The organism is Parvimonas sp. KA00067, from assembly GCF_001553085.1.
Lineage (GTDB): Bacteria > Bacillota > Clostridia > Tissierellales > Peptoniphilaceae > Parvimonas > Parvimonas parva.
In genome coordinates, this window is sequence record NZ_KQ960141.1 from 138,355 (window position 1) to 196,025 (window position 57,671).

The 57,671-nt window shown below is 27.3% G+C and carries 51 protein-coding genes (1 of these 51 running past the window's edge); 48 read left to right on the forward strand and 3 right to left on the reverse strand.

Annotated features, from left to right (window positions below):
• Window positions 1-119: 119 nt before the first annotated feature.
• Window positions 120-3,305, forward strand: a complete 3,186-nt coding sequence (locus HMPREF3181_RS01245; RefSeq protein WP_068472221.1) for a Cna B-type domain-containing protein — start codon at window positions 120-122, stop codon at window positions 3,303-3,305.
• Window positions 3,306-3,464: 159 nt separating this feature from the next.
• Window positions 3,465-3,797 (forward strand): YbaN family protein, encoded by a 333-nt coding sequence (locus HMPREF3181_RS01250; RefSeq protein WP_068472223.1) that lies wholly within the window; start codon window positions 3,465-3,467, stop codon window positions 3,795-3,797.
• A gap of 1,202 nt (window positions 3,798-4,999) precedes the next feature.
• On the opposite strand, the gene HMPREF3181_RS01265 is transcribed toward HMPREF3181_RS01250, so the two are convergent.
• On the reverse strand, window positions 5,000-5,836 hold the full coding sequence (locus tag HMPREF3181_RS01265; protein ID WP_068472227.1) for a hypothetical protein: 837 nt from the start codon (window positions 5,834-5,836) through the stop codon (window positions 5,000-5,002).
• Window positions 5,837-6,049: 213 nt separating this feature from the next.
• Between HMPREF3181_RS01265 and HMPREF3181_RS01270 the strand changes: the two genes are divergently transcribed.
• The 17 genes from HMPREF3181_RS01270 to HMPREF3181_RS07655 all read left to right on the forward strand — a co-directional run bounded on the left by HMPREF3181_RS01270 (window position 6,050) and on the right by HMPREF3181_RS07655 (window position 21,168).
• Window positions 6,050-6,889 (forward strand): CvfB family protein, encoded by an 840-nt coding sequence (locus HMPREF3181_RS01270; RefSeq protein ID WP_068472229.1) that lies wholly within the window; start codon window positions 6,050-6,052, stop codon window positions 6,887-6,889.
• A 12-nt stretch (window positions 6,890-6,901) separates the two neighbouring features.
• Window positions 6,902-7,645 (forward strand): peptidylprolyl isomerase, encoded by a 744-nt coding sequence (locus HMPREF3181_RS07920; RefSeq protein ID WP_068472231.1) that lies wholly within the window; start codon window positions 6,902-6,904, stop codon window positions 7,643-7,645.
• Between the two features lies 1 nt (window position 7,646).
• On the forward strand, window positions 7,647-8,282 hold the full coding sequence (locus HMPREF3181_RS01280; RefSeq protein ID WP_068472234.1) for a hypothetical protein: 636 nt from the start codon (window positions 7,647-7,649) through the stop codon (window positions 8,280-8,282).
• Between the two features lie 93 nt (window positions 8,283-8,375).
• On the forward strand, window positions 8,376-8,600 hold the full coding sequence (gene secG, locus HMPREF3181_RS01285) for a preprotein translocase subunit SecG (protein WP_068472237.1): 225 nt from the start codon (window positions 8,376-8,378) through the stop codon (window positions 8,598-8,600).
• A 20-nt stretch (window positions 8,601-8,620) separates the two neighbouring features.
• On the forward strand, window positions 8,621-10,630 hold the full coding sequence (locus tag HMPREF3181_RS01290) for a sodium-translocating pyrophosphatase (RefSeq protein ID WP_068472240.1): 2,010 nt from the start codon (window positions 8,621-8,623) through the stop codon (window positions 10,628-10,630).
• A 187-nt stretch (window positions 10,631-10,817) separates the two neighbouring features.
• The gene (locus HMPREF3181_RS01295) at window positions 10,818-12,161 is read left to right on the forward strand and encodes a hemolysin family protein (RefSeq protein WP_068472242.1); all 1,344 of its coding nucleotides are present in this window, start codon (window positions 10,818-10,820) and stop codon (window positions 12,159-12,161) included.
• 117 nt (window positions 12,162-12,278) lie between these two features.
• A complete protein-coding gene (locus tag HMPREF3181_RS01300) occupies window positions 12,279-13,514 on the forward strand; it encodes an aminopeptidase (protein ID WP_068472244.1) in 1,236 nt (411 codons plus the stop codon).
• A gap of 67 nt (window positions 13,515-13,581) precedes the next feature.
• Window positions 13,582-13,926 carry a prepilin-type N-terminal cleavage/methylation domain-containing protein gene (locus HMPREF3181_RS01305; protein WP_068472246.1) on the forward strand — a complete coding sequence of 115 codons (345 nt, stop codon included), beginning with the start codon at window positions 13,582-13,584 and terminating at the stop codon, window positions 13,924-13,926.
• Complete coding sequence (locus HMPREF3181_RS01310; RefSeq protein WP_068472248.1) at window positions 13,919-14,341, forward strand: type II secretion system protein; 423 nt, start codon at window positions 13,919-13,921, stop codon at window positions 14,339-14,341. Before HMPREF3181_RS01305 ends, HMPREF3181_RS01310 begins: the two co-directional genes overlap by 8 nt.
• A complete protein-coding gene (locus HMPREF3181_RS01315) occupies window positions 14,331-14,672 on the forward strand; it encodes a PulJ/GspJ family protein (RefSeq protein WP_068472250.1) in 342 nt (113 codons plus the stop codon). The genes HMPREF3181_RS01310 and HMPREF3181_RS01315 overlap by 11 nt, the downstream gene beginning before the upstream one ends.
• On the forward strand, window positions 14,644-15,189 hold the full coding sequence (locus tag HMPREF3181_RS01320) for a prepilin-type N-terminal cleavage/methylation domain-containing protein (RefSeq protein WP_068472253.1): 546 nt from the start codon (window positions 14,644-14,646) through the stop codon (window positions 15,187-15,189). Before HMPREF3181_RS01315 ends, HMPREF3181_RS01320 begins: the two co-directional genes overlap by 29 nt.
• 1 nt (window position 15,190) lies before the next feature.
• Window positions 15,191-16,348, forward strand: coding sequence for a hypothetical protein (locus HMPREF3181_RS01325; protein ID WP_068472254.1), 1,158 nt, complete (start codon window positions 15,191-15,193; stop codon window positions 16,346-16,348).
• Between the two features lie 81 nt (window positions 16,349-16,429).
• On the forward strand, window positions 16,430-16,861 hold the full coding sequence (gene dut, locus HMPREF3181_RS01330) for a dUTP diphosphatase (protein WP_068472256.1): 432 nt from the start codon (window positions 16,430-16,432) through the stop codon (window positions 16,859-16,861).
• A gap of 14 nt (window positions 16,862-16,875) precedes the next feature.
• On the forward strand, window positions 16,876-19,230 hold the full coding sequence (locus HMPREF3181_RS01335) for a DNA translocase FtsK (protein WP_068472257.1): 2,355 nt from the start codon (window positions 16,876-16,878) through the stop codon (window positions 19,228-19,230).
• A complete protein-coding gene (gene pgsA, locus HMPREF3181_RS01340; protein WP_068472260.1) occupies window positions 19,214-19,756 on the forward strand; it encodes a CDP-diacylglycerol--glycerol-3-phosphate 3-phosphatidyltransferase in 543 nt (180 codons plus the stop codon). Before HMPREF3181_RS01335 ends, pgsA begins: the two co-directional genes overlap by 17 nt.
• Before the next feature lie 15 nt (window positions 19,757-19,771).
• Window positions 19,772-20,917, forward strand: coding sequence for a recombinase RecA (gene recA, locus HMPREF3181_RS01345; protein WP_068472262.1), 1,146 nt, complete (start codon window positions 19,772-19,774; stop codon window positions 20,915-20,917).
• 98 nt (window positions 20,918-21,015) lie between these two features.
• Window positions 21,016-21,168 carry a hypothetical protein gene (locus tag HMPREF3181_RS07655; protein WP_156435975.1) on the forward strand — a complete coding sequence of 51 codons (153 nt, stop codon included), beginning with the start codon at window positions 21,016-21,018 and terminating at the stop codon, window positions 21,166-21,168.
• 151 nt (window positions 21,169-21,319) lie between these two features.
• Here the strand turns inward: HMPREF3181_RS07655 and HMPREF3181_RS01350 are convergent, their stop codons facing one another.
• Complete coding sequence (locus tag HMPREF3181_RS01350) at window positions 21,320-21,709, reverse strand: GrdX family protein (protein WP_068472264.1); 390 nt, start codon at window positions 21,707-21,709, stop codon at window positions 21,320-21,322.
• A 119-nt stretch (window positions 21,710-21,828) separates the two neighbouring features.
• Between HMPREF3181_RS01350 and dnaE the strand changes: the two genes are divergently transcribed.
• From dnaE to HMPREF3181_RS01405, 11 genes are all read left to right on the forward strand, one after another.
• Window positions 21,829-25,197 (forward strand): DNA polymerase III subunit alpha, encoded by a 3,369-nt coding sequence (dnaE, locus tag HMPREF3181_RS07435; RefSeq protein ID WP_197415903.1) that lies wholly within the window; start codon window positions 21,829-21,831, stop codon window positions 25,195-25,197.
• A gap of 10 nt (window positions 25,198-25,207) precedes the next feature.
• Window positions 25,208-26,167: a 6-phosphofructokinase gene (pfkA, locus tag HMPREF3181_RS01360; RefSeq protein WP_068472266.1), complete on the forward strand. Its 960-nt coding sequence runs from the start codon at window positions 25,208-25,210 to the stop codon at window positions 26,165-26,167.
• A gap of 13 nt (window positions 26,168-26,180) precedes the next feature.
• Window positions 26,181-27,932, forward strand: a complete 1,752-nt coding sequence (pyk, locus tag HMPREF3181_RS01365) for a pyruvate kinase (protein ID WP_197415904.1) — start codon at window positions 26,181-26,183, stop codon at window positions 27,930-27,932.
• 61 nt (window positions 27,933-27,993) lie between these two features.
• Window positions 27,994-28,698: a sugar transferase gene (locus HMPREF3181_RS01370; protein WP_156435976.1), complete on the forward strand. Its 705-nt coding sequence runs from the start codon at window positions 27,994-27,996 to the stop codon at window positions 28,696-28,698.
• Window positions 28,698-29,699, forward strand: coding sequence for a glycosyltransferase family 2 protein (locus HMPREF3181_RS01375; protein WP_068472271.1), 1,002 nt, complete (start codon window positions 28,698-28,700; stop codon window positions 29,697-29,699). Before HMPREF3181_RS01370 ends, HMPREF3181_RS01375 begins: the two co-directional genes overlap by 1 nt.
• Before the next feature lie 3 nt (window positions 29,700-29,702).
• Entirely contained in the window at window positions 29,703-30,410 is a 708-nt protein-coding gene (locus tag HMPREF3181_RS01380) for an IspD/TarI family cytidylyltransferase (RefSeq protein ID WP_068472273.1), read from the forward strand.
• Between the two features lies 1 nt (window position 30,411).
• Window positions 30,412-31,431, forward strand: a complete 1,020-nt coding sequence (locus HMPREF3181_RS01385; RefSeq protein ID WP_068472275.1) for a zinc-binding dehydrogenase — start codon at window positions 30,412-30,414, stop codon at window positions 31,429-31,431.
• Window positions 31,419-32,294, forward strand: a complete 876-nt coding sequence (locus tag HMPREF3181_RS01390) for a LicD family protein (protein WP_231723241.1) — start codon at window positions 31,419-31,421, stop codon at window positions 32,292-32,294. The genes HMPREF3181_RS01385 and HMPREF3181_RS01390 overlap by 13 nt, the downstream gene beginning before the upstream one ends.
• A 9-nt stretch (window positions 32,295-32,303) precedes the next feature.
• Window positions 32,304-33,404 (forward strand): glycosyltransferase, encoded by a 1,101-nt coding sequence (locus HMPREF3181_RS01395; protein WP_068472277.1) that lies wholly within the window; start codon window positions 32,304-32,306, stop codon window positions 33,402-33,404.
• 13 nt (window positions 33,405-33,417) lie between these two features.
• Window positions 33,418-34,896, forward strand: a complete 1,479-nt coding sequence (locus HMPREF3181_RS01400) for an O-antigen polysaccharide polymerase Wzy family protein (RefSeq protein WP_068472279.1) — start codon at window positions 33,418-33,420, stop codon at window positions 34,894-34,896.
• A 1-nt stretch (window position 34,897) separates the two neighbouring features.
• The gene (locus tag HMPREF3181_RS01405) at window positions 34,898-35,932 is read left to right on the forward strand and encodes a teichoic acid biosynthesis protein TarQ (RefSeq protein WP_068472280.1); all 1,035 of its coding nucleotides are present in this window, start codon (window positions 34,898-34,900) and stop codon (window positions 35,930-35,932) included.
• 42 nt (window positions 35,933-35,974) lie between these two features.
• Here the strand turns inward: HMPREF3181_RS01405 and yedF are convergent, their stop codons facing one another.
• Complete coding sequence (gene yedF, locus HMPREF3181_RS01410; RefSeq protein ID WP_068472283.1) at window positions 35,975-36,574, reverse strand: sulfurtransferase-like selenium metabolism protein YedF; 600 nt, start codon at window positions 36,572-36,574, stop codon at window positions 35,975-35,977.
• Window positions 36,575-36,757: 183 nt separating this feature from the next.
• Here yedF and HMPREF3181_RS01415 point away from each other — a divergent pair, with 183 nt between their 5' ends.
• The 18 genes from HMPREF3181_RS01415 to HMPREF3181_RS01500 all read left to right on the forward strand — a co-directional run.
• Window positions 36,758-37,666 carry a DnaJ domain-containing protein gene (locus tag HMPREF3181_RS01415; protein WP_068472285.1) on the forward strand — a complete coding sequence of 303 codons (909 nt, stop codon included), beginning with the start codon at window positions 36,758-36,760 and terminating at the stop codon, window positions 37,664-37,666.
• A 76-nt stretch (window positions 37,667-37,742) separates the two neighbouring features.
• Window positions 37,743-40,310 (forward strand): ATP-dependent chaperone ClpB, encoded by a 2,568-nt coding sequence (gene clpB, locus HMPREF3181_RS01420; protein ID WP_068472287.1) that lies wholly within the window; start codon window positions 37,743-37,745, stop codon window positions 40,308-40,310.
• Between the two features lie 307 nt (window positions 40,311-40,617).
• Window positions 40,618-40,944, forward strand: a complete 327-nt coding sequence (gene yajC / locus HMPREF3181_RS01425; RefSeq protein ID WP_068472289.1) for a preprotein translocase subunit YajC — start codon at window positions 40,618-40,620, stop codon at window positions 40,942-40,944.
• Between the two features lie 84 nt (window positions 40,945-41,028).
• Window positions 41,029-42,774 carry a single-stranded-DNA-specific exonuclease RecJ gene (gene recJ / locus HMPREF3181_RS07440; protein ID WP_082713861.1) on the forward strand — a complete coding sequence of 582 codons (1,746 nt, stop codon included), beginning with the start codon at window positions 41,029-41,031 and terminating at the stop codon, window positions 42,772-42,774.
• A 12-nt stretch (window positions 42,775-42,786) separates the two neighbouring features.
• The gene (locus HMPREF3181_RS01435) at window positions 42,787-44,940 is read left to right on the forward strand and encodes a RelA/SpoT family protein (RefSeq protein WP_068472291.1); all 2,154 of its coding nucleotides are present in this window, start codon (window positions 42,787-42,789) and stop codon (window positions 44,938-44,940) included.
• Entirely contained in the window at window positions 44,940-45,389 is a 450-nt protein-coding gene (gene dtd / locus HMPREF3181_RS01440; RefSeq protein WP_068472293.1) for a D-aminoacyl-tRNA deacylase, read from the forward strand. Before HMPREF3181_RS01435 ends, dtd begins: the two co-directional genes overlap by 1 nt.
• A gap of 9 nt (window positions 45,390-45,398) precedes the next feature.
• A complete protein-coding gene (locus HMPREF3181_RS01445) occupies window positions 45,399-46,031 on the forward strand; it encodes an MBL fold metallo-hydrolase (protein WP_068472295.1) in 633 nt (210 codons plus the stop codon).
• 11 nt (window positions 46,032-46,042) lie between these two features.
• Window positions 46,043-47,491: an NAD(P)/FAD-dependent oxidoreductase gene (locus HMPREF3181_RS01450; protein WP_068472297.1), complete on the forward strand. Its 1,449-nt coding sequence runs from the start codon at window positions 46,043-46,045 to the stop codon at window positions 47,489-47,491.
• A complete protein-coding gene (locus HMPREF3181_RS01455; protein ID WP_068472299.1) occupies window positions 47,484-48,761 on the forward strand; it encodes an NAD(P)/FAD-dependent oxidoreductase in 1,278 nt (425 codons plus the stop codon). The genes HMPREF3181_RS01450 and HMPREF3181_RS01455 overlap by 8 nt, the downstream gene beginning before the upstream one ends.
• Before the next feature lie 2 nt (window positions 48,762-48,763).
• Entirely contained in the window at window positions 48,764-49,108 is a 345-nt protein-coding gene (locus HMPREF3181_RS01460; RefSeq protein WP_068472302.1) for a DUF1667 domain-containing protein, read from the forward strand.
• Window positions 49,109-49,235: 127 nt separating this feature from the next.
• A complete protein-coding gene (gene rimP / locus HMPREF3181_RS01465; RefSeq protein WP_068472303.1) occupies window positions 49,236-49,700 on the forward strand; it encodes a ribosome maturation factor RimP in 465 nt (154 codons plus the stop codon).
• Window positions 49,701-49,710: 10 nt separating this feature from the next.
• Window positions 49,711-50,826, forward strand: a complete 1,116-nt coding sequence (nusA, locus tag HMPREF3181_RS01470) for a transcription termination factor NusA (protein ID WP_068472304.1) — start codon at window positions 49,711-49,713, stop codon at window positions 50,824-50,826.
• Between the two features lie 8 nt (window positions 50,827-50,834).
• The gene (gene rnpM, locus HMPREF3181_RS01475; RefSeq protein WP_068472306.1) at window positions 50,835-51,104 is read left to right on the forward strand and encodes an RNase P modulator RnpM; all 270 of its coding nucleotides are present in this window, start codon (window positions 50,835-50,837) and stop codon (window positions 51,102-51,104) included.
• Window positions 51,105-51,119: 15 nt separating this feature from the next.
• Complete coding sequence (gene infB / locus HMPREF3181_RS01480; RefSeq protein WP_156435977.1) at window positions 51,120-53,840, forward strand: translation initiation factor IF-2; 2,721 nt, start codon at window positions 51,120-51,122, stop codon at window positions 53,838-53,840.
• Window positions 53,841-53,849: 9 nt separating this feature from the next.
• On the forward strand, window positions 53,850-54,248 hold the full coding sequence (rbfA, locus tag HMPREF3181_RS01485; RefSeq protein WP_068472308.1) for a 30S ribosome-binding factor RbfA: 399 nt from the start codon (window positions 53,850-53,852) through the stop codon (window positions 54,246-54,248).
• Window positions 54,220-55,215: a DHH family phosphoesterase gene (locus tag HMPREF3181_RS01490; RefSeq protein WP_068472310.1), complete on the forward strand. Its 996-nt coding sequence runs from the start codon at window positions 54,220-54,222 to the stop codon at window positions 55,213-55,215. Before rbfA ends, HMPREF3181_RS01490 begins: the two co-directional genes overlap by 29 nt.
• The gene (truB, locus tag HMPREF3181_RS01495; RefSeq protein ID WP_068472312.1) at window positions 55,205-56,095 is read left to right on the forward strand and encodes a tRNA pseudouridine(55) synthase TruB; all 891 of its coding nucleotides are present in this window, start codon (window positions 55,205-55,207) and stop codon (window positions 56,093-56,095) included. Before HMPREF3181_RS01490 ends, truB begins: the two co-directional genes overlap by 11 nt.
• An 89-nt stretch (window positions 56,096-56,184) precedes the next feature.
• Window positions 56,185-57,671, forward strand: the 5' portion of a protein-coding gene (locus tag HMPREF3181_RS01500) for an ATP-binding cassette domain-containing protein (RefSeq protein ID WP_068472315.1). Its footprint extends 118 nt past the window's final position; only the first 1,487 of its 1,605 coding nucleotides appear in the window; the start codon lies at window positions 56,185-56,187; its stop codon lies off the right edge, out of view.

The following is a 57,671-nucleotide window of genomic DNA, read 5'->3' on the forward strand; positions in this document are numbered from 1 at the left end:
TACCTTTTTAAATTTATTAAAATGGAAATATGTTATAATAACTATGTGAAAAAATAAAAACTTGATTTTAGATTTTAATAAAGCTGAATTTTTATGAACATAACAAGGGAGATGGACAAATGAATAAAAAATTGATGACTATTTTTGTTTCTTTAGTGCTAATATTTACTTTTTTTATGCCTAAAAGTATTTTAGCTAATTCAAACGAAACAATGATAAATCCAGAAACGGATAAAATTCAATTAGAAGAATTATCAGAAAACCATGAAGAAAGTAATGAAGCAAATAATGAAAAAAACGATGAAGTAAGCACCTACAATGATGCTAGCAAAAAAACTGCTTGGTTAGAGTTAGTAGAAAAAATTGCTTCTTCACAAGCTGATGCTTCTATAAATATTGATAAAAATATAGAAGCGGATCCAGCTAAGGATAAACAAACAATTTTAATAAAAAACGGACAAAACATAGTCCTAAAGGGAAATGGAAGTCTAAAGGGTTTTGGATTTAATAGTATTAAAATTGAAAAAGGTGGAAGCTTGACTATAGATGGAACTTCTATTTCAAATGCTCAAATTATAGTTGAAGGTAAATTAAATATTAAAAGTGGGAAAATTTCAGATACAAAACTTGAAGGCCCAAACATACTTGTAAAAGGTGGAGACTTCACAATGTCAGGTGGAGAGTTTAGTGGAAATGAAGCGGTTGATAGTCAAAATCCACAACCCGATAATTTGAGAAAGACTGGAAAGTGGTATAGTTATGCTCCTATAACTTTATATGGTGGAGGTTTGAATATTTCAGGAGGAAAAATTTCAAATAATAAAGGTTTCTATAATGGTGGAGCTATAGGTGCTTGGGGAACAGACACATCTAAAATAAATGTAAAAATCTCAGGTGGAGAAATTACAGAAAATGTTGCAAGTCACAATAGTACAAATGCTTGGGGTGGCGCCATTTTTATGGAAAACGCTGAATTTGAAATGACTGCAGGAACGATTTCTAAAAATACTGCCGAATATGGTGGAGGGCTCTTATTGAGTAGATCAAATGCTAAAATTTCAGGTGGGTCTATAAGCGAAAACTCAAACGGTGAATATTCCGGTTTGGGTGGAGGAGTTTTTGGATTAAATTCTGATATCATAATAGAAGCTGGAGATTTCACAAAGAATAAAGCAAATGGTCATGGTGGTGGCCTATTTTTAGATACTTGTAACTTTACAATAAATGGTGGACATTTTGTAGAAAACTCTTCTCTAAAAAGTGGCGGAGCCATAGCAACAGTTGGTACAAGTAAAGGACAAATTAATGCTGGACTATTTGAAAGTAATAATTCAAATGGATTCTGGGGTGGTGGAGCCATTTATAATGATACAAAATGTGAATTGACTATTAACAGAGCCCTAATAAAAAATAATGAAAGTAAGGGACGCTTATTAATTGGAGCTGGCAATAAACCAATATCTCGCCAAGGTGGTGGAGTATGGAACTGTCCGACAGGACATACAATAATTAATATAACCAATGGTGTGGCACTCTTTGATAACATAGCTTCAAACTTGGAATATAGTACTGCGGCTAAAGGTTCAGGAGATGACTTTGAAAATATAACAAAATATGAATTTGGAGAAGCTGTAGGAAGTTCTTCTGTAAAGCTCGCTTCAAGAATGTTAGGTGGTGGTTATAGATTATGGTATCAAGATGGTTCATTCCAAGGTATTCATAATAACTGGCCTGAAGATCAACAAACACCAAGGTACAATCCTGAAAATCCTGGCAAACCACTTCCTTACAATATTGTAATAGAGGAGAAAAAAGGAGCTCAACTTGCTTACAAGTCAGTTCCTACGCAAGAATCAAAAAACCTAGCAGAACAAGTGGCAACTACAATATTTAAAAATAATTTTGCCCAAGGAACCGGTATAAGTGGTGGGGCTATTACAAACAACGGTAAGCTTATATTTGGTGAAGATAAACCATACAAGATACAAATTACAAAGTCTTGGTCTGGGGATGATGAAAAAACAAGACCAGAAGAAATAGTTCTACAAATGTATGTAGGTGAACATTACATACAAGATATTAAACTAACAAAAGAGGGTAACTGGACTGCTACAATTGAAGATTTTCCAGATCCAGATACCTTAATCGACAACAAAACCGGTAAGCTTTTACCTATAAACTTTAAAGAAAAAGATAGTGGTAAATATATTCTATCTGAAGTGAAAAGAGAAAAAGATAGTAAAGAAAGTATTTATACTATTCATTTAGAAAACTCATTAAAAACATCTATCAAGGTTAATAAAATTTGGAATGACAATAATAACCAAGCGGGCTTACGATCAGACAGTATTACTGTAGCCCTACTTGCAAATGGTAAAGAAACTGGAAAAACTATTGAGTTAAATAAAGGTAATGATTGGAAAGGTAAATTTAACGATTTACCATCTCATAATAATGGTGAATTAATTAAATATACTATCAAAGAAGCAAATATCGCTAATGGTTACACTTCAACTATAGAAGGGGATATTACAAAAGGATATACTATCAAAAATAGCTATATTCCACCACAAACCCCACCAGAAAAGACCGAAGTAGGAGTAGAAAAAATCTGGAAAGACGAAAATAATGCAGACGGCAAGAGACCAGAGGAAATCACAGTACATTTATATAAAAATGGCCAACTATTCCAAATAAGAAAAATAAGTGGCAAAGATGGTTGGAAAGTGGTATTTAAGGATCTTGACAAATATGAAGATGGCAAGGAAATTCTTTATACCATAAAAGAAGAAAAGGTCGAAGGCTATACAGGGGAAGTAAGTGGAAATGCTAAAGATGGTTTTGTGTTAACCAACAAAATAAAACCAGAGATTCCACCAGAAAAGACCGAAGTAGGAGTAGAAAAAATCTGGAAAGACGAAAATAATGCAGACGGCAAGAGACCAGAGGAAATCACAGTACATTTATATAAAAATGGCCAACTATTCCAAATAAGAAAAATAAGTGGCAAAGATGGTTGGAAAGTGGTATTTAAGGATCTTGACAAATATGAAGATGGCAAGGAAATTCTTTATACCATAAAAGAAGAAAAGGTCGAAGGCTATACAGGGGAAGTAAGTGGAAATGCTAAAGAAGGTTTTGTGTTAACCAACACAAGAAAGCCAGAAACTCCGCCGGAAGAACCAAAGAAACCAAAAATCCCAAGTACAGGTGATAACATTTCACTTATTCATTATGAAATGTTGGTTTTATCTATAATTAGTCTTGCGTATATTTTTAGAAAAAGAAAAATAAATAGGGACTAAGAAGAGAAAATATATATAAATTAAAAATTTAGCATTAAAGCTGGAGATGATTAAAATAATTATCTCTGGCTTTTTGTTTCCATTAAGCAATTTACTAATTTCTTCGATTTTGCTATTATATTCTCATAAAACAAAGCAATTATAGAATAGGAGAAAGACTTGATAATTATATTTTTAGACCTAGGAATTATAGGTATTTACTTGCCTTTTATGCCCACAATACCTTTTTTATTAGTGGCGGCATATTGCTTTTCTAAAAGTTCGAAAAAATTTAATGATTATTTTATGTCAACAAAATTATATAAAGAAAATATTCTTCTAATAAAAAATAGAAAGGGAATTACTAAGAAAAAGAAGATTAAGATATTAACTATAATCACAATTTTCATATCAGTTTCATTTTACTTAGTGAATAATCTTCAGGGAAGGATTGCTTTAGTAGTTTTGTTGGTCCACTATTTATATTTTATTTTTAAAGTAAAGACTTTATAGGGTTAAAGATATTCAACAAAAAATTATTTAATGAATTAAAAAACGAAAAAATTTTGCTGGTAATATATATGCAAATGAACTGATATCAATTAAAAATGCTGACAATATAATATTGTGGGAAGATTAAGCTATTAAACAATTAGAAGAAAGTGAACACATGTTCAATATAAGGAGAAACATATAGAATTAATAATGATGAAATTCAAAGTAGATAGAAGTGAAAATAATGAAACCGTTAAATTTTTAATACCAGATTTGGAAAATAGCTCAGTTAATATAACTGACAGTAATATGTAAGATATTGAAAATTTATTTAATTTAATCTTTCAGGAAGTAATTAAAAGAAAAAAACTTATAGAATTTGAGCAGGATGATTCAAACAACGATTTATTTAATGAAACGGCAAATTATATAGTGCTACAAATAAATAGTAAAATCAAAAATGTAGAATCTGATTTCAAAAAAATAATAGAATTAGATAATGCTTAGAAAAGTTTCATGCTTGCAATATGCTTGCAAAAAATCAGATAAACAGAAATAAAACGGATAATAAGGCTAAATCTGATAATAAAAACCTTGATTTTATGCCATTTATACAAAACGGTATCAATGGACATATCGAGTTTGAATAGAGCAAAAAAACATGGAAATGGCTAAGGCTTTTGAGTCTGTTGAAATGAGCAACTGGGACAAATTTGGGTAAAGATTTCAAAAAGAATAATCTTAATAATTGTTCAAAGTGGTTTACATTTGGACAAAAAATTAGACCGTAGCTTAAGTGTTACGGTCTTTTTGTGCTTCATTAGGAGTATATATAGGGATTAAATTTCTGATAGAACTATATTCATCCAAAAATTCTTTTAATTCTTCTAGTTGGTTTAGACCTATATTATCTTCATAATGCTTTTGTTTAATAATATACTCATTAGAATATAAACGTTTAGTTGTATCCCAAACGAATATTCTTGATCCATCTTCTTTTCTTCTAAACTTTCTACTTTTTTCATTCCTTGAATCTTTATCAAAAGCATATAACTCTAGAACATAAATTCCTAGAAATGAATACAATACATCTGTATATTGCCAACCAAGTTTGTCAGTTCTATTTCTAAATAAATCTTCTATATTCTTTTTCTTGTCTATAAAATCAATAACTTCCTAAACCATCTTAATATTCAAATTTGCTAAATAATAATATTGTACTAATCTGCTTTTTCTAATGTTATATAATCTACGTTTGAAATTATTAATTTCATTCCTTTTTCTAGTTTTATGTTATGAGTTTCTTTTAAATTTATAACTTCAATTTTGTTTTCTTTTGATATTGTTTTTATGATTGTGTTTACTGTTGTGTTGGTTATTTTGTAATTACCTTGTGCTATGTCTTCATTTATACTAAATATACCACTTGGCAGATTTTGGAATTTGTTATAATTTATATTGTCTTTAAAGATAATTCCAATTATATTTCCGTTGAATTCTATGTTTGAATTTTTTGTGATGTTAATTCTAACATATCTTGGTTTTTCGTTTTCAGCTAAAACTTCTTCTACTATTTTTGTGTTGTCTATATAATATGAAAAGATTCCTTTTCCGGTTATTTTTACCAGATAGTTATTGTAATTAAAGTCTTTTTTTGATAATTCTATTTTTGAGTTTTGTTGTAATAATTTTTCTTCAACTTTTACCTCTTTTGAGGATTCATTTTTGAAGTTTATATATTTTTTATCATAGAATGATTCTATTTCTTCCAATTTTTTTAATATTTTTCTTTCAAATGCTATATCTTCTGATGAATTATTTTTAAATTCATTATATTTAACTAAGATTTTATCAAATAATTTTTTGTCATCATCTGTAAAGTCTGAGTAGGATTTTTCAAGTAAGCCGATTTCTTCTGAATTTAAAGAAAATTGGTTTGTAGAATTTTTAAGTTCATTATTTATTTTATCTACATTTTTTTCTCCGCTTTTACCACAAGATGATAGTAAAAGTATATATACTAAAATTAAAAAAAGTTTTTTTGATTTTTTAAACATATATTACTCCTTAAATTTATAATTACATTATGTATTATACTATATTTTTGGCTAATATTTCAAATTTTTATTTTGTTTATATTACATTAATCTAGTAATCAAAAAGGAACTATGGTATAATAAATATAATTTCGCTATTCCTGTGCGAAATAATATTTAATATGTATTAATTATAAATAAAAATAATTATAAAGAAAAAATAAAGGAGAAAAGATGTATAATTTAGGAGAATTTCAAAAGCTAGTTATAAAGCGTTTTAAAAATAATGGTGCTTATATTGGTATTAAAGAAATTAAAAATGAAAAACTTGATATTTTATTGCCTAAAAAAGAAGTTTTAGAAACTGACAGCGTTGGAGATGAAATTGAAGTTTTTATTTATAAAGACAATCAAGCTAGGTTTGTAGCTACAAGAAAAGTTCCAAAAATTTCTATGGGAAGACTTGAAACTTTAGAGGTAATGGACATTTCAAAGATTGGCGCTTTTTTAGATTGGGGACTTGAAAAGGAATTATTTTTACCTTTTAAAGAACAATCTATGAAACTTGAAAAGGGAAGAAAGTATCTTGTTGCTCTTTATATAGATAAGTCTGAAAGACTTTGTGCTACGATGAAGATAAGAGATTATTTAACTTCTGATTCACCATATAAAGAGGGTGAATGGGTTTATGGTATAATCTATTCAATTCATAAAGATTATGGTGCTTTTGTTGCTGTTGATAAGAAATATGATGCAATGATTGAAAATAAGGATATTGTTGGAGTTTTAGAAATTGGGGAGCCAATTAATTTTAGAATTTCAAAGGTTAAAAAAGACGGTCGTTTGAATTTGGTTTTAAAGAATCTTTCGCATTTAGAAATAAATGACAATGCTGATGTTCTTTTCAATATCATAAAAGATAAAGGTGGATTTTTAGATTTAAACGATAGAAGTAATCCTGATAAAATTAAAGAGATTTGTGGAATGAGTAAATCATCTTTTAAAAAGGCAGTTGGAAGACTTTTAAAAACTAAAAAAATTCAATTTGAAGGAAATGGAATAAAATTAATATAGGGGGAAATTATTATGGAAAAAAATGTAATGGCAGTTGTAAATGGAGTTGAGATTTTAGAAAGTGATGTAGATAGATTTATCGAATTGATGGGAAATAGAGCGTTACCTTATAAATCTCCTGAAGGCAAGAAACAATTATGTGAAGAACTTGTAAAACAAGAGCTGATAATTCAAGATTGCTACAATAGAAAATTAGATGAAAGTGAAGCTTTTGTTAAGGAAATAATTGAAATTAAACGTTCAATTTTAGCAAAACATTTCTTAAGTGAATTGTTTGACGATATTAAGGTTTCTGATGAAGAAATTAAAGAATATTATGAAGAAAACAAAAATTTATTTATGAGTAAATATAACTTTAAAGCTAAACATATTTTAGTTGAAAGTGAAGAAAAAGCTAATGAATTAAAAAATCTTTGTGAAAATGGTGAATCTTTTGAAGAATTAGCTATGAAACATTCTATGTGTCCATCTAAGGAAGTTGGAGGAGATTTAGGAGAATTTTCACAAGGTCAAATGGTATTAGAGTTTGAAAATGCTTGTATAGATGCAGAGGTTGGAAAAGTTACTGAACCTGTAAAAACACAATTTGGTTATCATTTAATTAAATTAGAATCAAAGACAGCTCCTAAAGAATTATCTTTAAAAGAAGTTAGAGATGAAATAGAAAAAACTATTATAAAAGCTAAGGAACAAATAGCTTATGTTCAAAAAATGGACGCTTTAATGAAAGATAGCAAAATAGAAAGAGCATATTAATATGTATTTATTAGGTGGAATATTTAGTATTTTTCTTTTTGTATTTGTTTCATTAATGGATTTGGAAACTTTAAGGAAAGAAGAAAAAATTAAAATTTCATTAAAAAGTTTAAAAAATTATTATAATTTATTACATTTTATATTAATAACTTTTATAAATATGTACTTAATGGCTGTATTTTTCGATAATGGCACATTATATACAATAAGTTTGTTATGTTTTATGTGTACTTATATTTGTTCTATTACAGATATTTGTTGTAAAAATATATTTTTAAATATAGTTTTTATTTTTACAATTCTAATTTTCTTTCTTAATATTTATGGAAATTATATTAAAATTTCTGCATTAGGGTTAATTGCCGGTATGCTTTTATATGGTATTATTTATATCTTATCCAGATATTTTTACGGAGCTGAAGTTTTTGGAGTGGGAGATATTTATATTCTTGCTTTGATTGGCTTTTCAACTGATTTGGGTACGGTTTTATATATAGGATTATTCACTTTTGTGGTTGCTGGAATTTTTTATTTTATAAAATTTGTATTTGTTAGAGATTTGGAAAGTTTTAGAAAAGAGGAGATACCATTAGTTCCGTTTATATTAGTTAGTTATTTAGCTTTAATTTATTTTTAAAATCAACTTAAAAATCAACATTTTAAGTTGATTTTTGATTGTAAATGTGTTATTATTAATCGTAGGTTAATTATAAATGTTCGGAGGTGTGTTATGCAAACTTTTATGGAAATAATTTTATTTATTGCTAGTATAGTGATAATAGTGGCAGTTCTTATGCAAGAATCTAAGTCTGACGGTGTGGCATCTTTAACTGGAGAAACTAATATCGCTGGGAAAGGTGGTAAAAAAACTAAAGACGCTTATTTAAGTCAAATTACTATTATAGCATCAGTTGTGTTTTTTATAGTAGCTATTGCTATGGCTGCGATTAAATAAAAAAATTTTAGGAGGAAAAAATGGATACTAATTTAGTTTTTTATTGTGCAATTGCTGTTGGTTTAGTTGCACTAGTATTTGCTTATATTAAATATTTAAGCATTACAAAAATTCAACCTGGTAATGAAAGAATGAAAGAAATATCAGGTTATATTGAAGAAGGAGCGATGGCGTTCTTAGTTCGTGAATATAAGTATTTAGCTATATTCATTGTTGTTGTTGCAATTATTTTAGGTGTAGCCATTAATCCACTTACAGCAGTTTGTTTCTTAGCTGGTTCAATTTGTTCAATTTTAGCTGGATTCTTCGGAATGAAAGCTGCTACAAAAGCAAATGTAAGAACAGCTAATGCTGCTAAAGAATATGGAATGGGAAAAGCCCTTCAAACAGCATTTTCAGGTGGAGCTGTAATGGGACTTTCAGTAGTAGGTTTAGGTATCTTAGGGATGACAGTTTGCTACTTCTTAGTTGGAGATGTTAATATCGTAACTGGATTTAGTTTTGGTGCATCATCTATAGCTTTATTCGGAAGAGTTGGTGGTGGTATCTATACTAAAGCAGCAGACGTAGGTGCTGACCTTGTAGGTAAAGTTGAAGCTGGTATTCCTGAAGACGACCCAAGAAACCCAGCAGTTATTGCTGATAACGTAGGAGATAACGTAGGGGACGTTGCTGGTATGGGAGCTGACCTTTTTGAATCTTATGTAGGTTCAATCCTTTCAGGTATCACTTTAGGTTCACTTGCTTTTGGTAAAGAAGGTATTATTTTTGCTTTAGCTCTTGCTGCAACAGGTATTATAGCATCATTAGTAGGTTTATTCTGTGTTAAAGGAGACAAAGACCCACAAAAATCATTAAATATGGGAACTATTGTAAGTTCAGTTTTAACTATAATAGCAACATATTTCTTAAGTACAAAGATTTTAGGAAATAATTCAGCTTTTATTTCATCAGTTGCTGGTATTTTAGTTGGATTGATTATTTCACAATTTACTGAATATTATACTTCAGGAGATAAAAAACCGGTTCAACATATTGCTGAAGAATCTGAAACAGGTTCATCAACAAATATTATTTCAGGTTTAGCAGTTGGGATGAAATCTACAACTGGTCCAATTGTTATTATAGCTATTGGTATTTTAGTATCATATATGGCATCAAACGGTTTTGCAAATGCAGGACAAGGATTATATGGTATTTCAGTTGCGGCTATTGGTATGCTTTCAACTTGTGGTATGACTATCGCAGTTGATGCTTATGGTCCAATCGCTGATAATGCAGGTGGTATTGCAGAAATGTGTGAATTACCTCATGAAGTTAGAAATATTACTGATAAATTAGATGCAGTTGGTAATACAACAGCAGCTATAGGTAAAGGATTTGCAATTGGTTCAGCAGCTTTAACTGCTCTAGCATTATTTGCATCATATACTCAAGCTGTTGGATTAAAAGCAATTGACGTTACTAAGCCACAAGTAGTAGCTGGTATGTTCATTGGTGGTATGTTACCTTTCTTATTCTCAGCTTTAACTATGGAAGCAGTAGGAAATGCAGCAAACGAAATGATTCAAGAAGTTAGAAGACAATTCAAAACAATTCCTGGAATTATGGAAGGAACTGGAACTCCTGACTATAGAAAATGCGTTGATATTTCAACTATGGCAGCATTAAAACAAATGATAGTTCCTGGTTTATTAGCAGTAGCTGTTCCTGTATTAGTTGGTCTTTTAATCGGAGCTGAGGCTCTTGGTGGATTATTAGCAGGTTCATTAGTAACTGGTGTATTAATGGCAATCTTTATGTCTAATGCCGGTGGTGCTTGGGATAATGCTAAGAAGTACATTGAAGAAGGACATCATGGTGGAAAAGGTTCAGATCCACATAAAGCAGCAGTTGTTGGAGATACAGTAGGTGACCCATTCAAAGATACATCAGGACCATCACTTAATATCTTAATTAAATTAATGACAGTTGTAGCTTTAGTATTTGCACAAGTAATATTGAACTATGGTGGAATGTTAATTAAATAGTTAATAAATTTAAATTTAAAAGAAGTCTTAGGACTTCTTTTTTTATGTAATTTATTTGGGAAATATTTATATTTTTGAAAAATTTGCAAAAAATTTTTGTATTTGGTATAATACATTATGATAATTTAAAGAAAATTTTATTTTAATATATTATTGGAATATTTTTTATATTTTAGGAGGCGTATTTATGGATAGTGGACCCGAGGTCTATTTTCAGATTATCATTTTAATTTTATTGACTTTGATTAATGCTTTTTTTGCAGCATCAGAGATGGCAATTGTTTCTATGGATAAGAAAAAATTGTTAACATTATCAGAGCAAGGAGATAAGAGGGCGATTAAGGTTGAAAAACTTTTAAAAGAACCATCTAGATTTTTATCCACAATTCAAGTTGGTATCACTTTTGCAGGTTTTTTTACATCAGCATCTGCTGCTGTTGGACTTTCAGCTAAATTTGGGAACTTTTTAGAAGATTTATCTATTCCTTTTGCACATAGGGTATCTTTTGTATTAATAACTATAATTTTAGCATTTTTTAGTTTGGTTTTTGGGGAGCTTGTTCCTAAAAGAATCGCTTTACAAAATGCAGAAAGATTTGCTTTGTTTTCAGTTGGAACTATAAATTTTGTATATAAAATCATGAGTCCATTTGTTTATTTGCTATCTTTATCTACAAATATTGTTTTAAAAATTTTTTCAATACCTACAACAGGAGTTGAGGCTAAAGTTACTCTTGAAGAGATTAAATCAATTGTAGAAGTTGGGCAAGAGCAAGGGATAATAAATCCAACTGAACGTGAAATGATTGACGGAGTTATTTCTTTTGATGATATTTTAGCAGAAGAAGTTATGACGGCAAGAACAGAAGTATTTATGATTGATATTGACGACCCAGATGAAGATTTTAAAACTTTAATGGAAATGAGATATTCAAGAATTCCTGTTTATGAAGATGATATTGACAATATAATTGGTATTTTATATATTAAAGATTTCTTTTTAGAGGCATATAGGGTTGGTTTTAAAAATGTTAATATAAGAAATATTTTAAGACCTGCATATTTTATTCCTGAAAGAAAAAATATAAATGATTTGTTTATCGAACTTAAAAATTCTAGAAATCAAATGGCTGTATTAATTGATGAATATGGTGGTTTTACCGGTATAGTTACTATGGAAGACTTGATTGAAGAAGTTATGGGTGAGATAGATGATGAATATGATAAAAAAACAAATCCGGCTATTAAGAAAATAGATGATAGACATTTTATTGCAACCGGAGCTTGTGATATTGAAGAGGTTAATGATGTTTGTAATCTAAAGCTTGATGAAAATACTGAAGATTATGATACTTTGGGTGGAATGCTTATGTATCTTTTGGGATACATTCCTAATGATGGAGAAAAACTTACTGTTGAAGATAATGGTGTAGTTTATAATATTTTATCAATTCACGAGCATAGAGTTAAAAAAGTTAGAATAACTCTTCCTAAAGAAGAAGTTGTTGAAACTGATGAAGATGAAGAATAAATTTTTAAAGTAACTTTTAGAAATAGAAGTTGCTTTTTTTATGAAATTAAGTTTTCAATTTGCATTTTTAATCAAATAGTGTATAATAATTATATTAGTATATATAAGGAGAGGGTTATGGATTTTAAAGAAAAATTACAAAAGTATTCAAAAACTGTTATTAGAGTTGGTGCTAATGTTCAAGAAGGACAATTAGTAGTTATAAGAGCAAATATAGATGCAAAGGATTTAGTTCGCAATTTAACTGAAGAGGCATATAAGGCTGGTGCCGGTGATGTTAATGTTGTTTGGAGAGATGATATTATAACAAGACATAAGTTAAAATATGCAAGTGTTGAAACTTTATCTGAAGTGAAACGATGGACTATTGACCAATATGCTGATTATATTGACAGTGATGCTGTTTTTATTTCTGTTGTAGGAAATGACCCAAATAATTTAGAAGGATTAGATATTGAAAAAATTAAAGCAAGTAGTGTTGCAAATTCAAAAGCGATGAAATATTTTTCTACTTCTCTTATGTCAGATAGAAATTCTTGGTGTGTTATTGGTGCATCAACTCCTGCATGGGCAAAAGTTGTATTTCCTGAGCTTGATGAAGAAGATGCTGTTAATAAACTTTGGGAATTAATTTTCTATACTTCAAGAATTGGAGAAGGAGATTCTATTCAAGGTTGGAGAGAACATATTGATGAATTGAGTAGAAGGTCTAATTATTTGAATGAGAAACAATTTAAATATTTAAAATATTCAAGTCAAAAAGGTACTGATTTAACTATTGAGTTGCCAGAAGGACATATTTGGAATGCAGCCGGTAGCGGATTTAATGCTAAAGGAATAAGTTTTACTGCAAATATGCCAACGGAAGAAGTTTTTACACTTCCACATAAAGATGGTGTAAATGGTGTAATTTATAGTACAAAGGCTTTAAATTATAACGGAAATATAATAGATGAATTTAAGTTAGAATTTGAAAATGGAAAAGTTGTTAATTATGATGCAAAAAAAGGTTATGAAGTTTTAAAATCTTTATTAGAAACTGATGAAGGAGCTTTATCTTTAGGAGAAGTTGCTTTAGTACCTTTTGATTCTCCAATTTCAAATACAAATACAATGTTTTTTGAAACTCTTTATGATGAAAATGCGTCATGCCATTTAGCTTTTGGTAAAGCTTATCCAACTTGTTTGGAAGGTGGAGAAAAAATGACTAATGAAGAGCTTAAAGAAAAAGGAGCTAATGATAGTTTAGTTCATGTTGACTTTATGGTTGGAGATGAAACATTAAACATAGTTGGAATAACTAAAGACGGAGAAGAAATTCCTGTATTTACTAACGGAAATTGGTCAAATTAGAAATTAATTGCAGGGATTTTCTCTGCAATTTTTTTATACATATTTATTTTATTTAGGAGGATTTGAAATGAAAAACTTTAAGAAAAAAGCATTTACACTTATTGAGCTTTTAGTTGTTATAGCTATACTTGCTATTTTAATTTTAATTGCAGTTCCTAGATACAACAATTCAAGAGTTAAGGCTGATAAAACAGCACATTCTGCAAATGTTAGAGTATTAGAGGTAGCAGGGCTTAGATATTTAACTGAAGAAAAAGTTGAAGGAGATGTTGATATAACTGAAGAATTGGTAAGTAAAAAATATATAAAAGAAATTCCTAAGTTACCTAAATCTATAAAAGGAACAGCTTATAGCGTTCAAGTTAAAAATGGCGATATAGTAGTAACACCAACAGTTGAAAAAGATGATTAAGAAGAAAGCATTTACTCTTATAGAATTAATAGTATGTTTGGCTATCATCTCAGTTATGGTTTTGGTTATTAAGGTTAATTTTGTTAATAATAAAAAAACAATAGCTATTGAGGAGTTGAATTTAATAGCAGAAAGTATTGAAAATGCAAAAGTCTTTTCTATAGAAACAGGCAAAGTTGTTACTTTAAAGTCTGATGCTAAAAATGAAGTTTTTAATATTTATTCAAAAGATTATGTTTTTAAAGAAATACATTGTAAAAATTTAAATATATTAAATAGTGTTGAATTAAATTTTAATATAAACGGAGTTCCTAGTGAGGGAAAGACTTTTAAATTTTCTTATGAAAAAGAAAATTATGAAATAAGGATAAGGCCTGCAACGGGTTTTGTAAATGTAGTTAAAGATGAAGATTAAATTTTTAAAAAACAGAGCTTTTACTTTAATTGAATGCGTCTTTTCAATTTTAATTTTAGCTATAATTAGCATGTATATAATAGCCGGAATTAATAATTTTTTAAATATTCAAAATAAAAATAATAAAGATTTTTTACAATTAACAGATGTTGAAAATACAGTAATACAATTAAAAAGTAATATTAGTGGAAATAAAGATATTTTAACTAACATAGATATAAAAAAGTATGATATTAAAGTTTCAGATTTAGGAGAGTTGTACCATATAAAAATTGTTTTAAAGGATAATATGGAGAAATTTTATGAATTTTATATATCTAAAAAAAGTTAAATCTTTCACTTTGCTAGAACTTTTAATAACTATTGTAATTTCTAGTATAATTATAGTTTGTTGTATGCAAATTTTCTTCGGAACTTATTTTATAAATTTGAATCAAAGAAAAAATTATTCGAAATTAGAACAAATAAATTATGCTATGAGTTATATGGAAAATGAAATTTCTGATTCTATTGATATTAAGGTTAGCTCTGATGAAATAAAGATAAAAAAATATAGTTATAATTCTTTTTTAAGTGAAAATCCTAATCATAGTATCTCAAAAGTAAATGAGATAACATATAAAAAGAAAAAATATAAAGATAAATATTCAATAGATAGAATATCTAAAGACATTTTAAATTCAATTCATTCTGGTAGTAATAAATTGATTGATGATTTAGATTTTTTTGACGTTGAATTTTTTAATGATTGTTTAATTTTAAAAATGTCTTTTAAGAAAAAAGAGTATGTTAAATATATATTTTTGAAAAATTTAGATAAATTTGATTATTTGAGTGAGGAAAATTGATATGAAAAGAAAGTCTTATGTTATGCCAATTGTTTTGTTGATATTTGCTTTGCTAATAATTGCATTTTTTTCTATTTATCATAGAACTATTTCTACTCATAATCATAAAAATTCAAAAGAATTGGAATTTTCTAAAAAAATCGAAAAAATAAATTTTGAGGAAATTTTAAGTACAAAAGCTACTATTAATTTTATTAATAGTAAATTGATTAAGAGAGAAAATTTTAGTTTAAATATAGATATTTATGAGCTGTTAAAATTAAATAATATAACTGATTTTTCTAAAAATTTTGATAAATATAAATTGACTTTGAATAGTCAAAAATCAAAACGAGACATAAATTTTTTTACTAAAAAAAGTAAAAAGCCTAAATTTGTTCGTAAATATGAAATTTTTTTTAAATTAAGTAAAAATGGAGAAACTTTAGAATATAGAATCGTAGATAAAAAAAGAATTGAAAATTATTTACTTGACTTACAACTTAAAAATTTCATTGATAGAAAAGCTAAATTTTTGGGAGATGATTTCTATTTTAGTTTGGATAAAGATTTTTCAAAATTATATGATAGAATTTTTAGTGATGAGATACAAGATACTTACTCGGGTGATTTTAGAATTTATGACTTTAAAGGAAATATTTATTTTATAGATAATTCTCAATATTTAAAATTACAAAAATTTTATTTTTCTAATAAAAAAATAGAGCTTGAAGATTTTGATTTAGATTTATGTGATATTGATGGATTTGTTAAAGAAAATGATTTAAAAGATTTGTCAAGAGATGATTTTATAGAAAAATTATTGTTACAAAGTTCAAAATGTATAAGAGATTATAAAAATTATCTTGTAAATATTGAAGTCAAAGATAAATTGTATTTTGATTTAAATATTTATACAGAAATTTATACAAATTTAAAAATCGGTGGAGATTTAGTTGAAATTATTACTACAAATAAGGTTCCAAAACTTCAAGGGGTATTTGTAAATAATTCTTTAAAAGATAATTTCGATTTTGTTTTTGAAGGTGTTTTATTTTCTAAAAATAAATTAAAAAGTAAATATAAATTTTTACCTGATGTTCTTGATATAACTTCACGTTTTATTAAAATTAGTGAGGATTTTTACTTGGAAAAGATTGAAAAAGGAGATATTAAATAATTTTATTCATTTTTAAAGATTGCTTAAATTATACAAATTTGATATACTATAACTATTGAAATTATTATATCGGAGGATATTATGGATATTAAAATTATAAATAAAAGTAAGAATGAAAATCCTAGTTATGCAACAAAAGGAGCTTCTGGATTTGATTTAAGAGCTAATTTAGATGAAGATTTAATTATTAAACCATTTGAAAGAATAGCTGTTCCAACTGGTCTATTTATTGAAATTCCTATGGGGTATGAAGGACAAATTAGAGCTAGAAGCGGAATGAGTTTAAAACATGGAATCACTATGGCAAACGGTGTTGGAACAATAGATAGTGATTATAGAGGAGAAATAAAGGTTTTAATTGTAAATATTTCTGATAAAGAATATGTTATAAAAAATAATGATAGAATTGCTCAGATGATAATTGCAAAATATGAAAAAGTTGATTTTAAACTTGTAGAAGAACTTTCTGATACTGACAGAGATGAAGGTGGATTTGGACATACAGGTTATTAAATTTAGGGGAAAATATGGAGAAAAAGAGAAAAACTAGAACAGGAACTAATAAGAGAAAGCAGGTTAAAGAAGATAAATTTTTAAAGAATACTATTTTAGGATTGTTTTTTTTGAATTCTTTTTTTATTGTATTTTCTTTTTTTGGTAATACAGGTTTTTTAGGAAATTTTATTAAAAATACTTTTCAAAGATTTTTTGGAAATACATATTTTTTATTTTTACTTGTAATGGAAATAATTTATCTAGTTGTATTGTTTAATAAAATGAATAAAAAAAATAAAAATCGCTGTATTATGTCCTTGCTATTATTTTTTAATTATATGGCGATAGTAGATTTATCAAACAATTCTTCCAATAATTTATCAATAAAATTGGCAATATCAAAAACATTGTCAGCTGAAGGAAGTGGAAGTGGATATATAGGAGCTATTTTAGGATATTTTTATAATATTATGATTGGAACTATAGGTCTTTATATTTTTACTTTTATGATTGGTCTATTTTTAATTTTATCTTTTTTAGATGTTACATTTATGGACTTTTTAAAAATTATAAAAGGTTATATATTAAAACTTTTTGTTATTATTAATGAAAAATATTCAAAATATAAGGAAAAAAAGGCATTAAAAAAAGAACAAAAGAACGATGAAGAAGTTGAAGTTTTAAATCTTGTTGAAAATGAGGAATTTGTTGAAAAAGTTGATGATTTTGAAGAAAGAGAGATAATTGTTTCAAATCATAATGACAATTTTATAGAAGAAAAGGAAATTGAAAATGAAAAATTAGAAAAAGAAGAACTTTTAGATAGCTTTAACTTATTTCCTGATGATGATATTAAAGAAAATACTAAATTGTCTAACAAAATTTCTAATGAAAAAGAAGAAATTCTGGATATAAAGACAACTACCGAAAAAAAGAAGATAGAATATAAAATTCCATCTTTAAATTTACTTAAAGGTAGTGAAACAAAAGAAACTGAATCAGAATCAACTTTAAAACAAAGAGCAAAAAAAATAGAAACTACTTTAAAAAGTTTTGGAGTAGGAGCTAAGGTTGTTAGGATAAATAAAGGTCCAACAGTTACTTGCTTTGAATTGCAACCGGATATGGGCGTTAAGGTAAATAAAATTGTAAATCTTACAGATGATTTATCTCTTGCTTTAGCCTCACCGGATATAAGAATTGAGGCGCCGATTCCAGGAAAATCTGTAATAGGAATTGAAGTTGCTAATACATTAAAAGAAAATGTATCATTAAAAGAAATATTGTCTTCAAAAGAATATCAAAATTCTGAATCTAAAATGCCAATGGCTTTAGGAAAGACAATTTCAGGAGAAATAATTGTTTCTTCAATAGATAAAATGCCACATATATTAATTGCAGGAGCAACGGGCTCTGGAAAATCTGTTTGTATTAACACGCTTATAATGAGTATTTTATATAAATCTTCTCCTGAAGATGTAAAAATGATTTTAATCGACCCAAAAGTTGTAGAGTTGAAGATATATAATAAAATTCCTCATCTTGCAATACCTGTTGTTACAGATTCTAAAAAGGCAAGTGCTGCTTTAAATTGGGCAGTTAGGGAAATGGAAAGACGTTATACTTTATTCTCCGACAATCAAGTTAGAGATATTAAAGGATATAATGAAAAGCAAAAAACAAATGAATTGGAAAAATTACCATACCTAGTTATAATAATAGACGAGTTATCAGACTTAATGATGGTAAGTGCAAATGAAGTTGAATCATATATTTGCAGACTTGCACAAATGGCAAGAGCTTGTGGTATTCATCTTGTAGTTGCAACACAAAGACCTTCTGTTGATGTTATTACAGGAACTATAAAGGCAAATATTCCGTCAAGAATATCTTTCCAAGTTTCTTCACAAATCGACTCAAGGACTATTTTAGATGCATCAGGTGCAGAAACATTACTTGGAAAAGGCGATATGTTATTTAATCCTTCCGGAGTTTCTAAACCTATTAGAATACAAGGTTGCTTTGTTTCTGATAGTGAAGTTGAAGATGTTGTTGACAGCATTAAAGAGCAAATGCAAGAAGTATTTTATGATGAAGAAATCATAAAAAATATTGAGTCAGAAGTGGCAAATACTGTTGATGAAGAAGACGATGTTGATGATTTATTTTACGATGCAGTTAGAATTGTTTTAGAAGAAAATTCAGCATCAATTTCATTATTGCAACGTAAAATGAAAATTGGCTATGCTAGAGCAGGTAGAATAATCGATGAAATGGAAAGCAGAATGATTGTTGGAAAACAAGAGGGAAGTAAACCTAGAAAGATTTTAATAGGTTTTGATTATTTTGACAAGCTGAAAGGAGATAATAATGAACATAGCGAATAAATTAACTTTATTTAGAATATTTTTAGTACCAATTTTTATTGCTAGTTTATTAATTTTAGGAATAAATAATATTTTAGGATTTTTAATTTTTGTAGTTGCATCTTTAACGGATATGTTAGATGGACATTTAGCTAGAAGTAGAAATTTAGTTACCACTTTTGGTAAATTTATGGATCCACTTGCCGATAAAATTTTGGCTTGTTCTGCACTTGTTATGTTAGTTCAATTTGGAAAAGTTGAGGCGTGGATGGTTTGCATTGTTTTAGCAAGAGAGTTTATAATTTCCGGATTTAGGTTAGTTGCCGCATCAAATGGAATAGTTATATCAGCAAGTATTTATGGAAAAGTTAAAACTATAACTCAACTTTTTGCTATAAGTTTTATACTTTTAAATTCAACACAAATAATTAAAATTCCGTTTAATATTGATATGATTTTGTGGTATATATCTGTTGTGTTTACAATTATTTCAGCAGTAGATTATATTTGGAAAAATATAAAAGTTTTAGATTTAAAAAATATTTAATTAAAGGAGGAATTTATGGCTACTAAAAAAACTGAAAAGTTTGAAAGAATAGAAGATAAGGACGAAAGAAAAAAAGCATTATCCGTTGCCCTTGAAAAAATTGAAAAAGATTTTGGAAAAGGAATCATAATGAGAATGGGTGATGCCCCAAAAATAAATATAGAATCAATAAGCACTGGTGCTATGAACTTAGACATTGCATTAGGAATTGGTGGGATACCTAAAGGAAGAATTGTAGAAATTTATGGTCCTGAATCTTCCGGTAAAACTACTTTGACTTTACACATAATAGCAGAGGCACAAAAAACTGGTGGAGTTGCTGCATTCATCGATGCAGAACATGCATTAGACCCTGAATATGCAAGAAAATTAGGAGTAGATGTAGATAATTTACTTATATCACAACCTGATACAGGAGAGCAAGCTCTTGCTATTGTTGAGGCATTGGTTAGAAGTTCAGGAATTGATTTAGTTATAGTTGACTCTGTTGCCGCTCTTGTTCCAAGAGCAGAAATTGAAGGAAATATGGGAGATTCTCATATGGGTTTACATGCAAGACTTATGAGTCAAGCATTAAGAAAATTAGCTGGTATAATTTCAAAATCAAACACAACAGTAGTTTTCATCAACCAATTAAGGTCAAATATTTCAACTAATCCTTATGCAGGTGGTGGTCCGGCTGAAACTACAACTGGTGGTAGAGCTTTAAAATTCTATGCAAGTGTTAGAATTGATATAAGACGTGCTGAACAATTAAAACAAGGAGATAATGAACCTTATGGAGCAAAGACAAAGGTAAAAGTTGTTAAAAATAAAATGGCTCCTCCATTTAAAACTTGTGAATTTGATATAATATTTGGCGAAGGAATATCAAAACTTGGAATAATAGTTGATATGGCAGCAGATAAAAATATAATCAAAAAATCAGGTGCTTGGTACAGCTGTGGAGATATAAAACTTGGACAAGGAAAAGAAAAAGCTAAAGTTTATTTAGAAGAACACCCTGCATTTTTAGAAGAAGTAAAAGAAAAAATTTATGCATCTTATGGAATTGATTACGAAAAGAAAGATGTTCCAAAAGAAGTTGAAACAGAAACTTTAGAAGATGAAGAAATAGAAGATGCTGAAGAATTATTATTAGATGATTTAATAATCGAATAATATTTTGAAAAGATGAGATTTTATTCTCATCTTTTTTAGTTTAAATATGTTTGTTGAATGATATATTATGTGATGTAAATTAAAGGAGAAAAATCAGTATGAAAAAATTAATTAAAATAATTGTATTTTTTCTTTTAATATTATTAGTTTTAACATTATCTTTTGGATATTTTCTTGCATCTTCTATTGCTAATCCAAAGGTATTATCTTTTGATGAAGAAATCAAATGGGAAAAAGAGCATAATATATGAGGAAATTTTGAATCATATGAATTAAACGATTATACGATAAAGGGTAAAGATAATTATATTTTTCATTGTGATTTAATTAAGGCAAAAAAGCCAAATAATAAATAATATGCAACAAAAGGATAGCAATTAGTAGCTATCCTTTTTTCGTATATTATTCTATTCCTAATTTTTCTATTGTTTGAACTAATATGTTACAGTCAACATATCTGAAATCTCTTAATACTCTATCAATCCATAGTGGAGTTTTCATATTGTTTTGGAATTTTTTGTATGTTTCTATTGCCTCGTCAATTATTATAATTCCATTAACGTCTAATTCTTTTGTTTTTGTTATTAATATTGACCTATAAGGTGTTTCATTAGGTTTTATACTTCCACAAAGTGGGTGAGTAGAAAGTTCATATCCGTCTTGTAATTTCTTTTTAACTATGTCTAAAATATCTCCGTATGTATATTTTTCGTCAAATATTATGTCTAAATCATTTTTGTGTTTTACTTTTTCATACAAGTCAATGTTGTTAGTTATTAATGTAAATCTCATATCATTTCTCCCTTCGTACTATAAGATTGTAACATAAAAACATAAAAATATAAAGAGCTTAGATAAATATATTTAAAAAATATTGAAAATATGGTAAAATCTTAGTAGGGGTGATAATTTTGGCTAATGATTTTGTACATTTGAATGTTCATACGGAATATAGTTTGTTAAATAATTATAATCCAATGGAAAAGTTAATAGATAAGGCTAAAGAATTAAATTTTAAAGCTATGGCTATTACTGATTACAATAATATGTATGGTGTTATAGATTTTTATATGAGATGTAAAAAAAATTCTATAAAGCCCATTATTGGTTGTGAGATTACTTTGTCATATCCAAATAATGAATTTTATAATGTGATTTTATTGGCTAAAAATAATCAAGGGTATAAGAATTTATGTAAATTAGTTTCTAATTTATATATTGTTGAAAATAGAAATAGGGAATTTATAACTTTTGATGAGTTAGAAAAATTTTCAAAAAATTTAATTTTAATTGTTGGTTCAAAGAGAAGTTTCATTCGTAAATGTTTGTACTCCGCAGATATGTTGAGTGCTAAAAATGAAATGTTAAATTTCAAGAGTATGTTTAACAAAGAAGATTTATTTTTGGAGCTTAATTTTCATTTCGAAGAAAATGATGAATTAATGATTAATAAATATTTAGAATTTGCAAATGAAATTGATGTTAATACTGTTGTAACAAATGATGTTCATTACTTGGAAAATACGGATTTTAATTTGTTTAAAATCGCAAGATGTATTTCTAAGGGTATTTTGTTATCCGAATTGAAAGAAGATGTTTTTGTAGGCGCTGAATATTATTTAAAGAGTGAGGAAGAGATGTTAAAAATATTTTCTTCTTTACAAGATTCAATTTACAATACAAAGATGATTGCTGAGAGATGTAATGTTGAATTTGATTTTTCAACATATCATTTGCCTGAATATAAAATTCCTGATGGATTTAGTACAAAAGAAGATTATTTGTATAGTATAATCGTCGAGGGAATGAAAAAAAGATATGAAAATATAACTGATGAGATAAAAAAAAGAGTCGATTATGAATTTTCAGTTATAAATAAAATGGGTTTTACTGATTATTTTCTTATAGTTTGGGACTTTGTAAACTTTGCTAAGAAAAATAAAATTCCGGTAGGTCCAGGAAGAGGTTCGGGTGCCAACTCTATTATCGCATATTGCTTAGAGATTACGGATATTGACCCTATTGAATATGAATTAATTTTTGAAAGATTTTTAAATCCCGAAAGAATTTCTATGCCTGACTTTGATATAGACTTTTGTAATGAAAGACGTGAAGAGGTTATAGATTATGTAATTCAAAAGTATGGTAAAAATCATGTTTCACAAATCGTAACTTTTGGTACAATGAAACCAAGGGCAGGTGTTAGAGATATTGGTAGAGTTTTAGGTTATAAGTTATCACTTGTAGATAAGGTTGCAAAACTTATTCCGAATAATTTAGACGTTACTTTTGAATCTGCGTTAAGAGATAGTGTTGAATTAAAGAGATTGTATGATGAAGATGTCGATATAAAGAAATTGATAAATACTTCTGAAAAATTTGAAAAATTTCATAGACATATTTCAATTCATGCAGCCGGAATTGTAATTACAAAAGAAGAATTAACTGAGTATATTCCACTTTCTAAAAGTGGAGAAAATATTGTAACACAATTTAATATGACAGAACTTGAAAAGTTAGGCCTTTTAAAAATGGATTTTTTAGGTCTTAGAACTCTTACTGTAATTGATGATACTATAAAACTGGTTAAAAAAAATTATAATGTAGATATTGATATTGAAAAAATAAGTTTAAAAGATAAAAATGTTTTAAATTTATTTAGAACGGCTGATACTATTGGTGTGTTCCAGTTTGAAAGTGTTGGAATGAGGCTGTTTTTAAAGGATTTAAAAGCTGATAATTTTGATGAATTAGTTGCTGCTAACTCTCTTTTTAGACCGGGTCCTATGAATCAGATACCGACTTATATAAAAAATAAGAAAAATCCTAGAGGAATTAGATATTTAGATAGACGTTTAGAAAAATATTTAAAATCCACTTATGGAATTATTGTTTATCAAGAACAAGTTATGCAAATTGCAAGAGAGCTTGCCGGATATACTTGGGGGCAAGCCGACAATTTAAGAAAAGCAATCGGGAAAAAAAATATGGATATTATGGAGCGTAATCGTCAAACATTTATTTATGGCATGGATAATTTAGACGGAAGTGTAAAAATCAAAGGCTGTATTAGAAATGGTGTTGATGAAAAACTTGCAAAAAATATTTTTGATTTGATTGTTGAGTTTGGAAATTATGCTTTTAATAAATCACATAGTGCTTGCTATTCTTTAAATGCGTATAGAACTGCCTATTTAAAATATTATTATCCACTTGAGTATATGATTTGCCTACTTAATTCTGTTATAAATTATGAAAAACAATTTTTTACTTATTTTCAAGAAGTAAAACGAATGGGAATAAAAATTTTACTCCCAAGTGTTAATTCAAGTTTTTATAAGATTAGTACGGAAAAAAAATGTATGCTAATAGGCTTTTCACAAATAAAAGGTTTCAATAGACTTTTAGCAAAAGATATTATAGAAGAAAGAAAAAATGGTGCTTTTAAAAGTTTTAAAGAATTTTTAGAAAGATTAAAAGAATCAAAAAATATGAATTTAATGTCTGTTGAGAATTTAATAAAAGCTGGTGGCTTTGATGAAATTGAAAAGGATAGAATTGAAATTTTAAATTCTTGCGAAACTTTGTTTACACAAATAGTTTCAAAAAGTAAAAATGAATTGTCGGGTCAGCTTTCGCTAATAGGTTCAGATTTTATGCAAGAAAAATTTGTTAAGTCTGAAAAATTTTCAAAAGATGATATTTTAGAATTTGAAAAAGAAATTTTAGGTTTTTATATTTCTTCACATCCATTAGATGACTATAAAGAATATATAAAGTCTAAAAATTATATGAAGTTAGATGATTTAAAGGTTTTAGATAAAGGTATTTATAAGATAATAACTTATGTAAATTCTGTAAAGACAAGAAGAAATAAGAAAAATAAGATGTTAAAAACTGTAAATGTAGAAGACTTTTCAAGTAGCATCGAGCTTTTAGATGTAAAAGATTTAAATATTTATAAAGGAAATATTTATGAAATATCGGTTAAAGTTAGTGTAAATTCATTCGGTAATACTAATTTTACGATAATCGATGCGAATGAAATTGATGAAATTTATAGTAAAAAGTTGTATATAAAATTGGATAGTTTAGATGATGAATCAAAAAGAAAGCTTGGAGAATTTTCTTTAAAATACAAAGGAATAAATCCTGTTATTATATATATTTCATCTACTAATAAAACTTTAAAATTAGAAAATAGATTTGATTTAAAAAATGAAAGATTAATTGTTGATTTGGAAAATAATTTTGGGAAAGATTGTTTTCGAATTAATTAGGAGGTATATTTTGAAAAAAATTGCTATTCTTACAAGTGGAGGAGATTCTCCGGGAATGAATCCTGTAATAAGAGCTGTCGTAAGAACTTGCATATATCATAATATTAGAATTTATGGTGTAAAGTTTGGTTATGATGGACTTATAAAAGGGGATATTTTTGAAATGAATGTCTCTAGTGTTGCCGATATTATTCAAAAGGGTGGAACAATGTTAGGCAGTGCCAGAAGTAAAGAATTTATGACTGAAGAAGGTCAAGAAAAGGCTATTAAAAATCTACATGATAATGGAATAGAAGGACTTGTTGTACTTGGTGGAGACGGTACTTTTAGAGGAGCTAATGTTTTAAGCAAAAGAGGAATAAAGACAATTGCAATACCTTGTACGATTGATAATGATATGGGATATACAGATTATACAATAGGATTTTTTACTTCTGTAAATACTGTTATAGATGCTATTTCAAAACTTCGTGACACTTCTTCTTCTCATGGTAGGGCAAATATTTTGGAAGTTATGGGAAGAAAATGTGGAGATATTGCTTTACATTCAGGACTTGCAGGTGGAGCTGAAAGTATAATTGTTCCTGAAGTTGATTTTGATTTGGATAAAGTTTGTAATAAAATAATTTGTGGTAGAAAAAGAGGAAAACTGCATCATATAATTGTTTTAACTGAAGGAATTTTAAGTCCTTATGAGCTTAAAAGACAAATTCAAGAAAAGACAAATATAGATACAAGAGTAACTGTTCTAGGACATATCCAAAGGGGTGGAACACCGAGTTCGTTTGATAGAATTATTGCAAGTCAAATGGGAAGTGTTGCTGTTAAATTATTATTAGAAGATAAAACAAATTTAGCATTGGCAGTTAAAAATAATAAGATAGAATATGTTTCTATTGAAGAGGCAGTTGAAAATAAAAAGACATTTAATAAAGATTTATATGATATAGTTGATGAATTATCTATTTAGGAGAAGAGAGATTATGAAAAAGACAAAAATAATATGTACAATTGGACCTGCATCAGATTCAGTTGAAAGTTTAAAAGAATTAATGCTTAATGGAATGAATGTTTGTAGATTAAACTTTTCACATGGAAGTCATGAAGAACATCAAATTAGAATTAATAATATTAAAGAGGCTAGAACACAATTAGATTTACCTATCGCCATAATGCTTGATACTAAAGGTCCTGAGATAAGACTTGGAAAATTTAGTGTTGATGAAGTTAATTTAAAAGCAGGGGATACTTATACTTTTACAACAGAAGAAGTTTTAGGTAATCAAGAAATTTGTTCAGTTTCATATAAACTATTACCTGACGATGTTAAAGTTGGAGGAACAATTTTAGTTGATGACGGTTTAGTTGAAATGGAAGTTATCTCTAAAACAGATAAAGAAATAAAATGTTTAGTAAAAAATAATGGTGTAATTAAAAGCAATAAGGGTGTAAATGTTCCTAATGAAGTAATAAATTTACCATCAATTACAGAAAAAGATAAATCAGATATTTTATTTGCGATACAAAATGATTTAGACTTTATCGCAGCATCTTTTGTTAGAAAACCGGAAGATGTATATGAAATTAGAAAAATTTTAGATGAAAATAATTCTGAAATAAAAATTATTTCAAAAATAGAAAATCAAGAGGGTGTAGAAAATATTGATAAAATTATTGATGCATCTGATGGAATAATGGTAGCAAGAGGAGATTTAGGAGTTGAAATTAAAACAGAATTTATCCCTAAAATTCAAAAAGAAATAATTAGAAAATGTAATTTAATTGGAAAGCCTGTAATAACAGCCACTCAAATGTTAGATTCTATGATTAGAAATCCTAGACCAACTAGAGCAGAAGTTACTGATGTTGCTAATGCAATTATTGACGGAAGTGATTGCGTAATGCTTTCAGGAGAAACTGCCGCGGGTAAATATCCAAAAGATGCAGTTAAAGTTATGAATAATATAGCTATAACAACAGAAAACTCTTTCGATTTTCAAAATAGTATAAAAAATAAAGACAGAGATGATTCATTAAATACAATGAATTCTATTAGTTTATCTACAAAAGAAATTGCTGAAAATTTGAGAGCAAAAGCAATTATATGTGCTACTGCATCAGGAATTACACCAATTTCAATTTCAAAATTTAGACCATTTGTAGATATTATTGCTGTTACTTATTCTGAAAAAGTTAGAAGAAAATTACAGATTTTCTGGGGAGTTTCTACACTTCTTTCTGAAAAATCTGAACATACAGACGAAGTTATTGAACGTTCTATTTCTGCTACATTAAAAGCAAATTATATTAGCGATGGAGATACTGTTGTATTAACAGCCGGAATACCTGTTGGTGTTGCCGGAACAACCAATTTAATTAAGGTTCATACGGTTGGAAAAGTTTTAATAAAAGGATTTGGAATTGGAAAAGAATCTATAACTGCAAAAACTTGTGTAATAAGAACAGAAGAAGATTTAAAAAATAAATTTAAAGATGGAGATATAATTGTTGCTAAATTTACTGATAGAGAATTTGTTGAATATTTAGATAGAGCATCAGGTATTATAGTTGAAACAGGAGGCCTTACTTCTCACGCTGCTATAATTGCATTACATTTTAATATTCCAACAATTATTGGAGCTGAAAATGCAACAAATATAATAAAAGACGAACAACTCGTAACAATAGATACAGCTGGTGGATTAGTATATGATGGAGATGTTAAAGTTCTTTAATTTTACTTTATTTTAAATATATGTTATTATATTACAGATGTTTAATTAAGGAGAAAATATTTTGATAAAATACGAAAATTTACCTACAGAATTTCAAAATGATTCTGTAAAAAAATATTATGAAATAGTTTCAAAAAAAAGTTGTAGTTTGATTTTTAAAAGAATATCAGATATTATTCTTTCTGTTATAATTTTGATAATTTTGTTTATTCCAATAGTTATAATTTCAATTGCGATAAAACTTGATTCAAAAGGAACTGTGTTTTATAGACAGGAAAGAGTTACAACTTATGGTAAAAAGTTTAGAATTTTTAAATTTAGAACAATGGTTTCAAATGCTGACAAAATGGGAACACTTGTAACTGTTAAATCTGATTCAAGAATAACTAAAGTTGGAAAATTTTTAAGAAAATATAGATTAGATGAATTTCCTCAAATTTTTAATATATTTTTAGGAGATATGAGTTTTGTAGGAACAAGACCGGAGGTTACAAAGTATGTTGAAAAGTATTCAGACTATATGTATGCTACATTACTTTTACCTGCAGGACTTACGTCATATTCTAGCATAAATTATAAAGATGAAGATGAAATCATATCAGAGCATTTAAATGAAAATATAAGTGTTGATGATATTTATATAAATTATATTTTGCCGGATAAAATGAAATACAATATGGAATATATTGAAAAATTTTCCTTTTGGTATGATATAAAAATTATGTTTAAAACATTTTTATCTGTATTTTTGGGGAGGTCTAAATAATGAAAGTTAGTATAGGTGTTGTTGCCTTAAATGAAGAAAAAACTTTACCTTCTCTTTTTGAAGATTTTAAATTACAAACATATCCACATAATGAGATTGAAATAATTTTGGTTGACGGTTTATCAACTGATAACACAAAAAATGTTATGCAAGAATTTAAAGAAAACAATGATTTTTTAGATGTTAAAATTTTTGATAATCCTAAAAAAATTCAATCTGCTGGTTGGAATGTTGTTATAAAAAATTTTACTGGAGATGTATTAGTTAGAATTGATGCACATTCTTCCATTCCTAAAGATTTTATTGAAAAAAATGTTAAAAATATAGAATCGGGTGAGGACGTTTCTGGAGGAAGAAGGCCGAATATAATTGATGAAGATACTGCTTATAAAAAAATGCTTTTAGAGGCAGAATCATCAATGTTTGGTAGTGGAATTGCACCTTTTAGAAATGCATCAGGGAAAAAGTATGTAAAATCTATGTTCCATGCTATGTATAAAAGAGAAGTTTTAGAAAAAGTTGGATTTTTTAATGAAAAGCTATTAAGAACAGAGGACAATGAGTTTCATTATAGAATTAGAAAAGCAGGTTATAAACTTTGCTATGATGATAACATTGTTTCATATCAACATACTAGAAATTCACTTTCTAAAATGATTAAGCAAAAAAAGGCTAATGGAATGTGGATAGGACTTACAACAGCTGTTTGTCCGGAATGTTTGAATTTATATCATTATATTCCTTTTGCTTTTTTAGTTTCACTTTTTGTATCAGTTATATCACTATTTTTTACCAAATATTTATTTTTATTAGTATTCGGTTCATATCTTATAGTGAATGTTTTGATGGCTTTATGTTCAATTTTTAGAGGGAAATTCAATGTATATAATTTATTACTTCCAATTGTATTTTTCCTTTTACATATTAGTTATGGATATGGTACATTGATAGGATTTTTGAAAATCCCATCATTTTTAAAAACATATAATAAGGAGGACTAGAAAATGATTTATGCAGGAATTCTTGCAGGTGGAATAGGTAGTAGAATGAATATTTCAAATATGCCAAAACAATTTTTGAATATTGGAGATAAACCTATAATAATTCATACGATTGAAAAATTTTTGTTATGTAATAAAATAGATAAAATTTATGTAGGAGTAAATCCGGACTGGAATTCTTATTTAGTTGATATAATAGAAAAAGATTATAACTATTTGGTTGATAAGATTGTTATTGTTGACGGTGGTAAGGATAGAAATTCTACAATTTTAAATGTAATTTCTGCTATTAATGATGATAACAAAATTACAGATGATGATATTCTTATAACTCATGATGCTGTTAGACCTTTTGTTTCAATCAAGATGATAGAAGAAAATATAGAAAATTGTAAACAATATAATATTGTGGATACAGTTGTTCCTGCGTTTGATACAATTGTTACGTCTGAAGATGGAAAATTTATTTCATCAATTCCAGATAGAAAAACAATGTTTCAGGGACAAACTCCACAAACTTTTAAAATCAATAAATTTATGGAATATTATAGTAAACTAACTGAAGAAGAAAAAAATATTTTGACAGATGCTTGTAAAATATTTGTATTGAATGGAGAAAAAGTATTTTTAGTTAATGGAGATTTTTCAAATATTAAGATTACTACTGTAACAGATTTGAAGATAGCTAAAGCAATGCTTATGGAGAATTAAAATGATAAATAGAATTTTTCAATTAATTAAACCCGGTTTCATTTCAGTAAAATATGTTGATGAAAGTTTTTTAGGAGATAAAGTAATTGTAAAGCCTTTGTATGTGTCCTTATGCCATGCTGACCAAAGATATTATTTAGGAAAAAGAGACCCGAAAGTTTTAGCAAAGAAACTTCCAATGGCTCCAATTCATGAATCATGTGGAGAAGTTGTTTTTGACCCAACGAATATATTTAAAGTAGGGGATAAGGTGTCAATGATACCAAATACTCCACCTTGTAAATTTGACGATAATATATATGAAAACTATGTAAAGGGAGCATACTTCTTATCTAGTGGACATGACGGATTTATGAGAGAATTTGTAAAAATTTCTCCTGATAGACTTGTTAAATTTAATGATATTGAATTGTCAGTTGCATCTATTTTAGAGTTTATTTCAGTTGGTTTTCATGCTTATGATAGATTTGTGAAAAATTCACTTGAAAATAAAGAAACTATAACTATTTTTGGAAATGGAAGTTTAGGTTTTGTTATGGCTAATGTTTTAAAATACAAATTTCCAAAAAGTAAAATAGTTGTAATAGGAAGAAATTTAGAAAAATTAAAAATCTTTTCATTTGTTGATAAAATTTATTCTATCGATGATATACCGGAAGATTTTTCAACTGACCATGCGTTTGAATGCGCAGGTGGACTAGGAAGTGAAGATGCAATTAATAATATAATTAAGTATATTAAACCGCAAGGCTCAATTATGCTTATGGGTGTTAGTGAAAATAAGGTTGCTATTAATACAAGAGATATATTAGAGAAAGGATTGACATTAGTTGGTTGTTCCAGATCCGGTAGAATGGATTTTGAAGAAGCAGTTAAAATGCTTGAAAATAAAAAAATTCAAAATAGATTTAAGTCAATAGTTTTTGAAGATGATGAAATAAACAATGTTGATGATATTCATAGATTCTTTAAAACTGATTTGAATACACCATTTAAAACTGTTGCAAAATGGAATATTTAATTAATGTAAATTTTAATATGGAAGAAATAAATTTAAGAGAATTACAACTTAAAAGTTTAGAAATGGGTAGATACTTTGTTTCATTCTGTGAAGAAAATAATTTATTATGTTATCTTTGTGGTGGTGGAGCAATAGGTAGTTTAAGACATTCAGGTTTTATTCCTTGGGATGATGACTTAGACTTTTTTATGCCTAGAGAAGATTATGAAAAATTAGTTTTGTTATGGAATGAAAAAGCAGATACAAAAAAATATTCACTTGTAAAAGCAAATGAATATTTAGTTGACCATAATCTTTTTATTACTATTAGAGATAATGATACAACAGCTGTAAAACCATATCAAAAAGGATTAAATATTAGTCATGGAATAGCACTTGATATTTTACCACTAGACGGTTGTCCAAGTGGAAAAATGCAAAGAAAATTTCAAATAATGTGGGGACTTATTTATTCTTTATTCTGTGCACAAGTTTTACCAGAAAAGCACGGGGGATTAAAGAAAAAAGTTTCCAAAATATTATTATCAATTTTTAAATCTAAAAAAGTTAGATATAAAATTTGGAAATTAGCTGAAAAGAAAATGACTAAATATAAAGTAAAAGATTCAGAATATATAACAGAACTTTGCTCAGGACCATACTATATGAAAAAAGTATATAAAAAAGAGTGGTTTGTAGATAAAAAATATTTTGATTTTGAAGATACAAAAATGCCAATTCCTATTGGATATGACGGCTATTTAAAAACTGCATTTGGAGATTATATGAAATTACCTCCAAAAGAAAAACAAGTACCACATCATGACTTGCTGTTCTTAGATTTGAAAAATAGCTATACAAATTATGAGGAAATTTGGAAATAAGGTGATTATTTGAAAAAAAAGAAAATATTATTTTTTTTGTGGTCTTTTTCTTTAGGAGGAGGGGCAGAAAAAATATTATCAACAATTGTAAATAATCTTGATAGAGAGAAATATGATATTGATATAATTGAGATTGAGCATTTCGATAAGGGTTACGAACCTGTTAATGATAATATAAAAATACTAAAATCATGGCAAGATTATAGACAATCTAAAATAAAGAGAGCTATTTTGTGGAGAATAAGAAAATTTTTTCCAAATTTAGTAAGAAAAATAATGGTTAAAGAAAAATATGATATAGAAATTTCATTTACTATAATGAACCCTCCTTTTGGATTTTCAAAAGATGAGAGTGTAAAAAAAATTGCTTGGATTCATGGAAGTATTGAAGATTTTATGAATGATTCTCAAAAGAGAAATAATCATCGAAAGCATTTAGAAGTGGTTGACAAGATAATTTCTGTATCAGAAAAAACGAAAGAGTCCATAATTTCAGTTTATCCTGAATACGAAGATAAAGTCTTAACTATTTATAATGGATATGATTTTGATAGTATTTTGGAAAAATCAAATGAATGGACAGATATTAACATTGAAAAAAATTCAATTTGTGTAATTGGCAGAATTGAAAACTTAAAAGGGTCACTGGAAGTTTATGAAACAATTAAAAAATTACACAAAAATTTAAATAAAAAATATCATTTATATTTTTTAGGTGCCGGAGAATTAGAAAATCATATAAAAGAGTTGGTACAAAAAGACAATTTGCAAGATTATGTTCATTTTTTAGGATATCAAAAAAATCCATATAAATATATCAAAAAAATGGACTTGATGTTTTCAATGTCAAAACAAGAAGGATTTTCCGGTGCCATTGTTGAAGGATTAGCTTTAGGAATTCCTTTTATTTCTACAGACGTTGGAGGAGTAAAGGAACTCTCAAATAATGGTAAATTTGGAAGAGTTATAAACTCTACCGATGAAGCTTGTAAATATATTGTTGATTATTTTGGCAATTCTAGATTAGTGGATAAATCAGAAATGAAAAAATTTATAACAAAATTTACAATTCCTGAACAAATAAAAAATATAAATGAAATATTAAAATAATGGAGATAATTATATGAATATTACTTTTAAAAGATTTTATTCTTTAATTACAGCATTATCTTTTATTTTCACACTATCACTTGGAGTGAAATATATATATACAGAGAGATTGGATATATTACTTTTTACACTATTATCCTTTTTCATTAGCTTGATAATATTTTGTTTTACTGATATAAAATATTATATAATACATTTATTTTTTTATATAACTATTTTTATATTTTTAGTTTCAAGACCTACAATAGATTATTTAAGAAATTATAGTTTTAATACTTATCAAAAAGATGCTTATGTTTTTGCTTTTATTATAGTTATGATTTCACTTTCCGGATTGTTTATTGGAGGAATAATTTCAAAAGTACTATTAAAAACTAAAAATAAGGAAAACTTAGAAAATAAAAGTAATATAATAGAAAATTCTGTTTGGTTAAAAAATGTAAGGATTATTTCGCTTACAGTATATGTATTGACATATCCGTTTTATACTTTAAGGCTTATAGAAAGGTTGATATTTAAGTTAAATACATCATATTACACTTATTATGCATCTTTTAAGAGCAGTTTACCTTACTTTACATATATACTATCAGTTTTTACAGTTTATTCTATGTGTATATATTTGGCTTCTAAACCAAATAAAAGAAATGCTACTATAGTCTTAATCAGTAACTTATTTGCAAATGCTATATATTTAGTTATTGGGACAAGAAATCCATTTATTTTAACTTTAATATTTTCTTTTATATATTACTTTATAAGAGACCAGGAAGATATTAAAAATAAATGGATAGGATTAAAAGAAAGAATTTTAATTTATACCAGCCTTCCAATAATAATAGTTGGAATGGGACTTTTAAATTATGTTAGAGATAATGTTGAGGTTTCGAATTTTAAAATATTTGATATATTCGTTGATTTTATATATAAACAAGGGACAAGTTTTGGTGTTTTAGCAAGAGGTTTTTTGTATAATAGTAATATTGCTGTAAGAAGTTTTACAAATTTTACTTTTGGACCAATTATTGAATACTTTACTCATGGAAATTTTGGTAAGTTTCTATTTGATACAAAGCCATTTACAGCTACAACAAATAGTATTGAGTTAGCAATAAAAAGTAATAGCTACGCTCATAACATTTCTTATATATCAATAAAAGGTGATTATTTAAAAGGACATGGATTAGGAAGTAGTTTTATAATGGAAAATTATACTGATTTTGGATACTTAGGTGTGTTTTTATTTAGTATATTTTTAGGTTTTTTATTTATAAGAATGCTTAATGTTTCTTATAAGAATAAAACTTTACCTTTTATTTGTACATTAATAATATTGAATAATTTGTTTTTTATGCCTAGAAGTAGTTTTTCAGAAAGCTTTTCAATATTATTTACATTCCAATTTTGGTTTATAGCGATATTAATATTTGTATCAGCAAAATTAATATCAAAAGATAATTCTTATACAATTTTTAAAACGAAGGAGATATGATATGTTTGAAAATTATTCATTTGGAGATTTATTATCCAATATATATAAAAAGAGAGTTTTAAATTTAGTAGCATTTTTAATACTAAGTGTTGCTTTAGTTTGTCCGTTGGTTTTACAAACGATAAATAAAAAAACAGTAGTAAAAGAAGGAGTGCAATATTCAACTTATGTAGCTTATAAAATAACTGCTCCTGAGAGTGACAATGTAAATGCCTTATACAGTAGAAGAGGATATTCTGATTTTTACGAAAAGTTGTTAATATCTAATTTAAATGGAGCTTATCTATTTAATGATGTGAGTGATAAAGATTTATCACAAATGGCTAAAGAATTGGATACATCAGCTGTTACTTTAAAAAATTCAAATTCAGATTACTGGGATAAGAAAGTAGTAGTAAATTATATTTCAACTAATTTAGGGGTTTCTGCAAAAATATTGACACCAAGTAAATTGGTAAATGATTTGATTGAAAAGAAATTTGATGAATTAATAAATAAATATAAATCAGTTTATAATAATGTTACTATTGAAAAAGTTGAATCTAATTATTCTAAAGAACTTAGTTCTAAAGAAAATATTAATACTGGCTATAGTATGAAAAAATTATTAGTAAAAATTTTTGCAATTGAAATAGCCTTAATAATTTTAGTTGCTATTATAAATTTTATAATGTATATATTTAATCCAACTGTGAATAGAGAGGGAGATTATAGAAAATATAATATAAAATTTGTTCAAGAAATAAAAAATGATAATGATTTGTTTGAAGTTTTGAAATATAAAATTAATAATGAAAATATTGAAGAATTAAGTATACTTAGCTCTAATTCAAATATTATTAAGAAGTTAAATGATTGTAAGATAGATAAAGTTAATATATTAAAAGCAAATGACTTAAATAATATAATGAATTTAAAAAATGTTATATTAGTTGAAGAATATGGAATAACTAGATACTCATCTTTCGAAAAATTATTACAAAATTTAAAAAATTATGAAAAGAATATAATTGGAGTATTATCATATAAATTATAATTTAAAGTTAAAACCGGCTGGAATGAGCCGGTTTTTTAGCTTTTATATATTTATTACTTTTCCTGCATTAAATAGTGTTTCGTAGATTGTGTACATATTACTTATTTCGCCAACTAAAAGTTTTTCTTTAAGTTCATAGTAGTCAAGACAAGTTCCGCAAGAAATAATTTCTACACCTTTTTCTTCCAACTTTTTCAAATCATCAATACAAGGAGAGCCTTCAGAAGTTAATTTAACTCCGGCATTGAAGAACACCATTGTCTTTGGTAATTTTTCATATTCACTAGAAGTGTAAACGAAACCTTTAATTAATAATTTTCCTAATTCTTCTGAACCATTTCCCATAAAGTCTTTTGAAATTGCAATTACTACATCAGATGAGTTTTCAACAGAGCAAAAAGCACTTGGTTCTTGTAAAGAAGTATTTGTATTTTTTGATACAAAAATATTAAATTCATTATCAGATATTTTTTCAAATTTAAAATCTAAATTACTACTCTTAGCAAATTTTTCTAAGTTTTTAACGGCTGTGTCATTATCTACTATAACTAAAAAATCTTTTTCTTCTGAGCTTTCAACAGCTTTTTTAGTTAAAATTAAAGGTTGTGGACAAACTAAACCTTTAGCGTTTATTTCTTTCATAATATACCTCCAAAAAATATAATTTATACAATCTAATTATACAATATTAGAAATATTAATACAATAGTAAAATTGTAAATGTTATTTAAAAAAACTTTTTTAAATAAAAAATATTGTTTATTTTTCATATATGGGGTATAATAAAATTAAAGGTCAAAGAAAGTCAAATTAGTGGAGGGTTTTATGGAATATAAAGATTATTATAAAATTTTAGGTGTAGATAAAAATGCAACTGATGCAGAAATAAAAAAAGAATATAGAAAATTAGCAAAGAAATATCATCCTGATGTTAATCAAAATGATGAAATTGCCGGAAATAAATTTAAAGAAATAAATGAGGCTTATGAAGTTTTATCCGATAAAGAAAAAAGAAAGCAATATGATATGTTCGGTTCAAATTATAATTTTAGTGGTGGGGATAATTTTGACCCTAGAAATTATGGTTTCAGTGGTTCATTTAACGGAAGTAATATGGGTGGATTTTCTGATTTCTTTAATATGTTTTTCGGTGGAGAAAGTTCATCTTCCGGATTTGGAGGCTTTTCTGGATTTGATAGTTTTTCAAATGCCAATAAATATTCAGGATTTAATAGACAGCAACAAAGAAAAAAATATGAAACAAGTTTGAATTTATCGGTTAAAGAGGCGTATTTAGGAGTTGAAAGAGAACTTTATGTTAATATAAATAATTCTCCTAAAAAAATAACTGTAAAAATTCCAAAAGGAATAACGAGTGGTAAAAAAGTTAAAGTTAATGGAGATAAATATTCTATTGACGGAGATATACTTGTTAAAATTAATGTTATAAATGATGAGTATAGACTTGAGGATTTAGATTTGATAAAAACTGTAAGTCTATATCCTTGGGAGGCATATTTTGGAACTACAAAGGTTGTTGAAACATTAAATGGAAATATTAGAGTTAAAATTCCGGAAAAAATAGAAAGTATGAAAAAAATTAGAATATCAAATAAAGGATATACTGATTTAAAAGGAAAGACAGGGGATTTATATCTTGAAATAGTTATAAATAATCCTAAAAATTTATCAAATGATAAATTAGAATTATATAAAAAATTAATGGAGAATTAAAATGAAATGGACAATAACTAAATTGTGATGAATTTGATATTTTAGTAAAGAGTAAGTTTTAGAAAGGAGAAATATTATGAATTTAGATAAATTTAGTAATGATGCAATGAAAATAGTTGAAGAATCTCAAAGTTTAGCAATAAAAAATGCAAATGTAGAAATTTCAGATATACATTTACACAAGGCTTTGATAGATAGCGACAATATAATAATTAAAATTTTAAATATAATGAATGTAAATATAGACAGTTATAGGAATGATGTTAAATCAGCATTTGAAAGTTTGCCTTCTCAATATGGTGCTTCTAATATATATCCGAATACTGTTTATCAAAGAATTTTACTTAATTCAGAAGATGAAATTAAAGAAACCGGCGATACAAATATTTTAGTAGAGCATATATATCTTGCACTTTTAAAAGAAAAAAATGTAAAATCTTCTGATATTTTTAGAAAATATAATATAACATATAATTCATTCAAGTATGCTTTAATGGGAATTAAGAATATGAAAAACGAACATAAAGAAGGAAGTACAAGTGAAGAGTTATTAAAATATGGTAGAAATTTAACTGAAGAAGCTAAAAATGGTAAACTTGACCCTGTAATCGGTAGGGATGAGGAAATAAGGCATTCAATTAGAATTTTATCAAGAAGAACTAAAAACAATCCTGTTTTAATAGGAGAACCCGGTGTTGGTAAGACTGCAATCGTTGAAGGTTTAGCTCAAAGAATTGTAAATAATGATGTACCTGACGGATTGAAGAATAAAATAATTTTTTCATTAGATATGGGAAGTCTTATAGCAGGTGCGAAGTTTAGAGGAGAGTTTGAAGAAAGATTAAAAGCTGTTCTTGAAGAAATAAAAAATTCAGACGGAGAAATAATTTTATTCATAGATGAAATTCATACTCTAGTAGGTGCAGGTAAAACTGACGGTGCATTAGATGCGTCAAATATGTTAAAACCAATGCTTGCAAGAGGAGAATTGCATACAATAGGTGCCACAACTCTTGATGAATATAGAAAATATATTGAAAAAGACGGTGCATTGGAAAGAAGATTTCAAAAGGTTTTAGTAAAAGAGCCGACAGTTGAGGACACAATTTCAATTTTAAGAGGAATAAAAGAAAAATACGAAATACATCATGGGATAAAAATTACAGATTCAGCAGTTATTGCTTGTGTAACTTTAAGTGATAGATACATTACAGATAGATTCTTACCTGACAAGGCTATTGATTTAATGGACGAGGCATCTTCTATGATAAGAACTGAAATTGATTCAATGCCACAAGAGATTGACGACTTGAGAAGAAAAGTTTTACAGTTAGAAATTGAAAAAGCCACACTTGTTAAAGAAAGTGACGAAATCAGTAAAAAAAGATTACAAGACTTGGAAGAAGAATTATCAAATATTAAAAATAAATATAATGTAGAACTTGCAAGATGGGAAAGTGATAAAAAAGATATTAATGAAATAAAATCTGTTAAAGCTGAAATTGATGCTGTTAGAATTGATATTGAAAAGGCTGAAAGAGAATATGATTTTGAAAAACTTTCTGAATTAAAATACGGTAAGCTTGCAAATTTAGAATTGAAATTAGCTGAACTTAACGAAAAGAAAAAAGAAAAAGAAAGTTACTTAAAAGAAGAAGTAACAGAGGAAACAATCGCTGAAGTTATTTCAAAATGGACAAATATCCCAATTAAAAAATTAGTTGAAGGTGAAAAAGAAAAATTATTACATCTTGGAGAAATTTTACACAAGAGAGTTGTTGGACAGGACGAGGCCATTGATTTAGTTAGAGATTGTATTTTAAGGTCAAGAAGTGGATTAAAAGATGAAAATAAACCAATCGGTTCATTTATCTTCTTAGGACCTACCGGAGTCGGTAAGACAGAACTAGCTAAAACATTGTGTGAAAGTATGTTTGATGATGAAAAAAATCTTGTTAGAATTGATATGAGTGAGTATATGGAAAAACATTCAGTTTCAAGATTAATAGGAGCTCCTCCAGGATATGTTGGATATGATGAAGGTGGACAACTTACCGAAAAAGTTAGAAGAAATCCATATTGTGTAATTTTATTTGACGAAATAGAAAAAGCACATCCAGACGTTTTTAATATACTTTTACAAGTTTTGGATGATGGACGACTTACTGATAATCAAGGAAGAGTTGTCGATTTCAAAAATACAATTATAATTATGACTTCAAATATTGGTTCCATTTATTTGTTAGACGGAATTGATAAAAATGGTAAAATCACAAAAACTGCTGAAGATGAAGTTATGAAAGAATTAAAAAATTCTTTTAGACCTGAATTTTTAAATAGAGTTGACGATATTGTTTTATTCAAACCGTTACAAAAAGAAGAACTTTACAAAATAATTGATATGACTATTTCAGAAATTGAAAATAGATTAAAAGATATTGATGTAAAAATCAATTTAGATGAAGAATGTAAAAATTTAATTTTAGATTCAACTTATTCATACAATTATGGAGCAAGAATTATAAAAAGATACATTCAAAAAAATATAGAAACAGAAATAGCAACAAAAATAATTGAAGGAAAAATAGTTCCGAATACTACAATTAATTTCAAAAATATAAATGGAAAAATTTGTATTGCATAACAAATAAACGCTGAGATTTTTAGTCTTAGCGTTTTTTTCTTTTTGTAAAATTATGATAAATTTACTATTATAATTTCATTTTTAATGTTGGGTTTAGTGTTTGTAATAGTTGGTTTTTCATTGAAAAAATATTTAAAACTTAATTTTATTAAACTAAAATAATTTAGTAATTGTAATTAGGGAAATGGAATAAAAATCTACTTCCCTTTTAATTGAAAAAAGTATGTTATTAATTTTTTAAAATATTTGAATTATAAGAGATTTTGTGTTAAAATATACTCATATATTAATAATTAGGAGGAATATTATGGATCAATTAACTATGCAATTGGTTATGATAGGTGGTTTTATGGCGATTGCTTATTTTCTTTTAATTAAACCTCAAAAGAAAAGACAAAAAGCCATGATGGACATGAGAGAAAGTTTAAAAAAAGGTGATGATGTAGTTACAATTGGTGGAATTAAAGGTACAGTTGTTAATGTAACTGATACTGATGTTGTAATTGAAACATCTAGTGATAGAACAAAAATGGAATTTGTTAAATCTGCTATTCATTCTATTGTTAGCAAATCTGAAGAATCTTCTGAAGAAGTTGAAGAAGATATGGAAGAAGAAAATAGTGAAGAAAATTAATTTTGCTTAAATAGACGGATTTCGTCTATTTTTTTCTTTATGTTTAATAAGATAAATAAAAAAATATAAGATAAGGAGGTATTTATGAAAAAGTGGTTTATTAAATCGGATAATGGATTGACAAAAGAAAATTTTAAAAATAATAGTGAATTTTCTTATATAACTTGTCAACTTTTGGCAAATAGAAAAATTGATTATAAAAATGTAAAAAACTTTTTATATCCAGATTATAAATACCTTCATAATCCTTTTTTGATGAAAGATTTAGATACTGCAATAGAGATACTTGTTGATGCAATAGACAATAATTTACATATACAAATTGTTGGAGATTACGACCAAGACGGTAATTCAGCAACAGTTGTTTTGATGAAAGGAATAGGTTTTTTTACTGATAATATTAGTTTTGCTATTCCTCATAGAATGGAAGATGGTTATGGTATTTCAAAAGGAATTGTAGATAGCGCAAAGAAAAATAATGTAGATTTAATTATAACTTGTGATAATGGAATATCTGCTTTTGAAGTTGTTGAATATTGCAATTCTTTAAATATTCCAATAATCGTAACAGACCATCATCAAGTAGTTATTGATGATGAGGGAAATCAAATATTACCAAAAGCAAATGCAGTTGTAAATCCTCATAGATTAGATTGTGAGTATCCATTTAAAGAATTGTGTGGTGCAGGAGTTGCATTTAAGTTAATGCAGGCATTATATGATGAACTTGGTGGAGATGAGGACTATTTAATTGATTTATTACAATTTGTCGCTATGGGAACTGTTTGCGACGTTGTGGATTTAGTTGATGAAAATAGATTTTTCGTGAAAAAAGGATTGGAAATTTTAAATTCAAGTGATAATGTTGGTATAAATAAGTTACAAAGAGAAAATGAGGTTGGAAAAATAACAACTACTTCTTTGGGTTTTAAACTTGGACCATGTATAAATGCTGCAGGAAGATTAGATTCTGCAAGTATTGGTGTTGAATTATTTTTAGAAGAAGATGAGTCAATGGCAACAGATTATGCTAAAAGATTAGTTGAGCTAAATGAGGAAAGAAAATCTTTAACAAATGATGCATATTCAAGAATAAATGCAAAAGTTAGAGAATCAGGACATTTTAATGATGATATTATAGTTATGTATGATGATGAACTTCATGAGTCAATTGCCGGAATTGTTGCAGGTAGAATAAAAGATTATTATTATAGACCTACTTTGATTTTTTCAAACGCAAAGGAAGATGGAATTTTAAAAGGAAGTGCCAGAAGTATTGAAGATTATGATATTATTTCAAAACTTAGAGAATTTTCTAATCTTTTTGAAAAATTGGGTGGCCACGCTATGGCTGCAGGGTTTTCTATAAAAAAAGAAAATTTAGATATTTTAAGGAAGTCTTTAAATCAAAATTCTAATTTAACTTCCGAAAATTTTGTTGAGAAAATAAAAATAGATTGTTCTTTAGATTTTAAATTAATAAGTTATAATATTGTTGACGAATTAAAATTACTAGAGCCTTATGGAAAAGCAAATCCTGAACCTTTGTTTGGTACAAAAAATGTGGAAATAAAATCTATATCTGTTATAGGTAAAAATAAAAATGTTATAAAATTAGTTTTAAGTCAAGATGATATAGAATTTAGTGGAATTATTTTTAGTAATTTTGATAAGTATATTTCGTATTTCAATAAAAAGTTTGAAACTGAAGATATTATTTTAGAACAAAATAATATAAAAAATAAATTTATAGATATTTTATATACTCCAGTTATAAATGAGTATATGAATAATAAATCTATTCAATTATTGATAAAAGATATAAGATAGGAGGTGGAATAAATGTTAGATGAATTATTATCAAAAATTAGAAGTTATAATCCTAATTCAGATGTTGAAAAAATTACAAAGGCTTATAATTTTACAAAAGAGTGTCATGAAGGACAATTTAGAAATTCTGGGGAACCTTATTTTATTCATCCAGTGGCTGTTGCTAATATTTTAGCTGATTTATATATGGATGATGCAACTATAATTGCGGGGCTTATGCATGATATACTTGAAGATACAGAAGTTACTTTTGAAGAAATGGCAGAAATGTTTGATGAAGAAATTGCTAATCTTGTGGATGGTGTCACTAAACTAAAAAAGATAAAATATCAAAGTAAACAGGAATCTCAAGCTGATAATTTAAGAAAAATGCTTTTAGCTATGAACTCTGATATTAGAGTTATAATAATTAAGATTGCAGATAGACTTCATAATATCAGAACTTTGGAATATATGAAGAAAGCTAAACAACTTGAAAAAGCAAAGGAAACTCTAGAAATTTATGCTCCTTTGGCTTATAGATTAGGTATGAGCAATGTTAAATGGGAGCTTGAAGATTTATCTTTAAGATATTTAGAGCCTGAAATATATTATGATTTAGCTGAAAGAGTTAAGAAAAAGAGAAGTGAAAGAGAAAAAATTATAAATGATATAATCGAAGAAATTAGCACAAGCTTGAAAGAACATAATATTCAAGGTGAAATTAGTGGTAGGCCAAAGAGTTTATACAGTATTTACAAAAAAATGTATAAACAAAATAAGAGTTTTGATGAAATTTTTGATTTGACTGCTGTTAGAATTATTGTTCCGACTATTAGTGATTGTTATGCAGTTTTAGGGATAGTTCATTCTAAATGGAAACCAATTCCTTCAAGGTTTAAGGATTATATTGCAGTTCCAAAACCAAATTTATATCAATCTTTACACAATACACTTATTAGTAATTCCGGTGATGTTTTTGAAGTTCAAATAAGGACTTTTGAGATGCATAAAACTGCTGAATATGGTATCGCAGCTCACTGGAAATATAAAGCCGGTGTTGATAGGAGTACAAGTTTTGATGATAAATTAACTTGGCTTAGACAACTTATGGATTGGCAAAGAGAAGTTAATGACAACAGAGAGTTCATCACTTCTTTCAAAGAAGATTTCGTTTCTGATGAAGTATTTGTTTTTTCTCCAAAAGGAGATGTTATAAATTTAGTTTCAGGAGCAACTCCAATAGACTTTGCTTACAAGGTTCATACTGCAGTAGGAAATAATTGTGTAGGCGCCAAGGTTGACGGAAGAATTGTTCCTTTAAGTTTTAAGTTAAAAAATGGAAATATTGTTGAGATATTAACAAATCCAAATTCATCCGGTCCAAGTAAAGATTGGTTAAAAATAGTAAAATCTTCTCAGGCAAGAACTAAAATAAAGCAATGGTTTAAGAAAGAAAATAAAGCACTAAACATTGTTCAAGGTAGAGATATGCTTGAAAAGGAAGTTAGACGATTGGGCTTTACTTATAGTAAAATTTTAAAGGAAGACTGGCTTTTACAAATTGCTAAAAGATTGAGTTTTAATACTATTGATGAAATGTATGCCGGTATTGGATTTGGAAGTATCAATTTAAGACAGGTTATATCTAAATTAAAAGAATTTTATACTGATTATTATCAAGAATCTGCTGATGATATAATAAACAGAGTGAAAAATGAAAAATCAGGAAATAAAAACAATTCAAAAGGTGTAATTGTAAAGGGTATTGATAATATAGAAGTTAGTTTTGCAAAATGCTGTAATCCTCTTCCAGGAGATGAGATTGTTGGATATATTACAAAAGGTAGAGGGATTTCGGTTCATAGTTGTGAGTGTGCAAATATAAAAAATGTTACTAATCCTGATAGGCTTATAGGGGTAGAATGGACAAATGCTAAGAATTTATTTTATAAGGTTGAAGTTGCAGTTATTTCTTTAGACCAAGTTGGAGCCTTAGCTGATGTTGCACATATTATTTCTGAATCAAAATTAAATTTAGTGGGTATAACAGCAAAGACAGGAAAAGATAAAACTTTTATTACAAATATTATAGTTGAAATAAAAAGTATTGATGAACTTGATAGACTCATAAATAAAATAAAATCTTTGAAAGGAATACTTGATGTATATAGGGTGAGAGCGTAATGAGAGCTATATTACAGAGGGTTAATTTTGCAAGTGTAAAAGTTGATAAGAAAGAAGTCTCTAGAATTAATAAGGGACTTCTCCTTTTTGTTGGGTTTGGTAAAGAAGATACTGAAGAAGATTTAAAATATATTTTTAAAAAAGTTGTAAATCTTAGAATTTTTGAAGATGAAAATTTTAAAATGAATTTATCTGTTTTAGATAAAAATTATGAGATTTTAGTCGTATCACAATTTACTCTTTATGGAGATTGTAGAAAAGGTAATAGACCTAGTTTTGATTTATCGATGTCTAGTGTAGATGCAAGAGAAAAATATGAGGAATTTTTAAAATTATTTTATACAAATAATATTTCAATTAAAACAGGTGTTTTTCAAGCTGATATGAAAGTTTCTTTAGAAAATGACGGCCCTGTTACAATTCAATTGGATTCAAAAAGAACATATTAGGAGATAATTATGAATATAAAAAGAATAGTTGTTGGAGTATATGCAGTAAATTGTTATATAGTATATAATGATGATAAAAAGGGTTTTATAATAGACCCAGGTGGAGATAGTGATGATATTTTTAAATTTGTTGATGAGGAAAAAATAGATTTAGAATTTATTTTGCTAACTCATGGGCATGGGGACCATATTGGAGCAGTTAAACTTGTAAAGGAAAAATATGATTTGCCAATTTATGCTAGTATAAAAGAAAAAAATTTATTAAAAGACCCAATTGTTAATTTATCAAAATCAATTCCACCTTTTAAGCAAATTGAATTGGTTGCTGATAAATGGCTTTCTGATGAAGAAATTATTGATTTTTATGGAGAAAGTTTAGAGATAATTGAAACGCCCGGTCATACCGTTGGAAGTATTTGTATCCTTATGGGAGATGTTATGTTCTCCGGTGATACATTGTTTAGAATGAGTATAGGAAGAAGTGATTTAGCAACCGGTAGTTTCGAAGAAATACACAATTCAATGAAAAAGTTATATTCTTTGAAAAAAGATTATAGAGTATTGCCAGGCCATGGTGCAGAGAGTAATTTAGATTTTGAAAAAGAAAATAATCCTTTTATGAAAAATATAAAAAATAGCTAGGAGATATAGAAATGTATGATATTATAGTTGTAGGTTGTGGAGTAGTAGGCTCTAATGTTGCTTATGAATTATCAAAATACAATCTAAAAGTTTTAGTTTTAGAGAAAGAAATAGATGTAGCTGATGGAACAACAAAAGCCAACAGTGGAATTTTACATTCAGGTTATGACCCTGAACCGGGAACATTAATGGCTAAATTAAATGTTGAAGGATCAAAAAGAATTAAAGAGTTAGTAAAGAAATTAGATGTTCAATATAATGAATGTGGTTCTTTGGTATTGGCTTTTAATGAAGATGATGAAAAAACTTTAGAAAAATTATTTGATAACGGAATAAAAAGCGGAGTTGAAAATTTAAAAATAATTGATAAAGAAGAAGTTGAAAAAATTGAACCGAATATAAATAAAACAGTTACTAAAGCATTGTATTCTCCAGGTGCTGGAGTTATTGACCCTTGGGAATTATGTATAGCTATGTCACAAGTTGCTGTTTCAAATGGTGTAGAAATAAAATTGAATAGTGAAGTTGTAAGCATTACTAAAGAAGATGATAATTTCATAGTAAGTACTAAAGATAATACATATACATCTAAATATGTAATAAATGCAGCTGGAGTTAATTCAGATAAAGTTCATAATATGGTTTGTGAAAAAGAATTTGAAATTAAACCTTCAAAAGGTCAATATTTCATTTTAGATAAAAGTCAAAAAAATCTTGTTAAGCATGTATTATTTCAATGTCCATCAAAGGTTGGTAAGGGTGTTTTAATTGCGCCAACAGCACATAATAATATTATTATTGGACCTAATGCAGAAAGTAATTCAGAAATCACAGATAAATCTACAACATTTGAAGGTCTAGCAGAAGTAAAAGAAAAAGTTGCAAAGACTATTTCCAATGTTCCTTATTGGGAAAATATAAATAATTTTTCGGGATTAAGAGCGAATAGTACAGAAAATGACTTTATAATTAGAGAATCTAAAAGTTGTAAAAATTTTGTTGATTTAGCAGGAATAAAATCTCCGGGTTTAGCATCTTGTGCAGGAATTGGATTGATGTGTTTAGATATCTTAAAAGATATTGGAGTTAATTTTGTAAAAAAAGAAAATTATATAGACAATAGAAAAGTTATTAGAATTAAACATTTATCTCCGGAAGAAAGAGCAGAAAAAATTAAAGAAAATCCTCTTTATGGAAATATAATTTGTAGATGTATTACTGTTTCTGAAGGTGAAATCATTGATTCTTTAAAAATGCCATTGCCACCAAGAACTCTTGGAGCTGTTAAAAAAAGAACCGGAGCAGGTATGGGACGTTGTTTAGGTGGTTTTTGTGGACCAAAAATATTAGATATTATTTCAAGGGAATTAAATATTCCACCAGAAGAAGTGTACAATACTAATTTTGGTAGTTATATTATAACAGGAAAAACAAAAGAAGAAGGTGGAAAAAATGTCTAATATAGAAAATTATGATTTGGTTGTTATTGGTGGAGGGCCTGCCGGACTTGCAGCTGCTTGTGAAGCCAAGAAAAATGGAATTGATAAAGTTGTAGTTTTAGAAAGAGATAAAGAAGCTGGTGGTATTTTAAATCAATGTATCCATAATGGATTTGGATTACATTACTTTAAAGAAGAATTAACCGGCCCTGAATATGCGCAAAGATTTATTGATTTAGCTAAAGAGTATAATGTTGAAATAAGATTAAATTCAATGGTACTTAACTTTGATGAAAATAAAATTGTTCATGCAATAAGTAAGGACTATGGGTATCAAATGATTCAAGCAAAGAGTATAATACTTGCTATGGGTTGTAGAGAAAGAACAAGAGGTGCTATTTCTATTCCGGGAGATAGACCATCTGGAGTTTTAACTGCAGGTTCTGCACAAATGTATGTTAATATGCAAGGTCTTATGTGTGGTAAAAAAGTTGTTATTTTAGGTTCAGGAGATATAGGTTTAATTATGGCAAGAAGAATGGCACTAGAAGGTGCAGAAGTTTTAGCTTGTGTTGAACTTATGCCTTATTCTAATGGACTTGCAAGAAATATCGTTCAATGTTTAAATGACTATAATATTCCTTTATTACTTTCACACACAGTTACAAATATAATAGGGAAAGAAAGACTTGAAAAAGTTGTTATAAGTAAAGTTGATGAAAATAGAATGCCTATCAAGGGTACTGAAATAGAATTAGAATGTGATACATTGTTACTATCTATCGGATTAATTCCTGAAAATGAAATTACTCGTGAAGTTGGAATTAATATTGACTCAAGAACTAAAGGTGCTTTTGTTTTTGAAAATATGGAAACAAGTATGGACGGAGTTTTTGCTTGTGGTAATGTATGTCATGTTCATGATTTAGTAGATTTTGTTACTGGAGAAAGTCAAAAAGCAGGAAGGTCAGCTGCAAAATATATTTTAGAAAATTCTAAAGTAGATTCTAAAAAAATTGAAATTTTAAATGGGGAAGGAATTTTCTATACTGTTCCACAGAATATAAGAGTTGAAAATATGGAAAATAGATTAGAAATATTTTTCAGAGTTAAGAGTGTTGAAAAAAATGTTGTAATATCTGTAACAGATGAAAATGGAAATGTTATAAAAGATTTTAAAAAGCCTCATGTTGCTCCTGCTGAAATGGAAAAGATAGCTTTAACTAAAAAACAAATTGAATCTGTTACAACTGATAAAATAGTTATATCTATGAAAAAAGGAGATGAATAATAATGAAAGATATGATTTGTATTGTTTGTCCGGTTGGTTGTAGAATATCTGTTGACGAAGAAAATGATTATAAAGTAATTGGTAATAAATGTCCTAAAGGTTCAAGTTATGGTAAAAAGGAATTAACATTTCCAACTAGAACAATAACTTCTACTGTAAAAATAAAAAATGCAGTTCACAATAGATTGCCTGTAAAAACTTCATCAGAAATTCCTAAAAATATGATTTTCGATATTATGAATGAATTAAATAAAGTTGAAGTTATTTCACCAATCAAAGTAGGCGATATTGTTTTGAAAAATGTATTGGATACCGGTGTAGATATTATTGCAAGTAGAGATATGTAATTTATTATTAAATTACTTGTAAATTTTAAAAATTTATGTTATAATAATTAAAAATATTCTTTTAAAGGAAGAGTGGGTTGTCCCACTCTTTCGTTTTAGTTTAATTAATGGTCGAAAGGAGAAAATTTTGAAAAGAGAAAATGAATTATTAAAAACTATTGAAGAAACTTTTAAAAATGTTTTTTTAGAAAATGGGATTTATTTTGTTTATGCAGAATATGTAAAGGAACCGAAAGGAAATGTTCTAAGAATTTTTATTGACAAAGACGGAGGTGTTGATTTAGATTCTTGCGAATTTGCCAGTAATTTAGTTAGTGATTGGTTAGATGAGGTTGACCCGATAGATGATTCATATTTTTTAGAAGTTTCATCTCCCGGAGCTGAAAGAGAAATAAAAGATGATGAGCAATTAGAAACTTTTATTGAAAAAAAAGTTCTAGTTAAATGTTATAAAAAAATAAATGGTGAAAAAGAATTTATTGGATATTTAAAATCTTTTGATGAGGAAAGTTTAACTTTAGAAAATGGAAAATCAAGCATTAATTTTTCTAGAAAAGATATTGCAATAATAAAATCACAAATTGAAATTTAAGGAGAAGATGATGAAAGGAACAACAGATTTTTTAAGGGCATTAGATGAAATTGAACGTGAAAAAGGTGTTTCTAAAGAAATAATATTTGATTCTTTAGAAAAAGCACTTTTAAAAAGTTATGAAAAGAACTTCGGAGAACATGAAAATGTAAAGATTAATATTAACAGAACAAATGGTAAAGTTGAACTTTTTGCTGTTAAAACGGTTGTAGAAGTTGTTGAGGATAATATAACAGAGATTTCTTTAGATGATGCAAAAGCTATAAGTACAAAATATGCACTTGGTGATGAAGTTTCTATAAAACTTAAAACTATGGATTTTGGTAGAGTTGCAGCACAAACTGCTAGAAATATCGTTATTCAAAAGATTAAAGATGCTGAAAGAGAAGTAATATATAATGATTTCCAAGATAAAGAAAGAGAACTTATTTCAGGACAAATACAAAGAATTGACAGAAATAACTTGTTCATAGATTTAGGGAAATTAGAGGCTATTGTAACTCCTGCTGAACAAATAAAAAATGAAGTTTATAGAGTAGGAGAAAGATTAAAATTTTACGTTAAGGAAGTTAAAAATACAACTAAAGGTGCTCAAGTATTACTTTCAAGAGCCGATACAAACTTTGTTTTAAGACTATTTGAGTTAGAAGTTCCGGAAATTTTAGATGGAACTGTTGAGATTCAATCAATAGCAAGAGAACCGGGAAGTAGAACAAAAATTTCTGTTTTCTCTAAAAATGATGATGTGGATCCAGTTGGAGCTTGTGTTGGTTACAAGAGGTCAAGAGTTAGTTCAATCATTAAAGAGCTAAAAGGAGAAAAAATAGATATTATCGTTTATAGTAAAAATGTAAAAGAGTATTTATCTAATGCTCTTAGTCCATCAGATGTAATTGCTGTATTCACGAATGAAACTGAAAATAGAGCAAGAATAATCGTTCCGGATTCACAATTATCATTAGCTATCGGTAAAGAAGGTCAAAACGCAAGACTTGCAGCTAAACTTACAAACTGGAGAATAGACATTAAAGGTCTGGAAAGATACAAAGAAGATATTGAAAATGGTGTAATAGAACCTAATTTTGATGGAGAGCAGGAATTTATAAATAATGGTTTTGAATTATAGGTGATTGTATGAAAGTTAAAAAGGTTCCTATGAGAAAATGTGTTGCTTGTGGAGAACAAAGAGAAAAAAAAGATTTATTGAGAATTGTAAATAATAAAGAAGAAGGAATTTTATTTGATACAACCGGGAAAAAAAATGGCAGAGGTGCTTATATTTGTATTTCTAGTAAATGTGTCGATAAAGCTAAGAAAAATAAGAGATTAAGTGTAGCATTAGAATCAGAGATTAGTAGTGATTTTTATGAAGAATTGAAAAAATATGTGGATTCTATTGAATAGCAAAGGGGTGCTAGTATGAGTAAAGTTAGAGTACATGAACTTGCAAAAGGTTTAAATCTTCAAAGCAAGGAATTGATTAATATAATTAGTGGATTAGGTGTAGAGGTTAAGAGCCATATGTCTATTCTTGAGGGAAAAGATTTAGAAACAGTTATTGGACATTTTAGAAAAATGGAAAATAAAAAGAATGAAAATATAAAAAATGAATCTTCAAAAGAAGAAAAGAAAGTTGATAAATCTGAAAAATTAGAAGATAAGAAAAATAATTTTAAGGATAACAAAAACTTCAATAAAGACAAAAAAGAAGGCTTTAATAGAGATAATAAGCCTTTTAATAAAGATAGAAAAGAAGGTTTTAACAAAGACAACAGAAACTCAAATAGAGATTCAAAAGATGGATTCAATAAAGATAATAGAAACTTTAATAAAGACAAAAAAGAAGGTTTTAATAGAGATAATAGACCTTTTAATAAAGATAGAAAAGAAGGTTTTAATAAAGACAATAGAAACTCAAATAGAGATTCAAAAGATGGATTCAATAAAGACAATAGAAACTTTAATAAAGATAAAAAAGAGGGTTTCAATAGAGATAATAAGCCTTTTAACAAAGATAAGAAACCGGGATTTAATAAAGATAATAAAAACTTTAATAAAGACGGTAGAAATTCAAAAGATGGATTTAATAAAGATAGAAATTTCGGAAAAGATAAAAAAGATTTTGGAAGAAAATTTGATGATAGAAAGAAAGACTTTTTAGATGATGTTGTAGAAGTAGTTGACCCAGCTATCGAAAAAAGAGATGCTAGAAAAACTCATTTACAAGGTCAAGAAAAAAATAAAAAGAATAAATCATTAAATGAACATAAAATGAGAGAAGATAGAAATCCAAATCTTATTTTAAAACCGGCCAAAAAGAAAAATAAAGCTAACCATAAAACTAAGAGCGATAGCGATTTAGAATTTGAAAGCAAGGTAGAAAATGTTGGAGAAATTAAAATTCCAGAAAGTATTACTGTAAAAGACTTTTCAGAAAGCTTAGGAGTAAATAGTGCTCAAGTTATTTCAAAATTAATTGCTCTTGGAATAATGGCAGGATTGAATCAAGAAATTGATTTTGACTGTGCAAGTTTAATTGCTGAAGAATTTGGAAAGACAGTTGTTTTAGAAACACCGGAAATTACTGATGAAAATGAAATTTTGTCTTTAGATTATGAAGATAAAGCAGAAGACTTAGTTACTAGACCACCGGTTGTAACTGTAATGGGGCACGTTGACCATGGTAAAACTTCTCTACTAGACTATATTAGAAAATCTAAAGTAACAAGTCAAGAAGCTGGTGGTATTACCCAACATATTGGTGCTTATACTGTAAATATTAATAGTAATAAAATTGTATTTTTAGATACTCCGGGACACGAAGCATTTACTGCTATGCGTTCAAGAGGAGCAAAAGTTACAGATATTTCTATTCTTGTTGTTGCAGCCGATGACGGAGTTATGCCACAAACTATTGAGGCCATTAACCACTCAAAAGCAGCAGGAGTTCCAATTATCGTTGCTATAAATAAAATAGATAAAGACGGTGCAAATCCTGAAAGAGTTAAAACAGAACTTGCTGATAATGGATTATTACCTGAAGATTGGGGTGGCGATGTAATTACAATGCCTGTATCAGCTAAAACAGGTGAAGGAATTGATGATTTACTTGAAATGGTACTTATGGTTGCCGAAGTTGAAGAATTAAAAGCAAATCCAAATAGAATGGCTATTGGTACTGTAATTGAAGCACAACTTGATAAAGGTAGAGGTCCTGTTGCTACAATATTAGTACAAAAGGGAACTCTTAATTCAGGAGATATGGTTATTTCAGGTACGTCAACCGGTAGAATCAGAGCTATGTTTGATGATAAAGGAAAGAAAATTAAAAAAGCATCTCCTTCAATGCCTGCTGTTATATTAGGACTTTCAGAAGTTCCGGAAGCAGGAAGTTTCATTTATGCAGTTAAAGACGAAAAAACTGCAAGAGGATATGCTCAAAGAATTATAAATGTTCAAAAAGAAAATATGATTGCATCCGGAAATAAAGTTTCTCTTGATGATTTATTTAATAAAATTCAAGACGGTAACTTAAAAGAAATTAAAATTATTGTTAAGACAGATGTTAGAGGAACAGTTGATGCAGTTAAAAACTCTCTTGAAAAATTAAGTAACGAAGAAGTTAAAGTTAATATAATTCACGGTGCAGTTGGTGGAATTAATGAATCAGATGTAATGCTTGCAGCTGCAAGTAATGCAATAATAATCGGATTTAATGTAAGACCTTCACAAGGAGCTATTGACTTATCAAGACATGAAAATGTTGATGTAAGAACATATAGAGTAATTTACGATGCTATTGAGGACATTAAATTAGCTGTAAAGGGAATGTTGGCTCCAACTTTTGTTGAAGAAGTTATCGGTAGAGCTGAAGTTAGAGCAACATTTAAAGTTCCTGGAATTGGTACTGTTGCAGGGGTTTATGTACTAAATGGTAAGGTAACAAGAAATGCAAAAGTAAGACTTCTTAGAGATGGAATAATTTTACATGAGGGTGAAATTTCATCATTAAAGAGATTTAAAGATGATGCTAAAGAACTTTTAACTGGATATGAAGGTGGACTTGGAATCGCAAATTATAACGATTTAAAAGAATCAGATATAATTGAAGTATACATTGATAAGGAAGTTGAAAGATAGAGGTTTTTTATGAATGCAAAAAGACTTGGAAGAATAGAATCTGAAATAAATAGAGTTTTATCAGATGCTATTTACAATGGAATAAAGGATAATAGAATAAATCCGTCAATTACAAATATAACTAAAGTTAGCGTAACAAATGATTTAGGCATTTGTTACGTTAGCATAAGTGTTTTTGGAGATGAAAAAGTTAAGGAAAGAACTATAAAAGGACTTGAAAATGCAACAGGGTATATGAAAAAAAGAATTTCTGAAACTTTAGATTTAAGACATACTCCTAAATTAATTTTTAAACTTGATGAATCTTTTGAAAAAGGTGTTTTAATGAATGAATTAATTATAAAAGTTTCAAAAGAAGATAGAGAAAAGAGGAAAATTTATGGAAATGTTGATGACGAAGAAGAATAATACTCCAAAAGAAATTTTAGATTTGATAAAATCTTCAGAAAAAATTGGAGTAATTTCTCACAAAAATCCTGACGGAGATAATATTGGCTCTACAATAGCAACAGTTCTTGGAATTAGAGAAAATTTAAATAAAAATATATTTGGAATTAAAGTAGATTATTTTCCAAAAGATTTAATGTTTCTAGACACTCTTAAAAATATCGAAGAAATTGATGAACAAGATTTAGATTTATTAATTTACGTTGACTGTGGAGAAATTAACAGACCTGGAGATATAGGAGAAGTTTTTAGAAAAAGAGCTAAAAAAACTATAAATATTGACCATCACAAGACAAACGACTACTTTGCAGATTTTAATTATGTATTTCCAAATATGAGTTCAACTTGTGAGATAGTATTTAATTTGTTTAGAGAATTTAATTTTGAAATCTCAAAAGAGGTTGCAGATGCGCTACTTGTTGGAATAAATACAGATACTTATAGATTTTTATATCAATCATCAGGAGCATCAACTTTGAGAGTTTGTGCTGAGCTTTATGACTTAGGAGCAGACAAAGATTTCATTTACCAACAACTTTATCAAAATAAAAATTTTGAAGTTGAAATGTTTAAAAATAAATTAATAAACAGAGCAAAATTATTTTTTAACAATAAAGTTGCAATAATCGGAATGTTTAAAGCAGATTTTGAAGGAACGGATTTAACAATGGATATGGTTGATGACATTGTGAACTATTATAGAGATATAAATGGATTTGAAGTTTCTGTACTATTTAAAGAACTGGAAGATAATTTGTTCAAAGGCAGTGTTAGAAGTAAAGAATTTGTTGACGTTTCAAAAATTTGCAAATACTTTAACGGTGGTGGACATACAAGGTCATCAGGTTGTGTTATAGAGGGAGATTTCGATTTTGCTGTTAATTCATTTTTAGAAAAATTAAAAAGTGAGTATCCTAATGAATTTTAACGGAATATTAAATGTATATAAACCGAAAGGATTTACAAGTAGAGATATTGTAAATATAGTTAGAAAAATTTATAAAACAAAGAAAGTTGGACACGCAGGAACTCTTGACCCTAATGCAACCGGAGTTTTGCCCATTGCTATTGGAAGTGCAACAAAACTTGTTGATTATATTCAAACTATGGGAAAGAGTTATATTGGAGAAATGGCTTTAGGAATAAATACCGATACTTTGGATATATGGGGTAAAAGTATTGAGTCTAAAGAAATTTCTTTAGATAAAAATAAATTTTTTGAAGTTATAAAAAAATATGATAATAAAAAAATTATGCAATTACCACCGATGTATTCTGCTTTAAAGAAAGACGGAAAAAGATTATATGAATACGCAAGAGCAGGAATAGAAGTTGAAAGAGAAGAAAGAGAAGTAGAAATATACTCTTTAATAATTCTTAACTTTTATGAAAATAAAATACGTTTTGAAGTTAGTTGTTCAAAAGGAACATATATTCGTACTTTATTTAACGATATTGCATCAGATACAAATAATTTATCATATATGAGCTCTCTTTGTAGAAATAAATACGGAATGTTTAAGATTGAAGATTCATATTCATTGGAAAGGCTTAAAACTTTTAACGAAGATGAACTTCAAAAAACTTTAACAAAGATAGAAGATATTTTTCAATATGAAAGAATAGATTTTGATAAAAAATATTTCAAACACATTTCAAATGGACTTAGAAAGACTTTTGATATAGATAGAGAGGGAATTTTTAAAATCTATTGCAACAATATTTTTATTGGAATTGGGGAACTAATTTCAGCTGAAGATAAAAAACTTTTAAAAATGAAAAATATATTTTATAAATCAAACGAATAATCAAGGCTGTGAATTTTCACAGCTTTTTTTGTTGACAAAAATTACTGTATTTGATATATATATATATATATATTAGGGGAGGAAGATTTATGAAAAATCTAAAGAAAAATATTTATCTTTATTCAATATTAATTCTAATATTTAGCATTTTTACAGTTTATTCAAATGCAAATATGCCTATGATTGTAAAGGAAATTACAGATAGTATTTCAGTTAAAAATTTTGATGGCATTTTTAATTACTTTGTAAAGTATGCTTTATTAATCCTATTAGTTTTGAGTTCGGAATTTATCACTAAATTTTTAAACAGCAAATATAAAAAATGTTTGTATCTAAAACTTAGAAATTTTTTTGTTCGAGGAATTTTAAATTCCGGTAAAAAGTGCGAAAATCCACAAGAACTTTATTCGATTTATAATAATGAAATAGAATCAGTAGTTGAGGAATACTATTTAACTATTCCACATATTTTATTTCAAGGAATATCAATTATTTGGTATATGTACTTGTTGTTTTCTTTAAATATTACTGCATCATTTATAATTCTAGCAACAAATATTATTTCAATTTTAATTCCTTACGCATTTGAAGGAAGTATGCAAAAAACTAGAGAAAAAGGTGTTTTAGGACTTAGACAACTAAATACTGCTTTTTACGATATTGTCGATGGAATAGGTACCATAAAAAGATATTCCATTGAGAAAAATATAAATAACAAAATGGAAAATATTTCATCTGATGAACAAAAATATTCTTATATTTATGGAATTAAAAATGCTCTACTTGAAATTAGTATGGGGGCTATTTCATTTGCATCACAATTTTTAATTTACTATGTTATCATAAACTCAATTATAAACGGAAAAGAAACCATTGGTACATTTATAGCAATTTTACAATTATCTGACTTGTTGATATATCCGATTAATAGTATTTCAAGTTCTTTAATAACAGTATTTTCAATGAAAAAAGTAAAAAATGATTTATTTGAAATTTTATCTGATTGCGAATTTAAAGAAAACGAATTAGAAAAAATTGAAAAAATAGAATTTGAAAATGTTAGCTTTGCATATAATGAAAGTAAAAATGTAATTACCCATTTTTCAAATATATTTGAAAAAAATAAAAAGTATTTAATAAAAGGACAAAATGGCTCTGGAAAAAGTACAATTTTAAAATTATTATTTGGAGATTTTGAAAACTATACAGGAAATATAAAAATAAATGAAAAAAATATAAAAGAATATCCGAATATTTCAAAGAACATTGTATATGTTGAGCAAAATTCATTTTTATTTAACGAAAATATCGTTTCAAACATAACATTATTTAAAAATTTTGATGATAGCAAAATTTACGATATATTAAATAAAGTTAATTTAGATAAAAAACTTATAGAAAATAGAAACGAAAACCTAAACGAATTAAATCTTTCAATATCCGGAGGGGAAAAACAAAAAATCATAATTGCAAGAGCATTGCTAAGAGATAGTAACTTTATTGTATTTGACGAGGCAATGAGTAATGTAGATAAAAATTCTATTTCAATCATTGAAAATATGATTTTAAGCAATGA

What these genes read in the sequence shown, in the direction of transcription:
- pyk (WP_197415904.1), top strand. Translation starts at nt 26,181, where the DNA reads ATGAAAAAGACAAAAATAATATGTACAATTGGACCTGCATCAGATTCA.
- HMPREF3181_RS01350 (WP_068472264.1), bottom strand. Translation starts at nt 21,709, where the DNA reads ATGAGATTTACATTAATAACTAACAACATTGACTTGTATGAAAAAGTA.
- recA (WP_068472262.1), top strand. Translation starts at nt 19,772, where the DNA reads ATGGCTACTAAAAAAACTGAAAAGTTTGAAAGAATAGAAGATAAGGAC.
- HMPREF3181_RS01305 (WP_068472246.1), top strand. Translation starts at nt 13,582, where the DNA reads ATGAAAAACTTTAAGAAAAAAGCATTTACACTTATTGAGCTTTTAGTT.
- recJ (WP_082713861.1), top strand. Translation starts at nt 41,029, where the DNA reads ATGAAAAAGTGGTTTATTAAATCGGATAATGGATTGACAAAAGAAAAT.
- nusA (WP_068472304.1), top strand. Translation starts at nt 49,711, where the DNA reads ATGAAAGGAACAACAGATTTTTTAAGGGCATTAGATGAAATTGAACGT.
- HMPREF3181_RS01315 (WP_068472250.1), top strand. Translation starts at nt 14,331, where the DNA reads ATGAAGATTAAATTTTTAAAAAACAGAGCTTTTACTTTAATTGAATGC.
- pgsA (WP_068472260.1), top strand. Translation starts at nt 19,214, where the DNA reads ATGAACATAGCGAATAAATTAACTTTATTTAGAATATTTTTAGTACCA.
- HMPREF3181_RS01270 (WP_068472229.1), top strand. Translation starts at nt 6,050, where the DNA reads ATGTATAATTTAGGAGAATTTCAAAAGCTAGTTATAAAGCGTTTTAAA.
- HMPREF3181_RS01265 (WP_068472227.1), bottom strand. Translation starts at nt 5,836, where the DNA reads ATGTTTAAAAAATCAAAAAAACTTTTTTTAATTTTAGTATATATACTT.
- clpB (WP_068472287.1), top strand. Translation starts at nt 37,743, where the DNA reads ATGAATTTAGATAAATTTAGTAATGATGCAATGAAAATAGTTGAAGAA.
- HMPREF3181_RS01445 (WP_068472295.1), top strand. Translation starts at nt 45,399, where the DNA reads ATGAATATAAAAAGAATAGTTGTTGGAGTATATGCAGTAAATTGTTAT.
- HMPREF3181_RS01300 (WP_068472244.1), top strand. Translation starts at nt 12,279, where the DNA reads ATGGATTTTAAAGAAAAATTACAAAAGTATTCAAAAACTGTTATTAGA.
- HMPREF3181_RS01460 (WP_068472302.1), top strand. Translation starts at nt 48,764, where the DNA reads ATGAAAGATATGATTTGTATTGTTTGTCCGGTTGGTTGTAGAATATCT.
- dtd (WP_068472293.1), top strand. Translation starts at nt 44,940, where the DNA reads ATGAGAGCTATATTACAGAGGGTTAATTTTGCAAGTGTAAAAGTTGAT.
- HMPREF3181_RS01245 (WP_068472221.1), top strand. Translation starts at nt 120, where the DNA reads ATGAATAAAAAATTGATGACTATTTTTGTTTCTTTAGTGCTAATATTT.
- yajC (WP_068472289.1), top strand. Translation starts at nt 40,618, where the DNA reads ATGGATCAATTAACTATGCAATTGGTTATGATAGGTGGTTTTATGGCG.
- infB (WP_156435977.1), top strand. Translation starts at nt 51,120, where the DNA reads ATGAGTAAAGTTAGAGTACATGAACTTGCAAAAGGTTTAAATCTTCAA.
- secG (WP_068472237.1), top strand. Translation starts at nt 8,376, where the DNA reads ATGCAAACTTTTATGGAAATAATTTTATTTATTGCTAGTATAGTGATA.
- HMPREF3181_RS07920 (WP_068472231.1), top strand. Translation starts at nt 6,902, where the DNA reads ATGGAAAAAAATGTAATGGCAGTTGTAAATGGAGTTGAGATTTTAGAA.
- HMPREF3181_RS01390 (WP_231723241.1), top strand. Translation starts at nt 31,419, where the DNA reads ATGGAATATTTAATTAATGTAAATTTTAATATGGAAGAAATAAATTTA.
- HMPREF3181_RS01435 (WP_068472291.1), top strand. Translation starts at nt 42,787, where the DNA reads ATGTTAGATGAATTATTATCAAAAATTAGAAGTTATAATCCTAATTCA.
- HMPREF3181_RS01400 (WP_068472279.1), top strand. Translation starts at nt 33,418, where the DNA reads ATGAATATTACTTTTAAAAGATTTTATTCTTTAATTACAGCATTATCT.
- HMPREF3181_RS01290 (WP_068472240.1), top strand. Translation starts at nt 8,621, where the DNA reads ATGGATACTAATTTAGTTTTTTATTGTGCAATTGCTGTTGGTTTAGTT.
- dut (WP_068472256.1), top strand. Translation starts at nt 16,430, where the DNA reads ATGGATATTAAAATTATAAATAAAAGTAAGAATGAAAATCCTAGTTAT.
- HMPREF3181_RS07655 (WP_156435975.1), top strand. Translation starts at nt 21,016, where the DNA reads ATGAAAAAATTAATTAAAATAATTGTATTTTTTCTTTTAATATTATTA.
- HMPREF3181_RS01405 (WP_068472280.1), top strand. Translation starts at nt 34,898, where the DNA reads ATGTTTGAAAATTATTCATTTGGAGATTTATTATCCAATATATATAAA.
- HMPREF3181_RS01490 (WP_068472310.1), top strand. Translation starts at nt 54,220, where the DNA reads ATGGAAATGTTGATGACGAAGAAGAATAATACTCCAAAAGAAATTTTA.
- HMPREF3181_RS01335 (WP_068472257.1), top strand. Translation starts at nt 16,876, where the DNA reads ATGGAGAAAAAGAGAAAAACTAGAACAGGAACTAATAAGAGAAAGCAG.
- HMPREF3181_RS01455 (WP_068472299.1), top strand. Translation starts at nt 47,484, where the DNA reads ATGTCTAATATAGAAAATTATGATTTGGTTGTTATTGGTGGAGGGCCT.
- HMPREF3181_RS01415 (WP_068472285.1), top strand. Translation starts at nt 36,758, where the DNA reads ATGGAATATAAAGATTATTATAAAATTTTAGGTGTAGATAAAAATGCA.
- HMPREF3181_RS01320 (WP_068472253.1), top strand. Translation starts at nt 14,644, where the DNA reads ATGAATTTTATATATCTAAAAAAAGTTAAATCTTTCACTTTGCTAGAA.
- rnpM (WP_068472306.1), top strand. Translation starts at nt 50,835, where the DNA reads ATGAAAGTTAAAAAGGTTCCTATGAGAAAATGTGTTGCTTGTGGAGAA.
- HMPREF3181_RS01450 (WP_068472297.1), top strand. Translation starts at nt 46,043, where the DNA reads ATGTATGATATTATAGTTGTAGGTTGTGGAGTAGTAGGCTCTAATGTT.
- HMPREF3181_RS01375 (WP_068472271.1), top strand. Translation starts at nt 28,698, where the DNA reads ATGAAAGTTAGTATAGGTGTTGTTGCCTTAAATGAAGAAAAAACTTTA.
- truB (WP_068472312.1), top strand. Translation starts at nt 55,205, where the DNA reads ATGAATTTTAACGGAATATTAAATGTATATAAACCGAAAGGATTTACA.
- HMPREF3181_RS01280 (WP_068472234.1), top strand. Translation starts at nt 7,647, where the DNA reads ATGTATTTATTAGGTGGAATATTTAGTATTTTTCTTTTTGTATTTGTT.
- HMPREF3181_RS01380 (WP_068472273.1), top strand. Translation starts at nt 29,703, where the DNA reads ATGATTTATGCAGGAATTCTTGCAGGTGGAATAGGTAGTAGAATGAAT.
- yedF (WP_068472283.1), bottom strand. Translation starts at nt 36,574, where the DNA reads ATGAAAGAAATAAACGCTAAAGGTTTAGTTTGTCCACAACCTTTAATT.
- HMPREF3181_RS01325 (WP_068472254.1), top strand. Translation starts at nt 15,191, where the DNA reads ATGAAAAGAAAGTCTTATGTTATGCCAATTGTTTTGTTGATATTTGCT.
- HMPREF3181_RS01310 (WP_068472248.1), top strand. Translation starts at nt 13,919, where the DNA reads ATGATTAAGAAGAAAGCATTTACTCTTATAGAATTAATAGTATGTTTG.
- HMPREF3181_RS01385 (WP_068472275.1), top strand. Translation starts at nt 30,412, where the DNA reads ATGATAAATAGAATTTTTCAATTAATTAAACCCGGTTTCATTTCAGTA.
- rbfA (WP_068472308.1), top strand. Translation starts at nt 53,850, where the DNA reads ATGAATGCAAAAAGACTTGGAAGAATAGAATCTGAAATAAATAGAGTT.
- HMPREF3181_RS01295 (WP_068472242.1), top strand. Translation starts at nt 10,818, where the DNA reads ATGGATAGTGGACCCGAGGTCTATTTTCAGATTATCATTTTAATTTTA.